Annotated in this window: 51 protein-coding genes and 1 other RNA gene (2 of these 52 running past the window's edge); 21 read left to right on the top strand and 31 right to left on the bottom strand. The window is 52.7% G+C overall.

The features are described 5' to 3' along the window. The 4 genes from FN808_RS06005 to FN808_RS05985 all read right to left on the bottom strand — a co-directional run. A protein-coding gene (locus FN808_RS06005) for a phospho-sugar mutase (RefSeq protein WP_142713652.1) crosses the window boundary here: on the bottom strand, nt 1-292 show its 5' end (the start). The gene continues 1,445 nt to the left of window position 1, outside the view; the window shows 292 of its 1,737 coding nt (coding positions 1-292); its start codon is at nt 290-292; its stop codon lies beyond the left edge, outside the window. 90 nt (nt 293-382) lie between these two features. Then, nucleotides 383-1,414 carry a prolipoprotein diacylglyceryl transferase gene (gene lgt / locus FN808_RS06000; RefSeq protein WP_142713651.1) on the bottom strand — a complete coding sequence of 344 codons (1,032 nt, stop codon included), beginning with the start codon at nt 1,412-1,414 and terminating at the stop codon, nt 383-385. A 125-nt stretch (nt 1,415-1,539) separates the two neighbouring features. Next, entirely contained in the window at nt 1,540-2,994 is a 1,455-nt protein-coding gene (cysS, locus tag FN808_RS05995) for a cysteine--tRNA ligase (RefSeq protein WP_142713650.1), read from the bottom strand. Between the two features lie 369 nt (nt 2,995-3,363). After that, complete coding sequence (locus FN808_RS05985) at nt 3,364-6,489, bottom strand: AsmA family protein (protein WP_142713649.1); 3,126 nt, start codon at nt 6,487-6,489, stop codon at nt 3,364-3,366. A gap of 127 nt (nt 6,490-6,616) precedes the next feature. Here FN808_RS05985 and FN808_RS05980 point away from each other — a divergent pair, with 127 nt between their 5' ends. From FN808_RS05980 to FN808_RS05960, 5 genes are all read left to right on the top strand, one after another. Beyond that, nucleotides 6,617-7,285 (top strand): protein-L-isoaspartate(D-aspartate) O-methyltransferase, encoded by a 669-nt coding sequence (locus FN808_RS05980; RefSeq protein WP_142713648.1) that lies wholly within the window; start codon nt 6,617-6,619, stop codon nt 7,283-7,285. Between the two features lie 93 nt (nt 7,286-7,378). Further along, nucleotides 7,379-8,515 (top strand): DUF368 domain-containing protein, encoded by a 1,137-nt coding sequence (locus FN808_RS05975; protein WP_246068286.1) that lies wholly within the window; start codon nt 7,379-7,381, stop codon nt 8,513-8,515. 51 nt (nt 8,516-8,566) lie between these two features. Then, the gene (locus tag FN808_RS05970) at nt 8,567-9,562 is read left to right on the top strand and encodes a universal stress protein (RefSeq protein WP_142713647.1); all 996 of its coding nucleotides are present in this window, start codon (nt 8,567-8,569) and stop codon (nt 9,560-9,562) included. Nucleotides 9,563-9,694: 132 nt separating this feature from the next. After that, nucleotides 9,695-10,609 (top strand): sterol desaturase family protein, encoded by a 915-nt coding sequence (locus FN808_RS05965; protein WP_142713646.1) that lies wholly within the window; start codon nt 9,695-9,697, stop codon nt 10,607-10,609. A 265-nt stretch (nt 10,610-10,874) separates the two neighbouring features. Next, nucleotides 10,875-12,440 (top strand): DEAD/DEAH box helicase, encoded by a 1,566-nt coding sequence (locus FN808_RS05960; RefSeq protein ID WP_142713645.1) that lies wholly within the window; start codon nt 10,875-10,877, stop codon nt 12,438-12,440. A 554-nt stretch (nt 12,441-12,994) separates the two neighbouring features. Here FN808_RS05960 and FN808_RS05955 read toward each other — a convergent pair. Then, nucleotides 12,995-14,197, bottom strand: coding sequence for a CynX/NimT family MFS transporter (locus tag FN808_RS05955; RefSeq protein WP_142713644.1), 1,203 nt, complete (start codon nt 14,195-14,197; stop codon nt 12,995-12,997). A 181-nt stretch (nt 14,198-14,378) separates the two neighbouring features. Between FN808_RS05955 and FN808_RS05950 the strand changes: the two genes are divergently transcribed. Next, nucleotides 14,379-15,407, top strand: coding sequence for a synaptic vesicle VAT-1 family membrane protein (locus FN808_RS05950; RefSeq protein ID WP_142713643.1), 1,029 nt, complete (start codon nt 14,379-14,381; stop codon nt 15,405-15,407). A gap of 25 nt (nt 15,408-15,432) precedes the next feature. Beyond that, nucleotides 15,433-15,870, top strand: coding sequence for a 5' nucleotidase, NT5C type (locus FN808_RS05945; protein WP_142713642.1), 438 nt, complete (start codon nt 15,433-15,435; stop codon nt 15,868-15,870). 52 nt (nt 15,871-15,922) lie between these two features. On the opposite strand, the gene FN808_RS05940 is transcribed toward FN808_RS05945, so the two are convergent. The 3 genes from FN808_RS05940 to FN808_RS05930 all read right to left on the bottom strand — a co-directional run bounded on the left by FN808_RS05940 (nt 15,923) and on the right by FN808_RS05930 (nt 18,889). Beyond that, nucleotides 15,923-16,942 carry a Kelch repeat-containing protein gene (locus FN808_RS05940; RefSeq protein WP_142713641.1) on the bottom strand — a complete coding sequence of 340 codons (1,020 nt, stop codon included), beginning with the start codon at nt 16,940-16,942 and terminating at the stop codon, nt 15,923-15,925. Nucleotides 16,943-16,961: 19 nt separating this feature from the next. Beyond that, the gene (locus FN808_RS05935) at nt 16,962-18,206 is read right to left on the bottom strand and encodes a Gfo/Idh/MocA family protein (RefSeq protein ID WP_142713640.1); all 1,245 of its coding nucleotides are present in this window, start codon (nt 18,204-18,206) and stop codon (nt 16,962-16,964) included. 110 nt (nt 18,207-18,316) lie between these two features. Next, the gene (locus FN808_RS05930; RefSeq protein ID WP_142713639.1) at nt 18,317-18,889 is read right to left on the bottom strand and encodes a hypothetical protein; all 573 of its coding nucleotides are present in this window, start codon (nt 18,887-18,889) and stop codon (nt 18,317-18,319) included. A 112-nt stretch (nt 18,890-19,001) separates the two neighbouring features. On the opposite strand from FN808_RS05930, the gene FN808_RS05925 reads away from it, so the two are divergent. The 4 genes from FN808_RS05925 to FN808_RS05910 all read left to right on the top strand — a co-directional run bounded on the left by FN808_RS05925 (nt 19,002) and on the right by FN808_RS05910 (nt 22,645). Beyond that, the gene (locus FN808_RS05925; protein ID WP_142713638.1) at nt 19,002-20,300 is read left to right on the top strand and encodes an MFS transporter; all 1,299 of its coding nucleotides are present in this window, start codon (nt 19,002-19,004) and stop codon (nt 20,298-20,300) included. 106 nt (nt 20,301-20,406) lie between these two features. After that, the gene (locus FN808_RS05920) at nt 20,407-20,583 is read left to right on the top strand and encodes a histone H1 (RefSeq protein WP_142713637.1); all 177 of its coding nucleotides are present in this window, start codon (nt 20,407-20,409) and stop codon (nt 20,581-20,583) included. A gap of 90 nt (nt 20,584-20,673) precedes the next feature. Further along, a complete protein-coding gene (locus tag FN808_RS05915) occupies nt 20,674-21,159 on the top strand; it encodes a PH domain-containing protein (protein WP_142713636.1) in 486 nt (161 codons plus the stop codon). Continuing rightward, complete coding sequence (locus FN808_RS05910) at nt 21,152-22,645, top strand: PH domain-containing protein (protein WP_142713635.1); 1,494 nt, start codon at nt 21,152-21,154, stop codon at nt 22,643-22,645. Before FN808_RS05915 ends, FN808_RS05910 begins: the two co-directional genes overlap by 8 nt. Nucleotides 22,646-22,651: 6 nt before the next feature. On the opposite strand, the gene FN808_RS05905 is transcribed toward FN808_RS05910, so the two are convergent. The 6 genes from FN808_RS05905 to FN808_RS05880 form a co-directional block, all read right to left on the bottom strand. After that, the gene (locus tag FN808_RS05905; protein ID WP_142713634.1) at nt 22,652-22,852 is read right to left on the bottom strand and encodes a hypothetical protein; all 201 of its coding nucleotides are present in this window, start codon (nt 22,850-22,852) and stop codon (nt 22,652-22,654) included. Nucleotides 22,853-22,908: 56 nt separating this feature from the next. Then, nucleotides 22,909-23,385: a hypothetical protein gene (locus FN808_RS05900; RefSeq protein ID WP_142713633.1), complete on the bottom strand. Its 477-nt coding sequence runs from the start codon at nt 23,383-23,385 to the stop codon at nt 22,909-22,911. Nucleotides 23,386-23,522: 137 nt separating this feature from the next. Then, the gene (locus FN808_RS05895) at nt 23,523-24,611 is read right to left on the bottom strand and encodes a fatty acid desaturase family protein (protein WP_142713632.1); all 1,089 of its coding nucleotides are present in this window, start codon (nt 24,609-24,611) and stop codon (nt 23,523-23,525) included. A 99-nt stretch (nt 24,612-24,710) separates the two neighbouring features. Further along, nucleotides 24,711-25,550, bottom strand: coding sequence for a ZIP family metal transporter (locus FN808_RS05890; RefSeq protein ID WP_142713631.1), 840 nt, complete (start codon nt 25,548-25,550; stop codon nt 24,711-24,713). A 174-nt stretch (nt 25,551-25,724) separates the two neighbouring features. Continuing rightward, nucleotides 25,725-26,825, bottom strand: coding sequence for a YncE family protein (locus FN808_RS05885; RefSeq protein ID WP_142713630.1), 1,101 nt, complete (start codon nt 26,823-26,825; stop codon nt 25,725-25,727). A gap of 31 nt (nt 26,826-26,856) precedes the next feature. Next, nucleotides 26,857-28,863 (bottom strand): Ig-like domain-containing protein, encoded by a 2,007-nt coding sequence (locus tag FN808_RS05880; protein WP_142713629.1) that lies wholly within the window; start codon nt 28,861-28,863, stop codon nt 26,857-26,859. Nucleotides 28,864-29,110: 247 nt separating this feature from the next. On the opposite strand from FN808_RS05880, the gene gcvP reads away from it, so the two are divergent. Beyond that, entirely contained in the window at nt 29,111-32,032 is a 2,922-nt protein-coding gene (gene gcvP / locus FN808_RS05875) for an aminomethyl-transferring glycine dehydrogenase (RefSeq protein WP_142713628.1), read from the top strand. 72 nt (nt 32,033-32,104) lie between these two features. Further along, a complete protein-coding gene (locus FN808_RS05870; RefSeq protein WP_142713627.1) occupies nt 32,105-33,064 on the top strand; it encodes an ion channel in 960 nt (319 codons plus the stop codon). Nucleotides 33,065-33,070: 6 nt separating this feature from the next. Here FN808_RS05870 and FN808_RS05865 read toward each other — a convergent pair whose 3' ends face one another. The 13 genes from FN808_RS05865 to FN808_RS05810 form a co-directional block, all read right to left on the bottom strand. After that, nucleotides 33,071-33,526 carry an OsmC family protein gene (locus tag FN808_RS05865; RefSeq protein ID WP_142713626.1) on the bottom strand — a complete coding sequence of 152 codons (456 nt, stop codon included), beginning with the start codon at nt 33,524-33,526 and terminating at the stop codon, nt 33,071-33,073. A 130-nt stretch (nt 33,527-33,656) separates the two neighbouring features. After that, nucleotides 33,657-34,205, bottom strand: a complete 549-nt coding sequence (locus FN808_RS05860; RefSeq protein WP_142713625.1) for a DinB family protein — start codon at nt 34,203-34,205, stop codon at nt 33,657-33,659. A gap of 147 nt (nt 34,206-34,352) precedes the next feature. Next, nucleotides 34,353-36,416 (bottom strand): M16 family metallopeptidase, encoded by a 2,064-nt coding sequence (locus tag FN808_RS05855; protein ID WP_185958274.1) that lies wholly within the window; start codon nt 36,414-36,416, stop codon nt 34,353-34,355. 49 nt (nt 36,417-36,465) lie between these two features. After that, nucleotides 36,466-37,992: a M16 family metallopeptidase gene (locus FN808_RS05850; RefSeq protein WP_142713623.1), complete on the bottom strand. Its 1,527-nt coding sequence runs from the start codon at nt 37,990-37,992 to the stop codon at nt 36,466-36,468. Between the two features lie 168 nt (nt 37,993-38,160). Next, nucleotides 38,161-38,385, bottom strand: coding sequence for a hypothetical protein (locus FN808_RS05845; protein ID WP_142713622.1), 225 nt, complete (start codon nt 38,383-38,385; stop codon nt 38,161-38,163). A gap of 706 nt (nt 38,386-39,091) precedes the next feature. Further along, complete coding sequence (locus FN808_RS05840; protein WP_142713621.1) at nt 39,092-39,277, bottom strand: hypothetical protein; 186 nt, start codon at nt 39,275-39,277, stop codon at nt 39,092-39,094. Nucleotides 39,278-39,331: 54 nt separating this feature from the next. Then, the gene (locus FN808_RS05835; protein ID WP_142713620.1) at nt 39,332-40,207 is read right to left on the bottom strand and encodes a CPBP family intramembrane glutamic endopeptidase; all 876 of its coding nucleotides are present in this window, start codon (nt 40,205-40,207) and stop codon (nt 39,332-39,334) included. Nucleotides 40,208-40,327: 120 nt separating this feature from the next. Beyond that, nucleotides 40,328-40,516 carry a hypothetical protein gene (locus FN808_RS05830; RefSeq protein ID WP_142713619.1) on the bottom strand — a complete coding sequence of 63 codons (189 nt, stop codon included), beginning with the start codon at nt 40,514-40,516 and terminating at the stop codon, nt 40,328-40,330. A gap of 41 nt (nt 40,517-40,557) precedes the next feature. Further along, nucleotides 40,558-40,728 (bottom strand): hypothetical protein, encoded by a 171-nt coding sequence (locus FN808_RS18865; RefSeq protein WP_185958273.1) that lies wholly within the window; start codon nt 40,726-40,728, stop codon nt 40,558-40,560. A gap of 85 nt (nt 40,729-40,813) precedes the next feature. After that, nucleotides 40,814-41,122 (bottom strand): hypothetical protein, encoded by a 309-nt coding sequence (locus tag FN808_RS05825; RefSeq protein WP_142713618.1) that lies wholly within the window; start codon nt 41,120-41,122, stop codon nt 40,814-40,816. Nucleotides 41,123-41,138: 16 nt separating this feature from the next. Then, complete coding sequence (locus tag FN808_RS05820; protein ID WP_142713761.1) at nt 41,139-43,340, bottom strand: peptidase domain-containing ABC transporter; 2,202 nt, start codon at nt 43,338-43,340, stop codon at nt 41,139-41,141. 72 nt (nt 43,341-43,412) lie between these two features. Further along, on the bottom strand, nt 43,413-44,603 hold the full coding sequence (locus tag FN808_RS05815) for an HlyD family secretion protein (RefSeq protein WP_142713617.1): 1,191 nt from the start codon (nt 44,601-44,603) through the stop codon (nt 43,413-43,415). Nucleotides 44,604-44,968: 365 nt separating this feature from the next. Further along, nucleotides 44,969-45,658 (bottom strand): helix-turn-helix transcriptional regulator, encoded by a 690-nt coding sequence (locus FN808_RS05810; protein ID WP_142713616.1) that lies wholly within the window; start codon nt 45,656-45,658, stop codon nt 44,969-44,971. A 205-nt stretch (nt 45,659-45,863) separates the two neighbouring features. Here FN808_RS05810 and FN808_RS05805 point away from each other — a divergent pair, with 205 nt between their 5' ends. The 8 genes from FN808_RS05805 (at nt 45,864) to FN808_RS05775 (ending at nt 54,613) form a co-directional block, all read left to right on the top strand. Continuing rightward, nucleotides 45,864-48,449 (top strand): bifunctional aspartate kinase/diaminopimelate decarboxylase, encoded by a 2,586-nt coding sequence (locus FN808_RS05805; RefSeq protein WP_142713615.1) that lies wholly within the window; start codon nt 45,864-45,866, stop codon nt 48,447-48,449. Between the two features lie 192 nt (nt 48,450-48,641). Beyond that, nucleotides 48,642-49,010: a transfer-messenger RNA gene (ssrA, locus tag FN808_RS05800) on the top strand. A 583-nt stretch (nt 49,011-49,593) separates the two neighbouring features. Continuing rightward, nucleotides 49,594-50,205 (top strand): vWA domain-containing protein, encoded by a 612-nt coding sequence (locus tag FN808_RS05795; protein ID WP_142713614.1) that lies wholly within the window; start codon nt 49,594-49,596, stop codon nt 50,203-50,205. 81 nt (nt 50,206-50,286) lie between these two features. After that, nucleotides 50,287-50,850: a hypothetical protein gene (locus FN808_RS05790; protein WP_142713613.1), complete on the top strand. Its 564-nt coding sequence runs from the start codon at nt 50,287-50,289 to the stop codon at nt 50,848-50,850. Nucleotides 50,851-51,075: 225 nt separating this feature from the next. Next, on the top strand, nt 51,076-52,248 hold the full coding sequence (locus tag FN808_RS05785; RefSeq protein ID WP_185958272.1) for a PD40 domain-containing protein: 1,173 nt from the start codon (nt 51,076-51,078) through the stop codon (nt 52,246-52,248). A gap of 148 nt (nt 52,249-52,396) precedes the next feature. Next, the gene (locus FN808_RS18860; RefSeq protein ID WP_185958271.1) at nt 52,397-52,633 is read left to right on the top strand and encodes a hypothetical protein; all 237 of its coding nucleotides are present in this window, start codon (nt 52,397-52,399) and stop codon (nt 52,631-52,633) included. A gap of 42 nt (nt 52,634-52,675) precedes the next feature. Next, nucleotides 52,676-53,497, top strand: a complete 822-nt coding sequence (locus tag FN808_RS05780; protein WP_142713611.1) for an ion transporter — start codon at nt 52,676-52,678, stop codon at nt 53,495-53,497. A 72-nt stretch (nt 53,498-53,569) separates the two neighbouring features. After that, a complete protein-coding gene (locus tag FN808_RS05775) occupies nt 53,570-54,613 on the top strand; it encodes a TIGR00341 family protein (protein WP_142713610.1) in 1,044 nt (347 codons plus the stop codon). A 50-nt stretch (nt 54,614-54,663) separates the two neighbouring features. Here the strand turns inward: FN808_RS05775 and FN808_RS05770 are convergent, their stop codons facing one another. From FN808_RS05770 to FN808_RS05755, 4 genes are all read right to left on the bottom strand, one after another. Beyond that, entirely contained in the window at nt 54,664-55,308 is a 645-nt protein-coding gene (locus FN808_RS05770) for a 2OG-Fe(II) oxygenase (protein ID WP_142713609.1), read from the bottom strand. Between the two features lie 139 nt (nt 55,309-55,447). After that, nucleotides 55,448-56,389, bottom strand: a complete 942-nt coding sequence (locus tag FN808_RS05765) for an SPFH domain-containing protein (protein WP_142713608.1) — start codon at nt 56,387-56,389, stop codon at nt 55,448-55,450. A gap of 2 nt (nt 56,390-56,391) precedes the next feature. Further along, a complete protein-coding gene (locus FN808_RS05760) occupies nt 56,392-57,333 on the bottom strand; it encodes an SPFH domain-containing protein (protein ID WP_142713607.1) in 942 nt (313 codons plus the stop codon). A gap of 113 nt (nt 57,334-57,446) precedes the next feature. Then, nucleotides 57,447-57,671, bottom strand: partial view of an NfeD family protein gene (locus FN808_RS05755; RefSeq protein ID WP_142713606.1) — the final stretch only. 240 nt of this gene lie beyond the right edge of the window; only the last 225 of its 465 coding nucleotides appear in the window; its start codon lies beyond the right edge, outside the window; it ends in the stop codon at nt 57,447-57,449.

Genomic DNA, 57,671 nt, shown 5'->3' with positions numbered 1-57,671 from the left:
CGTGGGCGATAACGACTTTTATATCTTCATCAGGATGATTTTTCAGCAGAAAATTACTGAACCCCTGCGTAGCCATGCCGAAGGTGTACTTGTTAACCCGATTCGGGCCAACCCCCATGATGCCCCGGATGCCGCCGGTGCCAAATTCCATCTCTTTGTAGAAAGCATCCGTCAGCTCCTCATAATTCTCCTGGTCCAGTTTTTCCCTGATGATCGCCTTGGTCTCCTCATCATAGTTACCATTCAGCCACTCTTGAATCTTCTCTCGTATCGCCGGGTCTAATGTTTGCATAATATTAAGTCTAAGATGAATTGAATGTTCTTTTTAAAGAAAGTACTGTTTCCCTTCAATTTTGTCTACTCCCTTTTGCTCCAGTGACTGTTATGTATCGGACCAATCCACTTTTTTTGCCAGCAGCCATGCCCCGATAATGATCAGGGGCAGGCTCAACCACTGTCCCATGTTGATTGCCCACTCATTAGCGAAGGCGGCCTGGTTGATTTTAGTGAACTCGAGCAGGAAGCGTCCGCTGAATAGCAGGACCAGGAAAAGCCCGAAGATGGCACCTTCCGGCGGCTGCTGGCGGTACTTCTTGTACAGGGCCCAGAGAACCGCGAAGATGACCACACAAAGCAGGGCCTCGTAGAGCATGGTGGGGTGCCGCGGAAGCATCTGTTCGGCGGCGCTGAGGCCGTGGGCGTTTTCAAAAATAACCCCCCAGGGCAGATCGGTGGGTTTTCCAATGATTTCCGAGTTAACAAAGTTACCCGTTCGGATAAAAGCACCCCCGATGGCAACCACGATAACGACCCGGTCGGCAATCCAGAGAAAGTTCATTCCGCGCACCTTCTGGATATATAGGTACATCGCCAGCAGAATGCCGATGGCCGCCCCGTGGCTGGCCAGCCCACCGTTCCAGATGGCCAGAATCTGGCCCGGGTAACGGAAATAAAAGGCCGGATCATAAAAAAGGACGTGGCCAAGGCGTGCCCCTATGATGGTTCCGATCATGACGTAGGTAAGCAGCTTGTCCAGTTCTTCCTGGGTACGGCCGGCGGCCTCGTACATCCTTCGCATTAACAGGTAGCCGACAATAAAGGCCGATGCAAAGAGCAGCCCGTACCATCGGGGACGGATAGGACCAATTTCAGAGATCGACGGCGATGGAAGCAACAGGAATAAGAGCTGTCCCAGTATAAAAGACCCGATAACCAGCCCCCAGAATTTCCATAACGGGATTTCCGGTTCTTCGTTGCGCGGCAGGTTTTCAGGAACCAGCCTTTGATAACCCAGGTAGATAAACACAAAGGCGGCGACAAGGCCCCATATGGCAACCGGGAAGGGCAAATGAAGAGTGCCAAGATCAAAAGCTACCGGGTCAGCACTCCAGACAAGATGATCAGATTGTTGCATAGGAATTTGTTATGAGTAATAGTTGTAACGTTTCGGCTATCGGGGCAGCCATTGACAGCTGTGGGAAATGCCCAACAGGTATGTGCCCGTGATGGCGTTCTGACACTATGGCCGCCCGGATTTGTTCAGCTTATTTTAAAATCAGTACCTTCAGGATTATCCATCAGCTCAATGCCCATAGCATTCAGTCGGTCGCGGATGGCATCGGCAAGGTCGAAGTTCTTGTTGCTGCGGGCTTCGTTCCGGAATTCTATCAACAGCTCTACCAGCTGCCCGGTCTTGTCCTTTTTATTTTCGGTGGCTGCTTCGATCCGGGGCCATAATCCCAGTACGCCATCCGCAAATGCGCGAAGAAGCTCCTGCATATCTGCTATGTTTTCCGGGGTACTGCCGCTGTTGATCTGTTTCCTGATTTTTTTGAGCTCTTCAAAGAGTACAGCAATAGACTGGGCTGTGTTGAAATCATCATTCAGCTTTTCCTCCAGGCTGTTCTTCAGTTGATCAACCGGGTAGGGGGCGCCGCTGCCGTTTTCGGCGTTGTCGATGAGTTGCAGTATCTCCTGGAGGTTGTTCAGGCCGCTTTCGGCCCCGGCCAGCGCTTCTTCAGAAAAGTCTGTAGTACTTCGGTAATGGCTTTGCAACAGGAAAAAGCGTATAACCTGCGGGTCCCAGGCGCGGCTGAGCAAGTCATGTTCACCAGAAAAAAACTGGTCAAGAGAGATCGCATTGCCCAGCGATTTGCCCATCTTCTGTCCCTCCAGGGTCACCATGTTGTTGTGCATCCAGTAGCTGGCAAAAGGCTGGTCAAAGGCGCATTCGCTCTGGGCTATCTCGCATTCATGATGAGGAAACTGATTGTCCATGCCGCCGCCGTGGATATCAAAATGGGGGCCGAGATACTTGGTTGCCATGGCCGAGCACTCCACGTGCCACCCGGGATAGCCCATTCCCCAGGGGGATGGCCATTTCATCAGATGACCGTCATCGGCTTTTTTCCAGAGTGCAAAATCTTCGGGCGACCGCTTGTCGCCGGCCGTTTCAATGCGGGTACCGCTTTCCTGGTCTTCCACCGAACGGCCGCTGAGTTTGCCGTATTCCTTGTCCGAAGAGACATCAAAATAGACATTGCCGTTGGTCTCATAGGCATGCCCTTTTTCGATGAGCTTCTTGACCATCTCAATCTGCTCAATGATATGGCCGGTGGCCCGGGGTGAGATATCCGGCCGCTTTACGCCCAGCTTGTCCATGTCGCGGAAGTAATTATAAGTGTACTTCTCCGCAATTTCCATCGGCTCCAGCTTCTCAATAGCAGCCTGCTTTTCCAGTTTGTCTTCTCCCTGGTCGGCATCATCGGTCAGATGACCGACGTCGGTGATATTCTGAATGTACCGCACTTTGTAGCCGAGATAGCGCAGGTAGCGGACTACGACATCGAAGGAGACATAGCTTTTGGCATGCCCGAGGTGCGGGTCGCCATAGACGGTGGGACCGCAGACGTAGATGCCGACAAAATTATCGTTGATGGGTTTAAACTGTTCTTTACGGCGGCTAAGGGTGTTATAAATATGTAGATGGTCCATCTAAAGGTTGCTTAATACTCGGTTGCAAATTTTTCAGAATATCAATGCATGCTAAGATAATATTTACCGTGGAGAGTTGATAGTGTGGTCTGTCGGCCGGCCAATTGCCCACAGCACCACCGGAGCGAGGGGGAAGTGAAATATTGTGAACCTCTGGAGTTGCTTGCAAAAGAAGGGGACTTGTCATGAGCAAGCATGTCCCGTTTTACAGAGAATACCGTTGTCAAAAAAAAGGAAGAGGCGCGTTGTCGATGAAGAAGCGTTTTTTCGTGGAAAAGTCCCTGATTCCCGGCAAGGGGTGCCGGCTGTTAAGCAACACTCAGCATTTTTTTGATAGTGAGTTTTAACGGGGCGATCGGCCAGCCTGTACTAATTGCCAGAGGAAGTATCCGCGGCCGCTGTATCGGCCGGGCTATCCTTTTGACCGCGGCCAAAAAGGTCCCGAATAGTATTTCCGGCTTTGTTTTTAAGGTATTCCCGCACAATGGGTTTGATCACACTTTGGTCAGGGCGAACGGAGGGATTTTCATAGGTGCCGGTAATCTGCAGGGGCACCATGATGGTCCCGTTCTTGCGGGTCAGTGCATTGGCCGCCTGGCTGGTGATCACCGGAGCGATATTTTCTTTATAGCGACCCGGCAGGATCAGGGAGACATGGAAGTTAATCTTGTCGGTTTGCAGGTGCTGAGTACCGTTGAGCTCCATGCCGAGATCACTGCTGGTGAGGGTAAGATCAGAAATCGTAAGAACATTGTTCTTGACTGATATAGCGCTTTTCCACTGGTCAAGCGCGATGTCGCGCAGGGCGTTGATCTTGACGAAGTCGGCCATGCTCTGCTGGAGGGGATGATTGTGGATCCGGGCCTTGCTCATGCCCATGGTGCCGTCCAGCAGTGTCGTGGGAAGGAGGGGATTCAACTCGCTGTCAATTTCAGTAGTATATTCCACATCGGAGCTGAAGGTGCCGGTGATGAATTTATAGAACTGGCTGTCGCGTCCGAGAATGGGATATTCCTCAAAGAAAGACTCAAGACGGAGACTGTCGAGAGATCCCTTGAAATTAAAAGTGGAAGGGCGGTCGTCCGGGATTTCCCAGACCATCGTGCCTTCCGCTTCGCCCTCAAAAAGGGTTACCGACGCCTGGGTCAGGTTGATTTGCGAGGGGGTGGATGTGGCCCTGGCCTGCAGGCTCTGCATGGTGACCCCCGTAATTTTCATGCGGTCGATCTGGGCACTGAAATCGCCGTTGAGGTCGGGGAGTTCGAGATTGAAGGTGGAGGTGGTATCGCTCCAGTCGATCAGCTCGTCCAGGTCCAGGTAGTTGCCCCGGTATTGTCCGGTAAGACGGGGAGTGGTTGTCCGGTCCTCCTCGTCCTTGAGGTATTCCATATAACTGCTGAGCGAGCCGCTCAGATTGATATCGGAGGAGCCCATATTGAAGGTCAGCTTGTTGAGTGTTGCTTTCTGAGGGGTCAGCGAGAAGGTCCCGTTGAGCTCCGACACCGGCTCGCGCAGCGATTCGCCGTCCATGCTGGCATCAGCTACCGTGAGCTTGCCGGAAAAAGCCATGGCAGCTGGGTTGTTGGCCGGCCCCTCCACGTTCAGGTTAAAGTCGGCATTCCCGGTGAGTTCCCTGACATCCGGGGCGAGGTCATAGTAATTGCTGATCTCCCGGAGGCGGGCGTTCCCCCGGGTTTTCAGGTTCAGCGTGCGATCTTCGCTCAGGTAGTTATTGATAACCCCGGTTGCCTGAACGCTGTTATCCCCGCTCTGCATGCTTCCTTCCACGATGGTCATGCGCGGGCCTTCCAAGACCGACTCAAAGGTGATGCTGCGAAAGGGCTTGTCAAATTTTTGATAGTCCACATAGCCGTTCTTGAGGTTTATGCTTCCGCTTTGAACGGCCTGCTCAATCTGGTCGGCCCGGCCGTCAAGGGTTGCCTGGGCGGTGAGCATGCCCTCCATCTGCAGAGTGTCCTCGTCGATGGGATAAAAATCCTTGATCGTTGCCAGGTCAAACCGCAGATTGGTGTCCATGGCAATATAACGGTTGCTTTCGTCGAGCAGGTTTTGAATTTGTCCGTCGGCGGACAGTGAGTTTTCAGCCGCCTGCAGGCTCAGGCTGCGGATAGTGAACAGTTCCTGGGTTCCCGCTGCATCAATATTGATGTTCTGGATGGCTTTGGGGACCTCTTGGTACTTTAACATGCCGTCGGCCAGTACGGCTTTGCCGTCGAAGGCCACGTCTTCCGGCTCTTCGAGGGGGCCTTCAGCCCTGGCATCCAGGTTAAGCTGGCCGTCCAGCCGTTCAATATTCAGTTCAGTGATATCATAAAACTGATGTACTGTGGCGAGGTCCAGGTCGGCTACAAAATCCATAGCGAAGGTACCGCTGTCCTCAAGCGGTTCGTTAACCGTGCCCGATCCGTGCAGCGTATTGGCGCCGGCTATGGCATTAAAGGTCTTAATGGTGATCAGTTCGTTGGTGGCATTGGCGGCAATCTGGATATCCTCGACGGGCTGGGGAAGGTCGGGATCTTTCAGGTAGCCGTCCTGTACGTTAATACGAACGTCAAACCGGGGAATGCTGTCGTTTGTCACGGGTCCCCGGATGATGCCGCCGAGGTCGAGGGAGCCGCGGCTTTCGAAGTTTTCAATGGATTCGGAATACGATTCAGGCACCAGGCGCAGGAGATCACCGAAATTGTCGGAGGAAGAGCTGAAGGTAAGGTCGACAGTCAAGGTCTGGCTCCAGCTGCTGAGTGAACCGTTCAGGTCCATGGCCAGGCCCCGTATGGCAAAGGTGCCTTCCTGAATACTAAGCCGTTCGCTCTCACTGTGCAGCGTCGATTTCTGGGTGAGGTGCACGGGGAGGCCATTTAGATAGTTGACGCTGTCGACCGTGGCATGGAGGCCGCCGATGTTCACGTCGATGGTGCTTTGAATGGAGTCGGCATAGGTTAGAGAGAGGTCGCCACTGGTACTCTCAAACCTGACGGTGGTGTTGGTGGTAAAGTCCCGGTAGCCCAGGTCGCCGCTGCTAACCCTGAAGTATGGAATGTCGATGTTGTAGCTGTCAGATGAGGGGGGCTCCGTATCCCCATCTGTTGCCATAAAATCGAGATTGGTGGAGCTGTCGGCATAAATGGTGTAGGTAAAGCGGGGGGCATCGAGCTGGAGTTCCGTGATATTGATCTCATCGCGGAAAAGAGGAAAGAGGGCGACGCCTGCGACCAGCCGGTCCATGGTCAGCAGGGTGTCTTGTTCGGTGTTACCGGGAATATAGATCTTGTTGACTTCCACACCCGGGTGGGGGAAGGTACTGAAGAAAGTAGCTGACATGTTTTCTACTTCCACCGGGCGTCCCACCGACGCTTCAATATAGGGCACAAGCAGGTTCTGCAGTCGCTCATTGGTAAAATAAAGATTCAGCCCTACGACAAGGACCAGCAGCAGCGCAGCGATTGCAGCCATAATCTTGAGAAAAGTCTTCATGGAAGCTGTCCCGTTCCTTAAATTAAATTATTGGCAATAAGGTATATAAAAACCCAATTTATTGTTTCAAGTTCCTTATGTTATAAATAACTGCAACTGATCGTATAACAGCAATTTTTATTACACCATGATAAACTGGGGATCGGGACTTAACAACCCTAAATTCAAGCAGCGCCGGAAGGCCCTTGTCGAGAAGCTTCGCAAGAAAGGCATTAAGGATCAGCGTGTACTGGAAGCCATCCAGATGGTGGCCCGGCACGTGTTTGTGGATACGGCGCTGCAGGATCGGGCTTACCAGGATTCGGCCCTCCCCATTGGTAAGAAACAAACCATCTCCCAGCCCTATACGGTGGCTCGTCAAACTGAATTGCTGGAGGTTAAGCCGGGAGAAAAAGTGCTGGAGATTGGTACCGGATCCGGCTACCAGGCCGCCGTTCTCTGTGAGCTGGGAGCACAGGTGTATACCGTCGAGCGGCACAAAAAGCTTTATGAGAAAGCACGGGAAACCTTGCACGAGCTGGGGTATTCCATACATGCCAAACTGGGCGACGGAACGCGCGGGTGGTCGGCCTATGCCCCCTATGATGCGATTGTTGTTACCGCCGGGGCTCCGGTGGTGCCTGATGATCTGGTGGCCCAGCTCAATGTGAATGGGCGGCTGGTGGTTCCGGTGGGCGATGAGAACCGGCAGGAGATGGTTCGGATCATCAAAATCCGGGAGGGGGAGTTTGAGGAAGAACATTACAGCGACTTCAAATTTGTGCCTCTTATCGGAGAACAAGGATGGAAAGAGTGATTATGAATTATGACTTGTGAACTTTAACTTCCCGATTCGATACTGTTGTTCAGTACGGGTCTTTCATTTTAATTCATAACGCTGTTTCTGCCTTTGCCTGACGCCGATCACTCTCGCTACGATTTCAAGAAAAAGACTTCCTGGAGAGAAGCTCCCTTTCTTCTGATCAAGGGGTTCCTGATGGGTTCCGCCGATATCGTGCCCGGTGTCAGCGGCGGCACGATGGCGCTGATTGTGGGTATCTATACCCGGTTGATCAATGCGATCCGCAGTTTTGATCTCGGTTTTGTAAAAAGCCTGTTTACCTTTCGCTTCAGGGAGGCCCTGGAGGAAGTGGACTGGAAGTTTATGCTACTGCTGCTTTCCGGCATGGCCTGTGCGGTGTTATTCTTTACCAAGGTGGTGCCCCTGCAGGTCTTCATGTTTACCGATCCGGAACTGATCTACGGGCTGTTTTTCGGGCTCATCGTAGGATCCATTGTGGTACTGGCACGAGCTATTGATGGCTTTGACTGGACCCATGGACTGTCGCTGATTGCCGGGGCCCTGGTTGGTTTCTGGGTCGTCAACCTGGTGCCCACAGCTACCCCGGAATCACCGATTTTTGTGCTTCTAACGGGCTCTATTGCTATTTGTGCGATGATTTTGCCGGGCATTTCGGGTTCCTACATCCTGCTCATCATGCGCAAGTACGACTTTGTCCTTTCGCAGATCGGGAAGCTGGGCACCGCTGAAACCGCGAGCGGTTTGATTACGCTTATCCCCTTTGGCATCGGGGCTGTCTTTGGACTGGCCCTTTTTTCACGCATCCTGTCGTGGCTGCTGGACCGCTACGAAGCCAGGACTCTTGCCCTGCTCATCGGCTTCCTGATCGGCTCTCTCTATGTTATATGGCCGTACCAGGATCGCACCTATGCAGAAATCATCACAAAAGAGGAGGTCATTGCCTACGACAGTGCCGAGGCGCGAGAGCTTCGCGCTGCTCCTCCGAATAAACAACAGCCCAAATTCCAGCGTCTGGGCAAGGTCGTAAATCCTGATGCTGAATTGGTTCAACGGAAGAAAGTGGAGCTTCAGACGGTCAAGCAGAAGCTGATCAAAAGTGATCCCTATGTGCCCTATCTGACGGTGGAGGGGCCCCGGACCAACCATTTTATGGATGGGATCTGGGGTGTACTCGTGGGCCTGGTGATGGTTGTGGGGCTTGATTATTTGCGAGCGAAAGAGTAATGTTTTGGGGGAAGGGCTAACGCTATTTCATCATCTTTAAATACCTGCTATATGGAGACCATTAAAAAAATACTGGTACCTACCGATTTCTCGGAAAACGCATCCCTGGCTTACCCGCACAGCCAGGAAATTGCACACCGGTTTGGGGCGAAGATCGATTTTATACACATCATTCCCACGCTGAGATACTTTAATGAGAGTGTTTCCCGGCTCGGCGTGCCGCTCGACATGGAAGAAGATCTGTATCCAAAGGCGCAAGAGGAGGCTATTCAAAAGATGAAGGAACTGATGGCGTCTCATATTTCGGAGGAGCACCGGGGAAAGGCTATCTGCCGCATTGCCCGCAAGCCCTGGTCAATGATGGCCGAACTGGCTGAAAAAAAACTGTATGATCTGGTTGTGATGGCTTCCAAAGGACGCCATGAGTCGCACCTGCTGCGGGGGTCCACAACGGAGAAAATGATACGTCATTCGACTACGCCGGTCTTTACTGTGGATGCTACATTATCTTCCGAGGGACTGGAACGAATTTTAGTGCCGACCGACGGTTCCAGGCTTTCACTATCCGCCCTGCCGATGGCTCTCTCCCTGGCCGATATCTACCATGCAGAAATTATATTTTATCATGCCGTGGAGCTCTACGGGAGTCCGATGGATGAAGGGTGGGAAGGAGATCCCGATAAGACGGAGGAAGCGAACATCTACGAGGCATTCCTGGATCATCTCGAGGAGTACCTGCAAAGCGACCAAAAAAATACGGTTCATATTGCAAGAGGGGAGTCGGACTTCCATGATGAATTCCTGGTTACGGATGAAGGCTCCAGGCATGGTATTCCCTTTCAAACCGTCATTGAGAAAAGCGTGACAGCCCACGTCGGCATCGAAAACTATGCGGCTGATTATGCTGATCTTGTCGTTATGGCCACCCACGGGCACAGCGGGTGGGCCCACCTCTTCCTGGGCTCTACCACAGAGAAAGTGGCCCAGTACCTTGATATCCCGGTGGTAACCATCAAGCCCGACCCTTCTGCGCTTAAGGAGCGGTAGCCGCCGGATGCTCGGGAACCTTGTACAATCACGACCGCTTTTCATATCCGGTATGTCGGGACTTTATTTTTAATTGAGAGTAATATCTGATATGTTGGTTGCTTCAATTAGAAAATCAGACCATAATTGTTTATGCCCGAACTTATCACCATTGAAGAGCTCATGGCGATGGGGCTCCCACCAATCATCATCTATGCTGCTCCTGTCATGTTTGCTCTTGTTTTTCTGGAATGGGGGATAAGTGCCTGGCGGAAATGGGATCTGTATGACAGCAAGGACTTCTGGGCTTCTACAGCTATCGGGGTAGGCAACATTATTGTGAGCTCCCTTACCAAGGTAAGCATTTTTGCGCTCGTCCTTTTTTTCTACAACATGGTGCCCTGGCGGGTTCCTCATACCTGGTGGTCGTATGTATTATGCTTTTTTGTCCTTGACTTCTGCCGGTATTGGGCTCACCGCATTGCCCACGAGCAGCGTATCTGGTGGGCTACGCATGTGCCGCACCATTCCTCAGAGCAGTATAATTTTTCGGTTTCCTTTCGTCTTTCATGGGTGCAGGGGTTCAAAGTGATCTTTTTTCTGCCGGTGGCGCTGGCAGGGTTTCACCCGGTTGTGTTCTTTATCTGTCACCAGATTGCCGTATTGTACCAATTTTGGATTCATACCGAGCTTATTGACAAGCTCCCACGGCCCATAGAATTCTTTTTCACCACGCCTTCCCACCATCGGGTGCATCACGCAAAGGATGATCACTACCTGGATAAAAACTACGGTTCCACGTTCATCATCTGGGACCGCATGTTCGGCACCTTTCAGCCCGAACTCAACACGCCGAACTATGGGATCACCAAACCCCCTGAGTCATACAATCCCATCTATCTTGTATTTCATGAATTTATCGCCATATGGAAAGACTTGCAGGAGGCTGAGGGATGGCGGGAGTGGCTGTTTATCCTGTTTGCAAGTCCCGCCGAACAGGCCCGCGTGGAAAAAGAGCAGCAGGGAGAAGCGGAGAACCCCGCAACAGTTCCTGTGGGCGAGAAGTAGAGACGCCTGAAGGAAGCTCCAGCCGCCGGGGAGCGACGGTCACAAATTAGAAATATGGATTACCCATAATTATCCGTATCTTGCCGCTCTGGTGTTACGTGAATCCCACCTATTCGTTTAAACAGGTTCTTACATCCCTCTCTCAGGTCTGTCGGCGCCTCTCGTTTTATGTACGTTGTAGGATGGCAGCATATCGTGCTGGTACGATACGTATATTTTGTGTGCGTCAGGTTTATAATAATTCTCATTTACTTTTATTTACTATATGACAGATTCAACTTTCGCTGAGCTTAATCTCAGTCAACCAATTCTTCAGGGACTCACGGATATGGGCTTTGAAGAGCCAACGCCTGTTCAGGAACAATGCATCCCCCCGCTGTTGACACAACAGGACGTAGTGGGACAAGCCCAGACCGGGACGGGCAAAACCGCTGCCTTCGGTATTCCCGTTGTCCAGCAGACTGATATCAGTATCCAGCAGGTACAGACTATTATTATGTGTCCCACCCGTGAACTGGCCATCCAGGTGACGGGTGAACTTATTAAAATCGGGAAACACCTGAATGGATTGCACGTGGTGCCCGTTTATGGAGGGCAATCCATCTCAAGGCAGATTAAAGCACTCAAGCGGGGGGCACATATTGTTGTGGGTACGCCCGGGCGCACCATCGATCACCTTCGCCGGGGTACGATGAAACTGGACAGCCTGCAGCGCGTTGTCTTCGACGAAGCAGACGAAATGCTTAATATGGGCTTCCGGAATGATATGGAACAAATCCTGTCGTACGCTGATGGACCGGTACAGACCATCATGTTTTCAGCAACCATGTCAAAAGGCATTCGCAAGATTATGAAGCGCTACATGAATGATCCCCAGACCATTGCCATCGAGCGTAAAAAGATGACGGCGCCCAATATTGAACAGTATGTGGTTGAAGTTCGCGATTCTGTTCGTACGGAAGCAATTTGCCGGTACATGGATATTAATGATTTCAAGCTGGCCCTGGTATTTTGCAACACCAAGCGCAAAACGGAAGAAGTAAGCCGGGAGCTTCGATCCCGGGGTTATGGTTCTGATTTTATCAACGGCGACCTGAGCCAGAACCAGCGCGACCGGGTGATGGCAAAATTCCGCAGCGGTACTATTGACGTGCTCGTTGGAACAGACGTTGCCGCCCGGGGGCTCGATATTGACGATATTGACGCCGTATTCAACTACGATATCCCGCAGGACCCCGAGTATTACGTGCACCGCATCGGGCGAACGGGCAGGGCCGGACGCTCCGGCATGGCGTTTACATTTGCGACCAAACGTAAAAAGAAACAGCTTCGCACTATTGAACGACAGATAAAAAGGAGTCTGAATCCACTGGAACTGCCTTCGGCAGCGGATGTTCAGAAATCACGTTCCGCAGACACACTCGAAGGGATGACAGAAGTCCTGGAAAAGGGAGATCTGCGTCCCTTCATTGAACAGATTGAATCGTTCCAGGATGATCGTTTCACGACAATCGAGATTGCTGCGGCTCTTTTGAAGAACGCCACCGAGGGTTCGGTGGTAGAAGGTGACTCCCCGGAAAAGCAGCAGTATGAGGATTCCTCAATGATCAAAATGCATTTTAATGTGGGCAAAAAGAATAACGTATACCCGGGCGATCTGGTAGGAGCCATTGCCGGTGAATCCAACATTCCGGGCAATGTGATCGGGAATATAGACATCTTCCCGCATCATTCCTTCGTGGATATCCCGGGCAAGCATGTGAACCAGCTGCTGCAGGTTATGAACCGAAATCGCGTGAAAGGTAAGAAAATTCGTGTAAAAGTGGCCTAAGCACGGGTTCTGTTGTTTACATTTCACAGCTCATTAAAAAAGCGGATGCTTGTTATCAAAGGCATCCGCTTTTTATGTTAAAGGAAGGCAGGGATGTTTAATTCTTTGTCAGCTCTATGTTCATGATCAGCGTTATTTGGTTCACCCGCTGCGTCTGTGCTACTGTGAACTACGTCAGACTCCATCTTGCCGGTGGTATCTGTTCGTGCAGGAAGAGGTCACCGGTGACTCCGTACCGGAAATTGCCTGTTTCCAAGGACCATGGAATCAAACGCCAGTATGGTTTCAGAGTAAACTTTTCCCGCTCTCAAATCCGCTTCCTTCAGCTTCCGCAAACCGTTAAAGTATTGAAAAATCCGATCCCCGCTGGGATGACAAGGTATTTCTCCTGGAATCGGTTCTCGGAATGGTGGGGAGCAATTTTTTACAGGATCGCTGTTGCATCAGACATAAGACAAGTTTTAGCTGATGCGGATTAAAAAAACGAGGCCCCGGGCATCTGCCATTGATGTAACGCACCAGGTAGATTGATTGATGGAGATGGGATCGGGCACTCAGCTAATTTTCTGGGGGCGTGCGGCTCCCAGGCCCATAAAAAGTTTAGCAATGGTAACCAGAAACAGGAACAGGATGGGAATAAACCAGGCACCGCTTAAATCATGAAGGGCTCCAAAAAAAGTGGGGCCGACGGCCGCCAGCAGGTAGCCGATCGATTGCGCCATGCCAGAGAGCTCGGTGGCCGTCTGGGTATCGGATGTACGCAGTACTATGAAAAGAAGAGCCAGCCCGAAGCTGCCCCCCAGTGAGAAGCCAATGAGAGAGACCCACAACCCTACCCAGTACATATCGGGTTCGGGAAACAGAAGGCCTGCCAGGCTTATGATTTCCAGGATGAGCAGCAGCCATACCAGACTCCGCTGGTCTTTTTTCTTCTCCGCCCAGAAGGGGAGGGCAATGGATCCCAGCACGCCCATGCCCTGGGAGAGGGAGAGCATCCAGCCTGCGGTGTTGGCCGTGAGTCCGCGGTCCTGCAAAATCTCGGGCAGCCAGGCCAGGATCACATAGAAGGCCAGCGACTGAAGGCCCATGAACAGGGCTACCTTCCATGCCTTCCCGGAACGGCCGAGGTCCTGCAGTGCTTTCCGAAAGCTCTTGTCGTTTTTCGGTAGCGTCAGATCTTTTAGCTGGGGAAGCCATACAAAAAAAGCAATGGCTGATACGATGCCCCATGCTCCCAGCGCCCAGTGCCAGCCCCAGTTGAAATCGAATGCCAGGGGGACACTGACACCGGCTGCAATAGTGGCACCGAGTCCCAGCACACTGGAATACACGCTGGTCATGATTCCGGTATGATTTGGGAAATCACGCTTGACAATGCTGGGCAGCAGTACATTGCCAAAGGCAATAGCGATACCTGCCAGCAGGGTGCCTCCGAAAAGGGCTGCGTTGGTTGGAATAACCCGCAGGAAAAGTCCACCGGTTAGGAGAGCCAGGGCTGCTGCCAGGGTCCCCTCGATGCCAAGGCGACGGGTAAAAAGAGGGGTGAGGGTTGAAAGCACGCCAAAGGCGAGCAGGGGCAGGGTGGTAAGAAGCCCCAGCATGGTGTTGGAAAGTCCCGTTGTGTCACGAATGGCACCTATCAGGGGCCCAACGCCTGCAAGAGCGGGTCTCATGTTAATGGCAATGAGAATGATACCACTGATGAGCAATACATTCTGAGCTGTTGTGTTTTGCTGGTAGGGAGAAGAAGCCGCCATTGAAAATTTAATGATCGTCCATATTATGGGTCTGCAGGGCCGGACAAAGATACAAAACTGAATGGTCGATTCCTGATGGCATTATTTATTTATATTCTATGGGTTTCATAAAGATTATAAATGTGAATGTTTTTCTTCGGTTCACGGTTTTATTAGGCAAAATGTGAATGAATGGTTGAATATGAGACAGGTTGTTACCACAAAAAGCGGCGGCTACGAAGTGCTTAGCGTGCAGGAAGCAGCGGATCCGGCGGCGGGACCTGGTGAGCTGGTTATTGATGTAAAAGCTGCAGGATTGAATTTCGCCGATATCCTTGCCCGCAAGGGACAATACCCCGACGGCCCTTCAAAACCCTGTGTGATGGGGTATGAAGTCGCTGGCACGGTTAGTGCGCTGGGGGATGCGGTGAAGGACCGGAGCCTGCTGGGCCGTGACGTGATTGCAATGACAAGGTTCGGGGGACAAGCAGAGCAGGTTGTGGTCACGCCCTCACAGCTTTTCGCTAAACCTGCCCGGCTTTCATTTGAAGAGGCGGCGGCGCTCCCGGTCAATTACCTGACGGCTTATGTTTTGCTGGCTGTGATGGGGTCGCTGCAAGCCAACGAATCAGTATTAATTCACAATGTGGGGGGCGGCGTTGGTTTGGCCGCCCTGGACATAGCCCGGCATATAGGGGCCACGACGTTTGGGACTGCGAGCCGGCGAAAACATGCTTTCCTGGAAGACCGGGGCCTGGATCATGTGATTGATTACCGCAACAACGACTGGTACGAGGAAGTGATGCATTTGACAGAGGGCCGGGGGGTAGAGCTCATTACGGATCCCCTCGGCGGCAGGGAATGGAAACGCAGCTACCAGGCCCTGCGGTCGACCGGCAGGCTCGGGATGTTTGGCATATCAACGGCCAGCAACGGGAGCGGCCTCTTCAAAGGAGCATGGAATATGCTCAAGACGGTGCTTCAGATGCCGTTTTATCATCCGCTTCCGTTGCTTAATAAAAATAAAGGGGTGTTCGGGGTGAATATCGGACACCTGTGGGATGAGAAGGAAAAAGGCCGATTGTGGATGAAGAACATACTGGAAGGCGTGGATGAAGGGTGGATAACCCCTCATGTAGATGCTGTTTTTACATTTGAGGAAGCAGCCGAAGCCCATCGTTATATTGAAGAAAGGAAAAACATAGGAAAGGTAATTTTGGTACCGTCATAGTACGGGACCCTCAAGGAGCAGGAATATGGATATTATTTATGTAGATATGGATAATGTACTGGTGGATTTCCCCTGGGGTATCGACCAGCTTTCGGACGACACCAGGCGCGAATACCAGGGGAAGTTTGACGAGATCCCGAATTTTTTCAGAGATCTGCCGCCCGTTGACGGGGCTATCGACGGTTTTCATAGGCTGAGCGGCCGGTACGATACCTATATCCTGTCCACCAGTCCCTGGAATAATCCATCGGCATGGACCGACAAGCTTTTGTGGGTCAAGGATCATCTTCCCGAAGTCGGCCACAAGCGGCTGATCCTGAGTCATCACAAGAATCTAAACCAGGGGGACTATCTTATTGATGACCGGAAGGCCAACGGGGCCGGGCAGTTTCCCGGGAAACACCTTCAGTTCGGATCAGCCGAATTCCCGGACTGGGAGGCCATACTGCGCTACCTGCTGTAACCCTGAGAGGGCTCTGTCCCGTATTAGCGGTTCAGGCTGCCCGTTGCTGGTCCTAGTTGCTCTGCAGCGAGTCTGGAATGGTCCATCTTTCCTGCGACTGTATCTCTTCGGCTCCCCGCACCCTGGATCCGGCGGCAACATGTATCTCGTTATCCAGTATGACTGCCTGCGTGCCATGCCGCCCCTGATTCAGGGGAGGCAGCGTGTGCCACTGGCCGGTCTGGGTGTTGAGGGCCTCTACTTCGGCGTGAGCATCTGTCTGGGCGGCACTTTCTCCCCCCAGCACAAGCACATAATTGCCCACCGGGATTGAAGAACTCCCGGCGCGTTCGGTGGGCAGGTCGCCGGAGGGTGGAAGCGGTTGCCACCGATTCGTTGAGAAATCATAGACATCAACCTCAGGGATGGTAAGTTCAAAGTTCTGATTCGTTGCCTGTGAACTTCTTCGTCCGCCTGCAGCATACAGCTTCCCGTCCACAATTGCTGCCTGGAAGTGATCTCGGTTACGGGGTGCATCAGCCAGCTGCGACCATTCGCCGGTGCGGGGATCAAAGGCATCCATCCAGCGCACATGCCCGGTGGCGTGCCCGTTTTGGATGCCGCCTACGACATAGATCTTTCCTTTGTAAGCTACTGCTCCTGCCGCCCCCCGCCGCCGGTCTTCTGGGATTTCGGGTCCCCGGGTCCATTGGTCCTTTTGGGTATCATAAATCCATACGTGATTGATGGGATCTTCATAAGGGTAGTTGCCATTGAAGGCACCGATGACATAAATTTTCCCGTCGTAGCTTACAGCCTGGAAATGGTGCATCGACAGGGGAGGGGTGGCCTTTTCCGACCACTGGCGGGTGTCGGGGTCATAGACCTCCACCGGTCGTTCACCGCGACCACCCAGCAGGTAGAGTTTCCCGTCTACGATCGCAGCTGCATTCTCATGCCGCTCGGAGGGAGGGACCTCCAGATCGATCATCTGCCAGCCGGGGCCTGCTTGTTGTGCGACCAGGCTGCGGGCCGACAGACACAGAAGGAGAGCCGTTGCAAAAAATATTATTTGTCGGGTATGCCGTTTCATAAAATCGGGTTATTTATGGTTAATGGTAAAGTACCTGAGCCCCTTCGCCCTGCGAAATCAAGGACTGGTAGCGGTCAAGTTCCTCATTTGTTTCGGGATCGGTGAGGTCGAGGGTCTGCTGTTTTTCGGCCGACATATAAGCCGCCTGGCAGAGGCGCGTGATTTCCAGCCCGTACCGCCAGTTCAGTTTGGCGTCATGTCCGTCCAGGAAGGCATCGGTCATATCCCTGAGTTCACCCACATAGCCATACAGGTCCGCCTCATTGGGCTGAACGGGAAGCAGTCCGCGCGAGGAGGTTGATTTCTCAAGGGCGGTTTCTGCATCCGCCACCGAGGCGGCTGCTTCGTCACTGATAAAAATTTCCAGCGGTGAAATAAGCGTATTCACTTCCATGGCATAGCCGGGACCGAGTGCATCCATGGACAAGCGCAGCCCCTGCTTGTCGTACATCCAGGAGTCCGTGAATTGTGCTTTTACCATCTGTCCTGATTCCGGGTTCTGGAAGGTTATCATTCCTGTACAAAAATCTTCAGCGGGTGTTTCTCCATAGTCTACTCCGAAGCGTTCCTTTAGCTGATCACGATACTTCGGCTGGCCCCACTTGAGCAAGCTGGTGTCAGCCTGTACAGCGACGGGCTGCAGGAAATCAGGAGCTTTTCCCCCGGGCGTCAGGATATGACGTGAGGCTGCAATGCTGTGACATCCCATATCGGAGAGTACACCGCCGCCCTGTTTTCGGGGATCCCAAAACCAGCTGTTGTGTGGGCCGGCATGTTCTTCGGTGCTTCGGGCGAGCGTAAAATTGCCCATTTCCCGCTGCTGGGGACGCAGCTGATCCAGGGCGTTGTTAATAGCATTCATGTGAAGCTGATTTTCAAAATAGGCCGTCGGCAGTTCAACCGAGTCTGCCAGCTTGACCAAACGCCGTGCTTCCGCAATCGTTCGTCCCAGCGGTTTTTCGCAGATGATGCCTTTCAGTTCAACGCCCTTTTGTACGGCATCCACAATTTCCTCCACCAGTTTTACCCGTACATGGTTTGGGGCCAGTACCGCAACGGCATCACAATGCTGGCATACCTCTTCTATGGTATCGTAGATATTGCATTCACCGAGCTTGTTGTCATGGGCAAATGCGGCCAGCTCTTCAGATCCGCCCCGCCGGAAGACCGCCGTGAGTTCAAGATGACGAACCTGTTTCATTGCCGTTGCCATAAATTGAGCAATAAAGCCTGATCCAATAAATCCTAAGCGAAGTGATTCCATATAATCCTTTTTTAAGTTTGTAATGTTAGCAGCAATTCCTGTAAAGAAGTAAGATGAAACAAAGATAAAATCTAAAAGGGAAAAAAGAAGGTCGGTACACAAGAAAGCGGCTATTCATTCATCAGGTCCAGCAGCTGATCCGTTTGACGTTCGGTCCCCTCCCGAAGTGCGTCTTTGTTCGAAGATGCTTTAATTTCTTTCAGAGCCTTGTCGGACCATCCTTCCTCTTGTTCCTGCATTTCATTCCAGAGCCGGTGAAAGCGAGCTGTTTGGATGGCCCCTTCCAGGGCATCGGGGTTGATGCATTCTCGTGCTGCCAGGTAAGCGGGCGCGCTTTTTGCCCCCCGGCGCAGGCCCACCGTGTCTGCGGCAACAGCCGTACCTTCTGTTTCGTGGTAGAGTTCTGCAAGCTCCTCCGTACGTACATCGGTATATATGGCTTTCTCAGCCAGGTCGAGAATCTTTTTCTGGATGGGTTTCAGATCGGTATTGATCTGACGTGCACACCATACCGCAAATTTTCGGAGCAGCCGTGTTTTGCCCTGTTTATGCAGATACTTCAGCAATGCTGTGACCTTGTCATCCTCTTCGTGCACTCGCTCCCCGGTTTCCCCGTCAATCATGATGATTTTTCGGCGATCGGCATCGTATACGTAAATGAGATTCCGGTGCCCTTTCTTCATAATACAGCTGATTCTTTCTCGGTTTGCACTTTCGTTAGTTTATAACAACATATTGCTTTTCCCAAGTATTCCATTCATAATGGGTGATGTTATATGTAATTGATTGATCTCAATGAATAATAAAGAAAAGACGTCGGCAGCGGCCCTCGTTTCCTGGGCGCTTTACGACTGGGCCAACAGTGCATTTTTTGCCGTTATCCAGACATTTGTTTTTGCTACTTATTTCATGCAGTCCGTTGCGGAGAATGATACCCTGGGGAGTACACAGTGGGGCAATACCATCGGGGCTGCCGGCCTGGTGGTAGCCGTCTGTGCCCCGTTTGTTGGTGCCGTGGCTGATCAGATGGGGCGTCGGAAGCCCTGGATCGGATGGTTTACCTTGCTGTCGGTGACGGCGACGGCCGGATTGTGGTTCATCGAGCCCTCACAGCAGTTTGTACTGATGGCACTGATGCTGGTTTTCCTGGGGACCATAGGATCGGAATTTGCAATTATTTTCTATAATGCGATGCTGCCCGATCTTGCCTCCGATGAGCGCATGGGGCGATGGTCAGGGTGGTCGTGGGGACTGGGCTATGCCGGGGGGCTGGCGTGCCTGGTGATCGCCCTGCTTGTTTTTGTGGATGTGGAAACCCCGCCTTTCGGGCTTGATAAAGAAGCGGCGGAGCATATCCGCGCAACTTTTGTGCTCGTTGCTGCCTGGTATACGCTCTTTTCAGTTCCGCTTTTCGGGGTTACCCCGGATCGTCCACAGACCGGCACCGGCCTGGGAGAGGCCGTAAAATCGGGGTGGAAACAGTTAAAGACGTCGGTGCAGGAGGTACGGAAATACCGCTTTATTGTACGATTTCTCGTCGCCCGCATGATTTTCATTGATGCCCTGGCTACGGTTTTTGCCTTTGGAGGTATTTATGCCGCCGGTGCTTTTGATTTTGGGGAGCGCGATGTATTGCTATTCGGCATCGGCCTTAACCTGACCGCGGGCCTGGGAGCGGCAGCCTTTGCCTGGCTGGATGATAAGCTGGGGAGCCGCCTGACGATGCTGGTGTCGCTGGTCGGACTTGTGATATGTACATCCGCGGTTCTGCTTGTGTACATGGAATTGCTTTTCTGGCTCTTTGGACTGCTCCTGGGTATTTTTGTAGGGCCGGTGCAGGCAGCCAGCCGAACCTACATGGCACATGTGGCTCCCCCTGATTTGCAAAACCAGATGTTCGGGCTCATGGCTCTTTCCGGAAAAGTGACTGCCTTCATGGGGCCGCTGCTGGTCGGATGGCTGACCTTTTATACCGACAGTCAGCGAATAGGGATGAGCGTCATCGTTGTCCTGTTTGTCCTGGGGTTTATCCTCTTGTACCAGCTGCCGGATGCCAAAGAAGTACGAGAACAGTCTTTTTCGGCCGATTCATAAAAAAGTCTCCCTTTTAACAGATAAAGTGGTACCTTTGAGGGTTTTAACCGGATGAAATCATCCAGGAGAAATGATTCTCACTTAATATTAACTCAACACAAATATCATGAGTCGATTTGACGAACTAAAGAGCATTGTAAACGGAGTAGAAGAAGATATGACGAAATTTTACGAAAAAGGGAATAAAGCCGCCGGTACCCGTGCTCGTAAAGGATTGCAGCAGCTTCGAAAACTGTCGCAGGAAGTACGCCTTGAAATCCAGGACATTAAGAATAACGGTTAATCGCCTGTTGATTTCTTTTAAAAGCCACTGCAAAGTGGCTTTTTTTATTTATAGGTTTAGTGCGATAACGATTACTCTAATATATTCTTCATGCGCACATCTCCGAAGAACAAGCTTTCAGCATCAGCGGTAAAGGCGTGGCGTATTTCAACGCTGCTTTTCATGCTTTTTCTACTGTCAATCCCCCTTTTTCTGTGGATGTACCACTATTTTGGGGCCGGCACCTTGTCGGTCTGGGTGATTCTGGCACTCACCATCTCGCTGGTTATCATATCCGGATTGGTTGTGCTTTTTGTACCTGAGATTCGCTGGCGGCGCTGGTCGTATCAGATTGACGAGCACGAAATTGATTTGCAAAGCGGGATCCTGATCGTTACGCGAACCCTGGTCCCGGTCAAACGCGTGCAGCACGTAGATACAAGGCAGGGGCCTATTCTGCGCTCATACGGACTGGCGGATGTTACGATCTCAACAGCAGCCACCACCCATCGCATACCGGCTCTTGAAGAAGAAACAGCCGATGCCGTCCGTGATAGAATCTCTAAATTTGCCCGGTTAGCTAAAGAAGATGTCTGAACCGCAACGTCAACACCCGGTGGCGGCCATCACAAAGGCGCTGGATGTCATACGGGGCAACTTGATCACCATCCTGATTCTCCTCTTCCTCGGGGGTGGAGATGAAGATGTCTTTTTGTTGTACTGGATTGTAGGATTAATTGTATTCCTCTTTATATGGGGGGGCATCTCCTGGTACCGGTTTACGTACCAGGTATCCGAGGGAGAGCTGCGAATAGAACAGGGGGTGCTGATTCGGAAAAAACTGTATCTGACCTCCGATCGTATCCAGGTCATTGATATCAGTGCGGGAGTTGTGCAGCGATTGTTCGGGCTGGTAGCCGTCGAAATAAAAACGGCGGGAAGTTCCTCAAAAGCGGCCAAGATAAGTGCACTGACCCGCGAAGAGGCCGATCGGCTGAAGGATATGCTGCGTCGGGCGGGGGATGAATCGCGGGAGGCGGGAGCGGATGAGCATGCGGATCAACCCCGTGAAATCTATTCGCTCGGCCAGCGGGAACTGTTGATTGCCGCAACGACATCGGGACGCATGGGGGTGGCACTGTCGGTGGTCGGGGCGGCGTTTTCCCAGATCGACCAGCTGGTATCGGATGAGCAGTTATACCGGTTTATTGAAAACAACATCCCGCGGTCTACCTCGGCAACCCTTGTCGTATTGTCCATTATCACGATACTGGCCGTTTCATGGGGACTGTCTTTTTTGTCCACCCTTATTGCCTATTACGATTTTGAAGTGGAGATCCGGGAAAAGGAACTGCTTATCTCCCGGGGATTGCTGGAGCGCACCCAGCTTACCATTCCTTTCAACCGGATACAGGCGGTACAGGTAAAAGAGGAACTGATGCGACAGCCCTTCGGCTATGCCTCGCTGGTGATAGAAAGTGCCGGCTACGGCGAGGACAAGGGAAATTCGACAACCCTGTTTCCCCTGATAAAGCGAAACGCCCTGTATACCTTTTTGAAGGATGTGCTGCCCGAATATAACGTGGCGATAGAAGGGGAAAACAGACAACCGCCGTCCCGTGCCCTGCGTCGCTATTTGCTGCGGATGACCTGGTGGACGCTGCCGGTCATCTTGATTCTGTGGTCCATACTGCCCTACGGGATCTATGCATGGGGGCTGTTGATTCCGGCTTTACTGCTGGGCTACCAGCAGTACCGGGATGCAGGTATCCGCAGCGAGGATCATACGGTGATACTGAGTGCACGGCTCCTGAGCAAAACGACAGCCATTATCAAGAAATACCGCACGCAGGCCGCCGAGTTAAAAGAAAACCCTTTTCAGTCGCGACTGGAGCTGAAGGATTTTACTGTGTATGTAGCCAGCGGCAACCAGGGACGTTCCTTCGCGGTACGGGATCTGGACCGTGCGGATGCCGCAATCTACTGGGAGTGGATGAGGCAGGAGCCGTCGGGTCCTTCATCCGACGAAGAGTTGGAAAACGGCAAAGACGGTGCAGCTGCGATGCCTGTGCCGGAGGATTAATCCCCCTCAGCTATCTTCGTAGGAAAGTTCAATTTCAAAATGCAGCGTGCGTTTATCTTCAATGGCGATATCCGCTTCTGAATCGATGTTGGGGGTATCAAGGTTGCTGATTTGGCAGCTGCAGTCTTCCCCGATATAGTCACTCACGGCATCAGAAATTAGTGTTTCCAGCTGAAGAGAAGATAGCGTTTTTAACTTGTTGCTCATCGTGCGATTGGTTTGAATTTGGCGGTTGTTTGTCAGGGTGCTTCTGGTGAAGGATCTCACCCGAAAACGAGATAGTGATAAATTGCGAGTGTGCCGGCCCCGTAAATGATATGAAATCCCAGTACATAATAGGGCACCAGGGGCCCCCATGACTGACCCATGATACCGGGATCGGGAATGGCTTTGCCCTTTCCGATGGCCGGGTGAGTGTCAGCCAGAATGCCCATCATGGAACCGATAAAAATACCGTGTGCGAACCCCCAGAGTATGCCGGCCGGCCAGTTGGGCGTCACGGCCATCGCTGTGAGCAGGATGACGTAGAGAATGCCCCAGCCGGCCCCGATAAGAAGGTGCAGGGTTACGCCCACCGTATACACTTTCCTGCGGTTGTCAATATCCACAAACCGGGAGCCGATGAGATAGGGGATATCCAGATTCTGCCCGGCCAGCTTGACGACATAGATCAGAAGGGTTAGAATGACAGCGCCTATGAAACCTGAGAGTGCTGCTATGAGAAGATTTGCTTCCATCATATGCTCCCCTGTTGTTATGAACTTATTCTGGTTGTTCAACCTGAATCCTTATAACCAAGGTAATAGAAGAATTACTTTTTTGCTACCCGATCTTGTTACTACTGTTTGAAAACCGACCAGTGCACAGGTAATATGCGTCAGTCAGCCGCCGGCCTGCCGAATTGTTGAAGCGTATGGTAGTGGGATGCAATGGCGGCACCCAGGGTGGGATGATAATTGTAGGGAATGTCATACTTCTCTGCCATGGATCGCACGATGGAGCTTATGGCCGGGTAGTGGATGCTGCATACTTTGGGAAAAAGATGATGTTCAATCTGGTAGTTAAGTCCGCCGATGTACCAGCAGAGCAATTTGTTCTCGTGAGCGAAATCGGAGGTGGTTTCCAGCTGGTGAATCATCCACGTATTTTCAATATTACCCTCTTCGTTTTCCGTAGGGTGTTCGGTTCCCTCCACAACATGTGCCAGCTGAAAGACGACTCCCAGAATAATACCGGCCGTGAAATGGAGAATGAAGAATCCAATAGCGATCTGCCACCAGGTTACAGGAAGCAGCATATAGGGGAGCACGAGTATATAGCCATAATAGATCAGCTTCGTCAGAATAAGCGTGACCCACTCTGAGAGCGGATGTGATTTGTCTTCATAAGGACCCAGGCTGGACTGGAAAAAATATTTGTAGTCCTTGATAAAAACCCAGAATAGGGTGGCAAAACCGTAGGCTATGAAGGCCAGGATATGCTGAATTCTGTGAATGGGCTTGTGTTCTGCATTGGGCGAGAGCCGGATAAATTCAGCTACTTCCAGATCCTCATCATGCTCATAGATATTGGTATAGGTATGATGGATAATATTATGGGTGATTTTCCATATGTATCCGTTGGCTCCCAGCAGATCAAAGGTATAGCCCAGGAATTGATTGATGTACTTGTTGGAAGAATAGGCTCCGTGCAGGGCATCATGAGAGACAGAAAAGCCGATTCCGGCCATCCCGATTCCCATAACAAAGCAGAGAAAAGCCATCCCCCACAGCCCAAAACTATTGCTGATAATGAGTCCATAGGATCCAAAGTAAAGCGTGAGCAGGACTACGGTCTTCAGGACCATTCGATGGTCTGCATGCTTCGATATGTTGTTTTCCCTGAAGTAGCTGTTTACTTCATGTTTTAACTCCCGGGCGAAACCTTTTCTTTCCTTGCTTTTAAACGAGATCCTGGTTGGAGACATAATAGAAAATGAAGCTACGATTCGTCTTAAAATTGCAAGAAACCAAAATACTGAACCGAAAGAAAATAAATTCTCACAAAGAGCGGCGGTTTTTTATAATCACCCCAGCGCCACATCCAGGATCATCATGATGCTGAATCCCAGCATGGTACCCAGGGTAGCAATATCGGTATTTCCCCGAAGCTGCGACTCGGGGATGAGTTCCTCCACCACCACATAGATCATAGCTCCGGCTGCAAAGGCCAGGGCATAGGGCAGCAGCGGCTGTACCATCAAGACGGCCGCGGCCCCGATGACAGCGGAGATCGGTTCGACGATGCCCGACAGCTGCCCGTACCAGAAGCTCTTGCCGACGGAGAGCCCCTCCCGGCGAAGAGGCATGGAAACAGCCGTGCCCTCCGGAAAATTCTGAATGCCGATCCCGATGGCCAGCGTGATGGCGCCCATCACGGTGGCCCCGCCCGCTGCCTCAATGCCTGAGGCTGCGGCCCCGAAGAGGACTCCTATGGCAAGGCCTTCGGGGATGTTGTGCAGGGTGATGGCTAATACAAGGAGCGTGGCGCGTCGCCAGCTGGTTGGCATACCCTCGGCCTCCTCAACCGGCAGGCCAATGTGAAGGTGGGGGAGATAGGCATCGCAGATACGAAGGAAAATACCCCCGCACAGAAAGCCGACAACCGCCGGCAGCCATTCCACCACCCCCTGCGCGGCGGCCATGTCTATGGAGGGGACCAGCAGCGACCAGAAACTGGCGGCAATCATTACGCCGGCCGCAAAGCCCATCATGGCATCCAGCAGCTTGTAATTGATTGCCCGGGTGAAGAAAACAAGGGCCGCCCCAAGGGCGGTAAGCGTGTAGGTGAACAGCCCCCCGAACAGGCTTTGGGTTATCGGTCCCAATCCAAAAAAGAAATCCTTGAGCTCAGCTAATGGCATCATGTATAAAAAACTTGTTTGCATGTGGTTGCGTCACACATAGAATAAGAAATCTTGATCTAAATCAAAATATAAAATTAGTCAAGACTAAAAATAGAATATTGAATACATCGGGGAGCTGCCTGGCGCTTACAGGTACACGGTCCGGTCGCCTGTTCGTCTATACTCTGCTTTTGGTCAATCGGTTGTCTTCCAGTAGATAATACCGCCGGCCTGTTTGCCGACTTCAAGCACGGCCACGCGCTCCATCTGTTCCAGATCGATGACATCCACCGATCCTGCTTCGCCGCCGATCCCTTCAACAGAGACAAACGCATATCGGCTGTCAGGTGATATAGTCACCCCGTGCGGAATGGAGCGGCTGTTAGCAATTTTTGCGGCTTCCCTGCCGGTTTGCAGGTTCCACACGCCCGTGCTACCCTCTCCTTTATAGCTGACAACCATCCATTTTCCATTGGGGCTCACCTCCAGGTTATACGGACCCGAGCCGGTCTTGAAACGGCGGCGTACTGACCAGCTGTCCGTGTCAACCTCCACAACTTCGTTCGATTTGTTGTTGGCAACATAGACCAGCTTCGCGGCGGGGTGGGGGTCGGCCCAGGTAGGCTTGGCGGCCGGGGACTTCACCGGTGTTTCACTGGGGCCGGAGGGGGCGGTTCGGGATCGCGGCGGCGTCACAGAAAGACGGCGGCTGATTTTCATGGCTGCTGTATTTACTTCGATGAGCTCGTCTGTCATCATCGATACATGGTACTGGTGCCTGCCGTCACAGCTGATGCGTGAGCCGTGGGGCATGATGCCGGTCGTTATCTCCGCGACCACGGTCATGGCCCCGGGATCCACAACGGAAACCATGCTGGGTTCCATGTCGCCGTGGAGGTTAAAATTCACCACGTACAGCAGCCCGGTGGCAGCAGAGGCCTCCAGGCTGGCCGGGAACATTCCCAGTTCCGTGCGGGCGATGAACTCGTTGGTGCCGGTCCTAAACTTATACAGCCAGCCATAGGGGTTGCCATGGGCAATGGACAGGTACCAGTATTTCCCGTTGAGGCCTATGTTGATGCCGTGCGGCCCTTCATTCTCCGTGGGATACTGGCCCACGGTTATGACGTCGCGGACGGCCGTTTCGCGGGTCTGGGCATCGAAGGAAATCTGGTATACCTTGTCTTCCGATTCTGCGGCCACATACAGGTGATGGGTCTGCGCGGCGGCATGCTGGACGGCTGCAGCAATCCATAGGGAGGCAAACAGCAAAAAGTGTTTTATGCGGGGTATCATTGGAGAATCAACGGTTGGATTATGCTGACAATTAATCTTGAATTTCGAGGGCCCAGATCCCCGAATTCCAGTCGGAAACAAAAATATGCTCTTTATGCGGCTGTGGACCCCAGCTCATAGGGGCGTTGGGGATGCGGCCGTTGTGGTGGGTCGGCAGGAACCGGGCAATCTCTCGCCCCTGCTCGTAGAGGTTGCCCATCAGCTCACCGGAAATGTCGACAACGCGAAGTCCCGCATTGTAATAGGCGACATAAAGTTTATCGCCCTTGACCCAGAAATTATGCGTCCCTGCCTCCGGCACCTGGTAGCGTGCCACTTCCCGCGGGTTGTCCCATCCGCCTTCAAATTTTATAAAGTGAATCCACCCGGCGGGAACCGTCGGCTTGTCTTTGACGTAAAGTCCGTTGGGGAAGGCCTCATCACCGGCAACGACATAAAAATCTCCGGTGGATCGGCTCTTGAACGGAAAGGCGGCGTGATTCCATCCATTGGGGTAGGCGTAACTGCCCAGCTTGACCGGGTTGCTGAACGATCCGGCCCCGATATCATGGTGTTCCGGGGAATCGGCTGCCGGAGTGCTGCCCACATCAACTGCAACGACCCCGTCATCCCAGTTGGAGGAATAAGCAATACCGTTTTCAACCCATACATCATGAATGGCATGGCCCGGCGTATCGAGTTCAAAACGGCCCACTGTTTCGGGCTGCCGGGGGTTGCTGATATCGATAATATCGTACCGGCGACCGTTATTGACCGCAAAAACATGGTCTTCATAGATGAAGGCGTTGTGCACGCCGCCGGTGAGTCCGTCGGTGTACTCGGTGATGACTTCAACATTGTGGGGATCACGCACATCCAGGATAACAATACCGTTTTTACGGTCCGAGGCCCCCTCGCGCGTAATAACGCCGATACGTCCGTCGTCAGAAATTTTAACATCATTGACGGTGCGGGCATCAACGGTAACCGTATCGATGATCGTCATGCGGGAGGGGTTCGTGACGTCCCAGAAATAGGCTTCCCCATTGCCGCCCCAGGTGCCGGTTACGGCATAGTCCCTTCCGTCGATTCCCTCCCACACCCAGAGGTCGGAAGTATGCACCTCGTTCACCAGCCCGTGCCCGGCAATCCTGAGGTCTTTTTGAATGTTGCGGGCGTCAACACGGATGGTCTGCTCAGCCGCGACGTTCCCGGCCCGTGCCACGACGGTGTAAAGTCCGGCTTTGTTGGCCACAAAACGGCCGTCTTCTGCAATCTGCGCCCGGGCCCCTTCGGCCGGTTCGTTGCCCGGATGGGCCGTGAAGGAGAAGTCAATCGGTATGTCCTGGACAATATCCCCGGACGCCTTGCGCGGGCGGGCGATGAACCGGATGACATCCCCGGTGCGGGCATCGTTTGCATGGTGGGTCAGTTCGAGCATTGCGGTGGGATTGGGCCGAACCTCGACCTCCCAGCTGGCTGCCGCTTCTCCGGCCCGGGCAGTCAGGCGAACAGTGCCGGCTTTCAGGGCATACAACCGGCCCCAGTCATCCATGGATGCAATGGAGGAATCTGAGCTGACAAAAGTGACTTCCGAGGGATCCCGCCTGAAGCCTTTGGCATCCGTCACGACGAGGTCAATCGCATTCCTGGTGCCTTCATAGAGATGGCCGGGCGTGTCGGTGAAGGTAATATCGGTGATGGGGGGGCGCGTTACCTCAACCGGAATGGTAACGCTTAGCCGCTCCTCATTGGGAGCCGCTGCAACCGCGCGGAGCTGAAAGGTGCCCGGCTTAAGGGCCTTCACCAGGCCGTTGCTGCTGACGCTGACGCTCTCGCGGTTGTAGGAATAAAAGAGGACCGAATCACGGACCACGGCACCATCCCGGTCTTCGATATGGCCCGAAAGCTGCACCCTGTCGTCAATTTCGAGTGTTAGGGCTTCGGGCGTAACGACCAGTCTATAATCATCGGTTGCCTGGGCATGGGCCGCAGCAGCAGTTATCGTCAGCAGAGCCCCAAAGAGGCACAGGAAAAGAAGACGTTGAATGATATTCATGGGATATCCGGTTGTTTAAGAGTGAACGAAAGCAAGTAAGTAATATATGAGCAGGAAAAAGCGGCTGTCGCGATCTTTTACATAGTTCTGAATCGCTTTTTGTGGCAGGTAATGACTGTTAATTTAAACATCGAATGCTTACCTTCCTGCATTCTAAAACATGCACCCCGGAAGGGACATTCAATATACATTTTATACGCCTCACGCCGGTTGTTGACATAATATTCTGTAATCAAACTCAGCATACATGAGCATTAATTTTAATAAAGAGCGCTTTCTGCATCGCCACATTGGAACCAACCCTGATCAGATCAGGGAGATGCTTTCGGCCATAGGAGCCTCTTCACTGGATGAGTTAATGGACGAAACGGTTCCCGCCAATATTCGATTAACCAGGGAAGTGAAGCTTGAGGAGCCGATGAGTGAATACCGGTTCCTGGAAGAATTTCGTGAACTGGCGTCCCAAAACCAAGTTTTTGACTCCTATATCGGCATGGGGTACCACGAAACCCTGACGCCGAACGTCATTCTGCGCAACGTGCTGGAAAACCCCGGCTGGTATACCGCTTATACGCCCTACCAGGCGGAGATTGCACAGGGACGCCTCGAGGCGCTGATCAATTTCCAGACGATGGTTTCCGATCTGACCGGGCGGGAGCTGGCCAATGCCTCCCTGCTGGATGAGGGAACAGCGGCAGCAGAGGCGATGTCGATGTTTTATGCCATGCGCCGCGGTGGCAAAAGGAAAAAGGCTCATACCTTTTTTGTTTCGGACCTCTGCCATCCCCAGACGATCGAGGTGGTCAGGGGACGTGCCGAGCCGCTGGATATCGACGTTGTAGTGGGCGATCACCGCGAACTGGATCTCGCCGCGGACGACCTTTATGGCATCCTGCTGCAGTACCCGGGCACGGACGGATCGGTGGCGGATTACAGCAACTTCATCGAAGCGGCGCGGGAAGAGGGAAACCAGGTGGTTGTGGCCGCCGACCTGCTCAGCCTTACCGTATTGACCCCGCCCGGCGAAATGGGGGCTGATGCCGTGGTGGGTTCCGCCCAGCGATTTGGGGTGCCCATGGGATACGGCGGGCCTCATGCCGGCTATTTTGCAACGCGCGAGAAGTACAAGCGTAAAATTCCGGGACGAATTATTGGCGTGACCAAAGACAAGGAGGGCAACCCGGTGTACCGGATGGCGCTCCAGACGCGCGAACAGCATATCCGCCGGGAGAAAGCAACCTCCAATATATGCACCGCACAGGTCCTGCTGGCTGTCATTGCCGGTTTTTACGGGGTCTACCACGGTCCCGCAGGACTTCGCCGCATCGGGGAGCGCGTGCACGGCCTGGCCAAGGTCATGCATGCCGGGTTGAATAAACTGGATTTTACCGTTGAGAATGAGTTCTATTTTGACACGCTGAAGGTTTCCCTGGAAGGAGAGGAGCAGCAGGGGCAACTGAGGCAGGCCGCCCTGGATGCCGGCGTGAACCTGCGATATTTCGATGACGCCTCGGTGGGTATCGCCTTTGACGAAGCGAAGGATCTTGACCATGTGGATCAGTTGCTTTCACTGTTTGCCTCGATTACAGGTGACGCCGACAAGGGAGCGGTGGATGTGGATGCGCTGGCCGGGGAGGCGGTTATGGACTTTCCCGAAGCACTGCAGCGCACCTCAGACTACCTGGAACACCCGGTCTTCAACCTGTATCATACCGAGCACGAGATGCTTCGCTATATGAAGGAGCTTGAAAACAAGGACCTTTCGCTGGTGCACTCGATGATCTCCCTCGGTTCGTGCACGATGAAGCTGAACGCCACCTCGGAAATGATACCCCTGACCTGGCCCGAGTTTGGCAAAATTCATCCCTTCGTACCGGAAGAACAGGCGCAGGGCTATCATAGGCTGTTTAAAAAGCTCGAGGACCAGCTCAAGGCGATCACCGGTTTTGAGGCCGTCTCGCTGCAGCCCAACTCCGGGGCCCAGGGAGAGTTTGCCGGGCTGATGACCATCCGCGCCTATCACCGGCACAGGGGAGAACATCATCGCAACGTGACTATTGTACCGGATTCAGCCCACGGCACGAATCCCGCCAGTGCCGTTATGGCCGGGATGGAGGTGGTCGTTACAAAATGTGACGAGCATGGAAATATCGACCTCGAGGATCTCCGTGAGAAGACCGAAGAGCACAAGGACGACCTTGCCGCCCTGATGGTAACCTATCCCTCCACCCACGGCGTTTTCGAAGAAGACATCAAGGAGATCTGCCAGATCATTCATAATCACGGCGGGCTGGTCTACATGGACGGGGCCAATATGAACGCCCAGGTGGGCCTTACGAGCCCGGCCGAGATCGGGGCTGATGTCTGTCACCTGAACCTGCACAAAACCTTTTGTATCCCTCATGGCGGGGGCGGCCCCGGCATGGGTCCTATCGCTTCCACCAGGGAACTGGCGCCCTTTTTGCCGGGCAATCCCGTCGTCACGACCGGCGGCGACCATGCCATCAAGGCCATCTCCGCGGCGCCCTGGGGAAGTGCAAGCATCCTCAGCATCTCCTATGCCTATATCAAGATGATGGGGAATGAAGGACTCACCCGGGCTACGGAAATAGCCATTTTAAATGCCAATTATCTCAAGGATCGCCTCCAGGATCATTATCCCATCCTGTATACCGGGGCGAATGGCCGGGCCGCCCATGAGTTTATCGTAGACCTGCGGCCGTTCAAGCAATCGGCCAGCGTCGAGTCGGTGGATGTGGCGAAGCGACTGATGGACTACGGCTTTCATGCTCCGACGATGTCGTTCCCCGTTCCGGGCACGCTGATGATTGAACCCACGGAAAGTGAGTCGAAGCAGGAACTGGACCGTTTTTGTGAGGCCATGATTGCTATCCGCGAGGAGATACGCTCCATCGAGGAAGGGCAGGCCGACCCCGAAGATAACCCGCTAAAGAATGCTCCCCACACCATGCGTACGGTTATGGCAGAGCACTGGGAGCATCCCTACAGCCGTGAAGAGGCGGTATTTCCCCTTGATTATCTCCGGTTTGACAAGTTCTGGCCGGCCGTCAGCCGCGTTGATGATGCCTATGGTGACCGCAACCTGATGTGCAGCTGCGTGCCCGTGGACGCCTACAGCGAAGGGCAGGAGCCGGCTGCGGTCGAGTAGCGGCCGGATGGCAGGAACAGGATTCGGTGGTGCCCCGATAGTACAAGCGATCGTAATTTCAGTTACAGCTATATGTTGAATTGGAAAAAATACCAACAGAATATTAGCCGGGAGTTCCGGGACCTGGGCTTCGGCTCCCGGGTGGGAAGGGAAAGCAGGTATCGCCTGCTGAACAGGGACGGGAGTTTTAACGTCAGGAGGGAAGGACTTTCGTTCTGGGAGTCGATGACGCTGTACCAGGTCATGCTGCGTATTTCCTGGCCCAAATTTTTCCTTGTCACCCTGGGATCGTACCTGCTGGTGAACGGCCTTTTCGCCGCCGGTTACCTGCTCTTCGGACCCGATGCTATCGCGGGCACGCAGGTCACAGGCGTGGAGTCGCCTTTTCTCAATGCCTTCTTTTTCAGCGTGCAGGCCTTCACAACGGTGGGATTTGGTCAGCTTACGCCCATCGGGCTGGGCGCTAATATCCTGTTTACGATTGAGTCTTTTGTCGGCTTGCTGGGGTTTGCCCTGGTCACGGGCTTTATGTTTGCCCGGTTTTCCCGGCCGCACGCCAAGATAGCCTTCAGTGAAAAGGCGGTTGTGGCCCCCTACCAGGAGGGCAGGGCGCTGATGTTCCGGATAGCCAACAAGCGGCGGGGCCAGCTGATGGAATTGTCAGCCAAGGTCATCTTCTCGTTTATGGAAGACGGGCGCCGCGTGTACGAAGAGCTGCCCCTGGAACGAGACAGCGTCACCTTTTTTCCCCTGAACTGGACCATTGTTCATCCCATCACCGAGGGCAGTCCGCTGCGGGACAAAAAGCCCGGGACGCTGCGCAAGAAAGATGCTGAAATACTGATCCTGCTTACCGGCTATGCGGAGACCTTCTCACAGACGGTTCACACGCGCTCGTCGTACAAATATTCCGAAATAGCATGGGGCGCCCGCTTCTCGAATATTTTCAATGTGCGTGATGACGGCCGATTGAGCATCAATATGGAGCAGATCAGTGATTTTGAAGAGGTTGACCTGGATGGCGCCGGCTGAAAAGAGCTATTTATGCGTTATTGAACTCTCAATCTTAATGTCACTCAGCAGAGTGCGGTGAACCGGGCATTTCTGGGAAATATCCAGGATTCGATCCATCTGTTCTTCCGACAGCTCGCCTTCCACGATTACCTCTTTTTCGATAATATCAATTTTACTTTTCGGGTCTTCGCACTTCTCACAATCCTCGGCGTGCCGTTTGTTATGGCGCAGCTCCATGTATACGTCATCGACCGGCCATCCCTTGTGCTGAATATACATCCGGATGGTCATAACCGTGCACGAGCCCAGTGCCATCAGCAGGTAATCGTAGGGATCGGGTCCCTGGTCCCTGCCGCCCTCCACCTCGGTGGGTTCGTCGGCCATCAGTTCGTGGGGCCCGGCTGTCAGCGTGGTACTGTAGGTTTCTTCTTTGGGCAGGTGGACGTGTACAATCTTTTGCTTGTCTGAATCTTTAGCCATAACTGGATGTGATATGATTTTTATTGGTTACAGGGACCGGTAAAGCACTGCGCCGCATATATAGGTACCAAAAAAAACGTACCTGGTACCTCGCGGCTGTGAGTGGCACAGATGGGTGCCGGCCGGCGTCTTAGTCGGCAAAAATTTCAAGTCGGTATTTTTCTTCCAGTACTGACAGGTGGTGCTGTTCATGCCCCGCAATGATATGGACCAGGGCCCGAACGGAAACCTGTTTTCCGTCGGCGGTACCCATACCCCTGGTCTGCTCTTCGGTAAAGCTGTTGAACAGGCTGACGTTGGCATTGCGCTGGGCATCATATTCGGCCGACAGGCTCTGGAGGTTCCGCTGGTCAAAGCGGGCTTTTTCCACGTAGGCATCCTGGTCATAGCCCGGCAGCGACTGCTGCTCGCCGCGTGCAATCCTGAGCGCCCGGGCTGCCATGACGCGTTCGTTGTCAATGAGATGGCCAATCACCTCTTTTACACTCCATTTTCCTTCCGCATAGCGATACCCGGACTGCTCATAGTCCAGCTGCTGAATGAGGGTGAACACCTCCTGGCCCTGCTGGATAAGCATCTGAATTACATTTGGGGCCGTTACGAGACTGATGTACCGGTCGTAGAACTCATGGTATTCCGAAGGGGCGGGATGATTGTCCTCCCAGGTTAAAAATGACATGGGCTGTATCTAAGGTTTGGGTTCAGGGGTTGACAAAATGAGCATGATACAAATTTTAATGGTGAGTATCTTCACCAAATAACGAGCCGGGGACGGTCTTGCCCCGGCTTGCCCGCACGGGCCTGGAGCAGGAGGAGGCACGCTACTCTACTCGTTAACGGCGTGACTTTCGTAGGATGCCTCTGCCGATTGGGTGCCGTTCATGAAGGTGACCTGGTGATAGGGATAACGGACGCCATCGACGGTCTGCCAGTCGGAGTAATGATTTTCAATGGTCACCTGCTGGCCCTGCTGCGGGTTGAACTGCTGGTACCGCTGAATCCGGGGCAGCTTCGTCTCAGGGTCCAGCAGCAGCGTAACGGGGGTGCCGTCGACCTGCACGCTCACCTTCCGGTACGATTGGCCGTCGACCTCTTCGGTGCCCAGGAATTGCGGATTCAGTTCCTCATGGCTCATGGCAATAGCCATGAAACTCCGATTCAGCGTACTTTTGAGGCCATTGGCCATCTGCGGAGGCAGCGGCCGCTGCTGCCCGCCCATGGTCATCGTCCCGCTTCCCCCTTTATAGGAGAGCTGAACCTGCCCCATCGGAGCCTCGATCGTCTGCTCAATGGCGTCCGGGTAGTGAATGGTCATGGAGGTACCGATGGTCTGTCCGCCCTGAACCACCTCGCCCGTCACGGAGAGGCTGTTAAGCCCCGTACCGGGATGGATTACGGCCTCGGCCATCTCATTGAGCAGTTCGGCTCCTTTCTGCGGGTCGCCCTGTACCGTTTCGGTACTTTCGGTGCCGGGCCGGGGAATGCGGATATCGATTTCATTGACTGTGCCGTATTTCTGCAGCTGGTCCCCGATCTCCTCCCTGTTGCCGACCACCAGGATCTGAAGGTCATCCGGGTGCAGGTATTCCCGGGCCATCTGCTGCACATCTTTCACGGTTGTTGCGCGGACGCCCGCAATAAACTCATCAAAGGCGTCCTCGGCAAGGCCGCGGTACTCGTTGCTCATCCGGCGGTTCAGGATCTGCTCAAAGCTGGCATTGCGAAATACCAGGGAGTTCAGGAACTGGTCCTTGGTATTCTGCAGTTCCTGCTCCGTGATAGGTTCGTCCTGCAGGCGCCTGATTTCCCGGATGATGGCATCAATGGTTTCTGCCGTGGAGGCACTCTTGGTCTGTACCTGCACGTAAAACTGCCCCGGGTAGAAGGTGTTGCTCATGCCGTACTGTCCGCCGACCGAATAGGCCAGGCCCATATCCGTGCGGACCTTCTGGAAGAGCCGGCCGGAGAAGCCCCCGCTGAGCACGTTGTTCATCACCTGCACCTTCGGGTAGTCGGGGTTGTCGCGCATGCCCCCGATATGGCCCAGCAGCACGGTACTCTGGTTGACATCCGCCTTGTTGATGAAGTTGACGGAGCTGGTGTAGTCGTAGTCGACCTCGGGGAAGGGGAGGGTATTGGGCGTTCCCTCCGGTATCCGGCCGAAGGCCTGCACGAGCTTTTCTCTCATTGTACCGGCGTCAAAATCGCCCACCACGCCCACCAGCATATTCCGGCCGGTGAAGTTCTGCTTGTGGAAGCTGACCATATCGTCGCGGCTGACGCTATTGACCGTTTCATACTCCACCAGGCGGCCGTACTTGCTGTCGTCGCCGTAGATCAGCTTGTCGAACTCCCGGGCGGCGATGGGCCCGGCATTGTCGTTCCGGCGCGATATGCTGCTTTTCTGCTGGGTCTTGGCCAGCTCGATCTTGTCTTCCGGGAAAGCCGGGTTCATCAGCAGGTCGACCAGCACCGGCAGCAGCTCGTCGAAATCCTCTTTCAGTACGTTCATGCCGGCCGAGCCCGAGCTGAAGCCGATGCCCGTCTCTATGCGGGCCGCCCTGTTTTCAAGCAGTGCGTTGAGCGAGTCCGCCGGATGAGAGGGGGTGCCCCCGGAGCGTATCACCTGCCCCGTCATGGCGGCCAGCCCGGCTTTCTCGTTGGGCACCTGCACGCCGCCGGTCCGGATGGTCACGGAAAGGTCGATGAGGGGCAGTTCGTCGTCTTCCAGCAGGAAGAATGTGACGCCGTTGTCGGCGGTGAACGTTTGGATTTCCGGTTTCTGAAAGTCGTTGAGTTCGGGGTATTCGAGCTGGTCGTATCGTTTTTGCGCCTGCAGGGCCGAAGTAAGCAGCAGGATCAGCAGGCAGCACAGGCTGAGTTGCTTCATAAGTATCGTAGGCTTGAGGGTTGAAAGATGATGAAACCGGGGGTTGCTATTACTCATCGGCGTCCCCCGGCTCTCCCGTCTGCGTGACGATGGTACCCACCGTGCGGTTCTCCTTTGTCAGGTACTTCCGGGCCACCCGCTGGAGGTCGGCGAGGGTGACCTCCCGGAGCTCCTCGAGGTCCGTAAACACCTTGCGCCAGTCGCCCTGCTGCGACTCGGCGGAGGCCAGGGCCTGCGCCAGGCCCGAATTGGAATCCAGGCTGCGGATGAGCCCGGCCCGTGCATTGGTGCGGACGCGGTCGAGCTCTTCCTGGGTCAGCGCTCCTTCCTTCACCTTCTCAATCTCCTCCAGGATGGTGGCCTCCAGGGTGTCGACGCCCACGCCCTGGTTGGGCACCGCAAAGGTCAGGAACATGCTTTCGTACTTCTCGCCCGGGTAGCCGTTGAGCGCCTGTACGGCCAGGGCCTGTTTCTCCTCGTCCACCATCCGCTTGTAGAGCCGCGAGGTACGTCCCCCCGAGAGCACCGAGCCCAGCAGCTGCAGGGCTTTGGCGTCGGGATGGTCCTGCGCCACGGTGTGATAGCCCATCAGCAGGAAGGGCTGGGACTGCCCCTGTATGGTGAAGCGGCGCTCGCCCCGCTGTTCGGGCTCGCGGGTGTAGACCGGGGGCGGCTCCTCGGCCGCCGGGAGGTCTCCGAAATAGGTCTCGGCCAGGGTGCGGGCCTGGCCGGGGTCCACATCCCCGGCGATGGCAATGGTGATGTTGTTCGGCACATAGTAGGTGTTGTAGAAGCGGCGGGCGTCTTCCATGGTGGTGGCCGTGATATCGGAGTGCCAGCCGACCACCGGGCGCCCGTAGGGGTGGGCCGTGTAGGCCACCGCCAGGAACTCCTCGAGCAGGCGGCCGAAGGGCTGCGACTCGGTGCGCATTCTCCGCTCCTCGCGCACCACCTCTTTTTCCTTGTAGAACTCGCGGAAGACGGGGTTTTTGAAACGGTCCGACTCGAGGCTGAACCACAGCTCAATGCGGTTTTCCGGCAGGCTGTAGAAGTAGTTGGTCCGGTCGGCGCTGGTGGAGGCGTTCATCCCCGTGCCGCCGTTGCGGTCGATGATCTGCGAAAACTCGTTGTTGACCACATACTGCCCCGCCTGCTCCTGGAGCGCCTCGAAGTGCGACCAGAGCGTATCCATGCGGGCCGAGTCGGGGACCGGCTGGTAGCTCTCCTGCAGCCACTTTTGGTAGGTGGCGTCCAGTTCGGCGAGCACCTGCTGTTCCTTTTTCCAGTTGGTGGTGCCGATGTCGCGGGTGCCCTTGAACGCCATGTGTTCAAAGATATGGGCCATGCCGGTGTGGCCCACCGGCTCGTTGGCCCCGCCCACGTTCACGTAGGTGGCAAAACTGACGACCGGGGCCACCGGGCGTTCGATGATGATGAAGGTCAGACCGTTGTCGAGGGTGAATTCCGTTACGTTTTTCTCAAACTCTTCCAGCGACTGGGCCTGTGCGGGCTGCGCCGGGCTGGCGAGGGCCAGGCTCCACAGGACCGCGGCCGCTAACAAATGTTTCAGCTTCATAGTATTCCTGGTGATTGGGTTGCTGTTCTTGCTTACCCCAAACGTCATGGGATGTCTTTTTATGATGATATAACTTCCCCCAAAAATGTTTGATAACCAAACGGGGAATCCCCGGCTGCCGGGCTCCACGGGGGGCGCTTCGGGCTGCCCCGCCGGAGGGGTGCCTTTTCAGCCTTCCGCCGTCGACGGCCCGTCCCTGCGAAACAGGAGGTTCCAGAGGGTGAGGATCGCGGTACAGGCGCCGGCCACGATCCAGGGGTCGGGGGCAAGCAGCAGCCCGGGGATATCGAGGGCGCCGGTGTCCCAGAGCTGCAGGCCGCCCCAGTAGAGCAGGGTGCCGCCGAGGGCGCCCAGGAAGGTGACGACGATGCGCTTGACTGGTTGTTTCTTCATGATGGCGGTGGTTTGTTGGGATTGGCATGAGAGGATACGGCCATGTTGAAGGCTTAGATACCGATACATCTACGGTAGAAGAGCGGTGGAAGCTGCTACCCGGAAAGACCGGTTCTGTTGTTTATGGAGCGTTTTAAATATAATCGCTTAGGAGATGCTCTTGTACGGCATAATTAGGACTCTGAGATTCGTATTATGTCTATAATTAAGTTAACAGGTTATTTAATATAATTATATGCTGGTATTGCTAATAGATATAAAACTTCAAAAATTATTATAAAAGTTAATAACCAGTAAGATATCTCATATACTTTTTTATATAGGTTATTTTTTCGTTTGTACTTAACACCATAGAAAAGGCCTACTGTGATGATGAGTATGATTAGATATAAGTTGAAATGTTGAAGACTTGGGTTTAGTAAAATATCCATATCATCTAACATTTTTTAATTAGGTGAGCAAGCCAACCTTAAGTACTCACTTGCTCACCTAAGAACCGATTGTCATTTACATGGAGGTGGTGGGCAATTTAGTGAACATTGTTAATAATGCTTTGTAGCTAAATCTTAGAAAATTTTATGATGCCCTTTACTTCGGATTTTTGTGGTATGTTGAGACAATCTACATAAGTTGCCTTCTTTTCTGGGCTAGACAAATTAATGGTTAACTATTATCAGTAAACAAATAAATAGAGCAGAAATAGCTTTTAGCTTTCCATGATCGACTGATCGTTATTAGGAAACAGGATGTTCCAGAAGGAGAGGCCAATAGAACATACGCTGGCCACGATCCAGGGGGCAGGGGTAAAGAGCAGTTCCGGGATGTTGATAGTGCCGGTATCCCAGAACTGTATACTGCCCCAGTATAGCAGGGTGCCGCCAAGGGCGCCCATGAAGGTTAGGGCGATTTTTTAAAAGATGGAGCATCCATAAAGTTTTGATTAAGATTAAAGTTTAGTTTTTTGGAATCCCTGAACTTTTAGTACTGATATGGCGATAATTGCCATTATGATAGCTCCTATTTTAACAAGGTCGAAATAAGTCCCCCATCCAGGAATAACTGGTATCTCAAGGTTAAGGTAATTTACTTGGTAGTCTTTATGACCAGGCGTGAAAACGTGCATAAAGAGGTTAAAAGTCCAATGAATGCTGATCGAATAAAGTAGGGTACCCGACAGAAAATAGATAAGAGCAAAAAGGTACCCTCCTAAAAAAGCAAGTACAAACGACAGTGGTTCGGTATAATGAAAATGGAATAATGAAAAAATGAGAGAGGAAATTACTATTGCTACTTGAGTATTTTCGGCTTTTTGTAAGAGATACCTAAATATCAATCCACGATAGACCATTTCCTCTCCGATTGCAACAAAAAAATGACCGATAATCCCCAAGAAAAAGAAAGAATATAGACTGGATGAAAAATCACTTATGAATAGATGGTCACTGTAAAAATCTATTTTCACTAATCCACTTAAAATGGCAACTAGGTAAGTGACAGTCAGGCATAGAAAGGTTATAAGTGCAGTTTTAGAGAATATATAGATTCTTTCGCGCCAGTAAAGATCAGCTGAAGGCAAATAACCATTAAAATTATGGTAGATTTCTTTTATGGTTAGTAGAGTCGTAAGAAAGATGATTAAAAAACCAGTACGTTCAATGACTCTTCCAATAATAGTGATGGCGCTGAAGTTGTTAAAGTGTTGGGGAAGAAGAAAATTGAAGGGGAACAGCCAAATTCCCCCTATTATATAAATAAATAATAGCGCTAAAAATAATGAGGATAAAGTTGATTTTAATATTATGAATATGTTTGAATTATTCATGGAGGATAATATTAAATAAGGGATCAATTATAGATATTAGCGATTAAAAAATGATGACGACAAGAAACCTTGTCGTCATCAAAAAATTAAAATGGAATAGCTAATTAACCATCAATCAAATTAATGAGCTAGTAGCTGGCCACGAGCTCTTGCTCGATGTGAAGTTACGATAGATCCCCATATACTACCGAGGAAGTATCCTATTTCATCAGCAAGCGTTCCATCTTTCTTTCCTCCATTAATTTTTCTGATTTCAGTTTCAGTTAAGTTCTCTATATTGCATGTTTTCATAAGGTTTTTATAGCCCATAACAAAAACGTGTTTAGAATTATTGATAAAGTATTATTCTTTCAACTATGATCTTTATAGCCTTCCTTAAAGCTTTTGGTGAAAGTTTCGTGGTTGGCAATACAATCATAAATAGCTGCTCCAAGAAGCCCCCAGAATATTCTTCCACCATAAGTTTTTATTTGAGTTTCTGATTTAATCTCGATTAACCCCATTCTATCTAAATTATCCATATCAAATAGCCTTATATATTTAGTTATCATAATTTTTATGATGAAACCATTTCAATAATGATTTCTACTTCTAAATAAGGACCTGCTACTGAACAAATAAATACGGTCGTTCAGATTTTCTTAAAGTTCCACCACTAATTTCTTTTTGTTGTCTGTTGGAAATACTTTCAAAGCCTACGATAAACTTCCCCCTTTCTTCATAGACGTAGCTTTTTCGGTAGTGATCATATGTGATGGGACAGTCAAACTCTTCCTTTAGTTCACGTAAAAATTTATATAACCATCGCTCTGATATTCCCAGTTTCCGGGCCAGCTGTTCTGGTGGGCCTGTACTTTTTCTTTGTATCATTGCATCCAGTCGTCGTATCCGGTTTAAATAGGTATGTAAAGCCATAGCGTTCTCTTTTTAATTATTGGGATGATTTGAGTTCGGCTAAGGATGTTCCGTTGAGAATGGGGAACTGTTTTTGCCATAGTTGGTAGTACTCTTCTTCATTAGCCATCAATTCCTGATGAGTGCCTTCTTCTGCAATTTGGCCTTCACTCAATACGCATATTTTATCGGCATGAAAGACAGTACTCAGGCGATGTGCTATAAGTATGATTGTTTTATCTTTTTTCTTAAGCACTTGCAGGGCACGTTGCACGTGCTGTTCGGATGAGGAATCGAGTGAAGAAGTGGCTTCATCCAGTATGAGGATTTCAGGATCGGTATAGAGCGCACGGGCAATGGCTATTCGTTGTTTTTGTCCGCCTGACAGCGTAGCTCCGTTTTCTCCCAAGTAGGTCTCAAAGCCGTGAGGTAAATCTTCTATGAAGTCCAGAATGCCAAGGTCTTGACATATATTAATGATGTGCTGCATATCTGGTTCAAAGACACCCACAGCAATATTTTCAATCACATTTCCAGCAAAGAGATCAACTGTCTGGGGCACAACCGAGATTTGTTTGCGAAGACTGGCATTGGTCATGTAGTCCAGGTTCATATTGCCAATCAGTACCTTGCCGTCATCCAGTGGGTAGAGTTTTTGCAGAATATTAATGATGGTAGTTTTGCCGGAACCGCTTTCTCCTACAAAAGCTGTGACCCTGCCTTTGGGGATGGTGATGCTTAGATTATCAAAAACGGTTACCCTTGAACCATAACGAAATTTGACATTCTTAAAGACAATATCGCCAATCATGTGGTCTTGCAGTTCCACCTGTTTCCCTTCTTGTTCTTTTTCCAGGTCCATAATTTCGAAAAGTCGGTCACCGGCAATAATGGCATCCTGGATGGTCTTATTCATACCTATAAGCTTTTCTGCTGGTCCAGTAAAGTAACCTATTACCGAATAGAAAGACATCAGCTCTCCGGTAGTTATTACATTTACCATCACATAATAAGCACCCAGCCAGAGCAGAATAATGGTGAAAACCTTTGATATAAAGGCTGAGGCGTTGCTGGCAAATACGGAATTCAGCCCTGATCGGTAGATGGATTTGAGGAGCCGGACAAAACGGTTTTCTGTTTTGAGGTTAGCGAATTCTTCAAGTCCAAACTGCTTAATCGTTGATACGGAATTAAGGGATTCCACCAATTGTGATTCCAGATCCGCTGCATCTTCCATCACGTTGCGTTGCGTCTTTCTGTTGATTGTGTTGGTGATGGCATAGACGATCATGTACATGGGGATAATAGCCAGCATAACCAAACCCAATTTCCAGAAATAGGTGAACATCAGACCAAATGAAAAAAGAACGACAAATAGATTAACAGCCAGATTGATTGAAACATCATTGATGAACGTTCGGATTTTTACGGCGTCGTTGATCCGTGATATAATTTCTCCCACACGCATGGTATCAAAAAATTGCTGGGGTAATTTCAACAGATGCTTGTAGTATCCCAGGATGAGCCGGGCATCGATAAGCTGACCTGTTTTGAGGGTAAATATGGTTTTGGTAGTGCCTATGAAAATTTGCAGTACCAGCAGAATACACATCCCGATACCAAGCAGGTTTAACAAATTTTCATTTTGCTCTGGTAGTACATGGTCAACGATGAGCTGGACAAATATAGCTGTGGAAAGGCCAATAATTGTGAATACGGCTGCCCCGAAAAGAGCTTGTAGTAGAACTTTTCTGTGAGGTTTCAAAAGATACCACAGGCGGCTGGTAATAGATATTTTCTCATTGCCTTTCTGGAAATTACCATCCGGCATGAGGAGTACCAGGACCCCTGTCCATTGTTTCTTAAACTCCTCGTGTGGAATATTATGGAGCTTCCCGTCGCGTGGATCCATGACCACAATATGTTGGTCATTGGCCTCATAAAGGACTACATAGTGATACAGAACCTCTTTCAGCAGAATATGAGCAACAGCAGGAGTTGGGATTTTGAACAGGCTCTCAAAGTCGCCCTTGACTCCTTTGGCTGTAAAGCCCAATTGTTCAGCAGCTTCTATCATCCCCAGAACATTCGTTCCTTTTTTATCGGTTGAGGCATATTGACGGATGCGTGCAATTGGCATCTTAAGTTCATAATAGGCGGCTACGGATGCGAGACAAGCTGCCCCGCAGTCTGTGATATCATGTTGTTTAATCCCTATCTTCTGTTCTTTGAACCACATCATTGAAGACTATTTTGATATTCACATTTTTTGTGTTCTCAATAAATACAGGATTCAACAATAGGGTCAGATTTATTTATTAAAAGACCTGTTGTCCTCCCGTTTCGGGCTGTCCCAGTTGGGATTCAGCCAGTCGTCAACGTTGTCATAGAGGAGTTGAAAAAGGCTTCGATGGGTAATGTAAAATCGTGCCTGTATGGTCATTCCCTTTCTGAGATTTCCCCGATGACCGTTTTTAAGTTCAAGATATGTCTGGTCTAATACACTGCGTACAATAAAAACAGGTTGGTTATTGATTATGCTGATATCGTTGGATATTTCTTCAACCTTGCCAGTAATGGTACCCCAATGGTTGTAATCAAAAGCTGAAATCTTGAAACGGGCTTTCATTCCTTCTTTGATTAATCCGATACTTTTTGGTGATACATAACACTCAGCAATAAGTCGGGTATCTGGTGAAATTTCAGCTAGTTTCTGGTTCTGTGATACGAAGCTCCCTTCATATAAACCCTTGATATTCTGAACTGTGCCGGTTACCGGGGCTCTTATGATATATTGTTGCTGTTCTTTTTTTAGTTGTTCATTTTTTGTCTGAAGCTGCTCCAGTTCATCCTGATACATAATTTCTTCAGACTGCCACTTGTTCAGCTGCTGTTTGAAATGGAGCTGGAGCTTATTATGGGATGCTTGAAGCTTAAATTTTGCTCTTTCATATTGGGCCGGACTGAGCATTTCAAGCTCATATAGTTTTTGTTCTCGCTGATAGCTTTGGCTCACCTTTTGAATTTTATGAGTGGTACTTTGGACCCGATGCTGAAACTGCAGTAGTGAGTGCTGGTATTTAGGTGTGGCCAAGGCAATTGATTGCAGGGTGGAGGAGGAATCAATATTTATTAGTATGGAGAGATCTTGAAGATAGCTCTTAACTTTTTCCCGACGGCTGATATTATACTTTAATTTTTCCTGAAGTATGGGAGACGCTATTTCTGCAACCTGTTCACCTCTTGCTACAGATTGATTTTCATGGATGTACAGATGCTTTACTTTGCCGGTAACAGGAGAAGTAAGTTGATTCCGCTCGGTGACAGAGGTAATGATGCCCCCGCTATGAACGCTTACTTCAACAAACAGAAATGGCAATGCGGCAATTGCAGCCAAAATCAACAGGATGGTTGTGGAGTATATGACTTCAGTTTCAACAGTGTGTTTGCGAAAATTTTCTTCTGCTGAATTATCAATAATTTCTGATGGAAATATTTCCATAGACGTACCCCCGAAAATATTAAGCGAAACAAAATTAAATTCACATAGATACTCCTGAGGCTTTTTTTTGGAGTAACGAAATTCATTTAAATGCTATGTGAATAGCAAGCAGATGTATGTGATCTGGACTTGCTTCTATGGCTGCATTTGAAGGATACTAGTTAGTGCCGTCCCAATCGTTTTTTTGATGTAGGATTTCCCTCAATCCCCCTGACTTGATGAATGTCATTTGAAAAGCTTTATGAAGCCAAATCTCAGTTCAAAGCATATTGACCTCCTGTTTCGTAAAGAGTTTTTCCCCCAGAAGCAGGTTTATAATGAACTGTCTTCAACCAATGATGAAATGAGATTAAAGTAAATAGCTATTACTGGTCATTTTTGGTGAGTTTATCAATAGTTTCCCTGTTTTTCTGAAGGGATACCAGGGTGTGAATGGCATTTTTCTGCTGATAACAGAACTGCGCAAGTCGAAGCTTCCCGTTGAGGCGTAGTTTTTCGATAATGTTCTTGCGGTGATTATTGATGGTATGATAGCTCCGATTTCGATCAACCGCAATCTGTTTTGTTATCTTTCCTACTGCCACCTCATGCATAATTTGAAGCTCCGTTTTGGTAAGGTACTGAGCGAGGGTTTGCCCGAATAATGACTGCTGCCTCATCAGCCTCTCTTTGTGCAGCAGATCCAGCGCCATTTGGCTGAGGAAAAGCGATTCATCACTCAGTTTTTTAATTCCTGAATAAAGGTGCCGGATTGGGTCGTTTTTACAGACATAGCCCCTTTTCGGGCCCTCGAATTTAAAAAACCAAAATAGCTGCGCTAAGTTTCCCAGCAGTACAATACAGCGGTTCGATTTGCATAGCCAATCTACCTGGGATTCCTGCAGCTGGGGTAATAATGAAGTATCGATGATAAATAAAGAATCTGCAGAAAGGGAATGGGAAAAGGGGAGGGGTCCCTGGTATGGGCTTAAACTGACGTGATATCCTCTGGTTTGTAGAACAACCGATAACGCCCTGCCTTCCAGCAGGCTGGTATGCAGCAGTATGATCTTCATGGGGCCGTTCCCTCCATCCCGTTGGTTCTGTATCCCCGTCCCTACCGGGGGCGGCGGGCCCTGCTGTTATGACGGGGTTTCCGCCGATCTCAATGCTACTTAAGAAAAGTTTTCTTTTTTTTCAAAAAAGGGTATCAGATGTATTATATTCTGCGCTAACCAAGGAACGGCCATCTAAAGCCAACAAACAGGATAAATTGTCAGGATGTCGAACGAAGAAGCACATTGGATTGTACTGAAATTCGGGGGGACCAGCGTGTCCAGCCTGGAGAACTGGAAAAATATTGTGTCGGTTATCAAACAGCGCCGCGCGGAGGGCTACCGGGTCTGCATGGTGCACTCGGCCCTGAGCGGCATCTCCGACAAGCTGGAGGAGCTCATTGAACGGGCGCCGGAGAACGAGACGGGCGAGCTGGTGCAGGAGGTCAAGAACCGCCATTACGAGCTGGGGGAGGCCCTGGAGGTGCCGGTGGATGAGCTGCTGGCGGATGATTTCAGCGAGCTCGAACATATGGTGAAGGGCATGGAGCTGATCGGGGAGGCGAGCTACCGGGTTCAGGCCCGGCTGCTGGCCATGGGCGAGCTGATGGCGACCAAACTGGGCGCCGCCTATGTGCGCCGCGAGCTGGGTACGGGCGCCTGGATCGACGCCCGCGACTGCATCCGCACGGAAACCCTGAAGGATGTGAGCGAACGGTCGCTGATCCTGGCCGCGGTCAGTGCCACCGACGAGGACGCCTCGGTGCGCGAGCGGCTTGACGCGGCGGGCGACCTGGTGGTCACCCAGGGCTTTATCGGCAGTGACGAGAACGGCAAGACCGTGGTGCTGGGACGCGGGGGATCGGATGTGTCCGCCGCCTACTTCGCGGCCAAGATCGGCGCGGATCGGCTGGAGATCTGGACCGACGTGCCGGGCCTCTTCTCGGCCAACCCGCAGACGGTGCCGTCGGCGCGCCTGCTCAACCACCTGAGCTACAAGGAAGCCCAGGAGATCGCCACCAACGGGGCGGAGGTCCTGCACCCGCGCAGCATCCTGCCGGCACGCAAGCACCATATTCCCATCCACGTGCGCTGTACCCAGCGCCCGGAGCTGTCGGGGACGGTCATCTCGGACGAGTCGTCCGACGATGCGGCCCTCGTCAAGACGATAGCGGTGCGCAAGGATGTGGTGCTGATCAGCATGGAGTCGCTGGGGATGTGGCAGCAGGTGGGTTTCCTGGCGGAGGTCTTCGAGGTGTTCCGGCAGTACGGGCTGTCTATCGACCTGATCTCGACCTCCGAGTCGAACGTGACGGTATCGCTGGACCCGGGACTGAATTCGCACTTCCATGACGTCCGCAAGCTCTTCGTGGAAGAGTTGTCCGGGCTCTGCAGGGTGAAGGTGATCGAGTCGGTTTCTGCGGTGAGCCTGCTGGGGCGGCGCATACGCACCATCCTGCACCAGCTGGGCGGGGCCTTCGAGGTCTTCGAGGAGCAGAAGGTGTACCTGGTCAACCAGGCCGCCAACGACCTCAACTTCACCTTCGTGGTGGAGAACGAGCAGGCCGAGCGGCTGGTCCGCCAGCTGCACGACCATATCATCACCCAGTCGGGCAACCAGCAGTCGTTCGGGCTGACCTGGCCCGAGCTGATGGGCGAGCAGGAGAAGGATGTCCGTGATCAGCAGCCCTGGTGGAAGGAAAAGCAGGAGCAGCTGCTCGACCTGGTGGAACGCTCGGGCACCAGCTATGTGTACGACACCGACACGCTGAAGAAGTATGCCGCGATGATCGAGAGCATCGACCCGGTGGATTACCGACTGTATGCCATGAAGGCCAATGCGAACCCGGAGGTGCTGCGCACCTTCCGCGAGCTGGGCTTCGGCTTTGAATGCGTTTCCATCGGCGAGGTGCGCCGGGTGCTGGAGCTGTTCCCCGACATCGACCGCGGGGAGATCCTCTTCACCCCGAATTTTGCCCCCCGCACCGAATACGGAGAGGCCCTTGAGCTGGGCGTCAATCTGACGCTGGATAATATCTACCCGCTGCGGGAGTGGCCGGCGCTTTTCGAGGACGAGGAGCTCTTCCTGCGCATCGACCCGGGCCACGGCCACGGCCACCACAAGCACGTCAAGACCGGGGGCATGCACTCCAAGTTTGGCATCCCCCGCTTTGAGATCGAAGAGGTGGCGGAGCGGGTCGAAGAGCTGAACATCACCGTCAGGGGGCTGCACGCCCACATCGGCAGCGGCATCAAGGATCCCTACTCCTGGAAACGAACGGCCATCATCCTGCACGAAGTGGCCGAGGAGCTGGGCGGGGTGGACATCCTGGACCTGGGCGGCGGCTTCGGCATCCGGGAGAACGAGACGGAGGCCCACCTGGATGTACAGGAGGTGGCGTCCTCGCTCGAGCAGTTCCGGGAGGCCCACCCCGGCTACGAGCTCTGGGTGGAGCCGGGCCGGTTCCTGGTGGCGGTGGCCGGCGTGCTGCTGACGCGCGTCACCCAGCTGAAAGGGAAGGGGCAGGTCAAGTACGTGGGCGTGGATACGGGCATGAACTCCTTTATCCGCCCGGCCCTCTACGGGGCGCGGCATACCATCGTCAACCTCTCGCGGCTGGATGAGCCCAACAGCCAGTCCGTGAATATCGTGGGGCCCATCTGCGAGTCGGGCGACAAGCTGGGCATCGACCGCCTGTTCCCGCATGCCGGGGAGGGGGATGTGGTCCTGGTGGCCAATACCGGGGCCTACGGGCAGGTGATGAGCTCGAACTACAACCTGCGTCCCCCGGCCGGCGAGATCGTGATATAGGCAGCCGCGGTGCTCCTCGCACAGTTTTGTGCAGGCAGCTATCGCCGTTGCCGCCATTCGGCTCCTGGGCCCTCGCAGCAGCGTTGGAGGGGCCCGGGGCCCGCAATAATCGGGAATGGTATCCCGTTAATCATTTGTTATATTACAACAGATTCAGGAAGGAGGCTTCCTGGACACGTTCTTTCACATTTTGGGGGTGTAGCGGATTCGACGGGATGAGTAGAATCGCAGGCTGCATGCCGAGTTTGAGCGATGACACTCGTAAAAAACATCATGCATTAAATGTAGTTGACAACAACTATTCTTATAGCTTGGCTGCGTAACGCAGCTTAGCCGTTCTCACGGTCACTTGCCTGTCAGGGCCGTTGGGAGCGTCGATTATGACAGGATAGCACGGCTTCTTGCCTTCCGTCAGGGGCCGTGTAAACTCTATACGGAATAGTCTGCAGTTGTGTGTTACTGAGCGTTGCTGCAGGCGAAACCTAATTCGGTAACTAAGCATGTAGATGCTTGAACGATATGCCATTTCGGACCGGGGTTCGATTCCCCGCACCTCCACAATTTTACAGAGCCCGGCTCCCGCAAGCCGGGCTTTTTTTATTGGGGGATTCCTTCCAGTCGCGACGGTGTAAGATTCCCCACTTTTCAGAACACACAAAAAGAAGGGAATTCGGCTGGTCCAGGCAGTGTGTCGATGATTGGCTGATTATTATTGGGACCGTACTTGTAGCCACAGGAAATACCAGCTCTTTTGCGGATGCATGTCCGCCCACACACGCTGCATTCATCCTGTTTCAGTTGTAGAAGCCGCCCGGTGATGCCATGATCGCGAAAGTTATCCCGGACCTTCAGTCCCTGCTCCTCCCGGTTGAGGATAGAGATGCGTTGGGATTCGCTATATCGTGACCTCTACATGATTAAACGCAGAGGATTTGATCCACCTTCAACAGTCAACGTTCAGGGATGTTTACAGAGGGCGAAGAATGTTATTATAGGATCCCGTCTATGGGATAGTACCTCGAAGTGGTAAAAAAAATAAAGCCCCCCTGTCAAGATCTGTCACCCTTGCCTGTATCTTTAATGCTGAGACGTTCAAATAGAATGGGTTCGCAATTAAATCTGATAAAAACATAACATATACATCATGAGAAAGGACGAAATCGTATTAGTAATAGATAAATCGGGGTCAATGGCAGCCATTAAAGATGATGCTATTGGAGGGTTCAATTCTTTTATAGCTGAACAAAGGAAGTATGACAGGGATGCCAGTGTAACCTTTGCATTATTTGACGACCGTTACCAGCTGGTTTGTAACGGCAGGGATATCAGGGGCATGGAGGCTCTTACGGAGGAGACCTACCGGCCTTCCGGAATGACGGCGCTCTTGGATGCGGTGGGCAGAACAATTGATCGAGTGGGAGACAGGCTGGATTCGCTGCCTGAATCAGATAAGCCTGAGAATGTCATTGTCTTTATCCTGACTGACGGACGGGAAAACGCAAGTTCAGACTATAGCCGGGACAAGGTCAGGGAGATGATTGAGCACCAGGAATCAAAATATGGGTGGGAGTTTATTTACGGTGGTGCAAACCAAGATGCATTTTCAGAAGCAGGGGGGCTGGGTATTAAAGCGAGGAATACATTTGAATTTGAGGCTTCTGGTCAGGGCACCCGCAGGGCATTTGATGAATCGTCTGAATTCGTTGCAAGGTATCGTAATGACCTTCCTGAAAATGAGCCGAAGAAAAGAAAATAGATGCTTGGATTCTATTAGGTTACTTCAAATTAAGAAATGATGACCTCCCCAGGGGTTATCTTACTATCCAAATATCACCTGATGACATACTTTGTTGCACCTTCAATACCATCGGATATAACCAAGCAGATTAGAGCCAATTATGAAGTTACGGGGAAACCGCTTCTGGACCCGTTTTACCCAGAGAAGGTCAATCTGGTTTTGGAAGCCATAGAATGCGGAGACATATTCATCCTTGAAACGGTAAACAAGGGGAGTCCGCCGAAAATGAGCTGGAGGGCATTCAACGAGAAGTACGTGGGAGAAGATCCAGAATTCTTTATGAAGGATATGGGGCTGTTGCTGGAAGAGCTGGACAGCCCCGCGGATCCTGATATCGTTTTCGACCATTGGCTGAACAACCCTTCACCCTCCGCAACGCCGAGTGGAAAGGTGTATCACCTGCTTGAAAACCTTGATCTGGGGCCCGCCTCCGTAGTCCTGGATGACCTGGAGCTGGATCATTTGCTGGGTCATATCATATTTGTTGATGGTGAGCATCCCGGAAGTAACTGGAGAGGCGTTAAGATATCGTCGGCCAATGCTGTTTCAGCACTCCAGTGGAAGCTCACTCAGCTGGGAAAACAAATTAAAATAAGACTTTAGGCTTTCCCATTATTTGGGCCCCGTTTGGGCACTGCCGGGAAGAAACTATAGTGCTGGTGTGATGCCTGTGTCCCTGGGCCGCCCCCGCAGGCAGGATGCTATTTGAATTTCCCGTTCCTACTATACATATTCTTCCCTGCAAATTTATAGTACGTTGGCATAATCATATAATGGACCGTTATCGGTTTAGGTCCATGGTAACCATAAAGGATGGACGGGAGATCTATGATATTCAGGCATACCACAGGCTTTTGGGCACTTTTCATTCCACTGGCATTCCTCATCAGCAGCTGCGGGGGCGACGACAACCCGTCCGGTTCCGGTGGTCCGGCGGAGAACAGGACCGCTACGCTGGAGCTGGCGATAGAGACGACTGGAAGCGATGTTGACGAGGACGGTTATACGGTGGTTCTAAATGGGGGCAAGACGTTGAAAGCGGATACTGTTGATACGATAAGCGTGGATGTTGAGCCGGGAAGTCACGAGGTGGAAATCAGGGGAGTAAGCAGCAACTGCAGCGTGAAGGGCGACAACCCCCGGCAGTATTCGCTGTCCGAGGGGGTGACAAGGGTGTCCCGGACCATCGCATGTGCTGCGGTGGCCGATGATGCGATCATCTATGAGCGCAACTATGAATTGTACAGCATGCATACCAATGGCTCGAATCCCCGGCAAATAACCTACTCTGCCGCCGCTAAAATAGATCCCGCCGTATCGCCTGACGGCATGAAGATCGCCTATACGCATGTAAACTCCTCCTCGGGAGAACGGCAGATCCATGTGATGAATGCGGATGGAAGCGGCGATGCAGCAGTGACGGATATCGTTAACCAGGGAAATTACGGCCCGGCCTGGTCTCCAGACGGCGAACGCATCGCTTTTTCGGGGCTGGGCTCAAACGGCACCGACATCTACCTGGCCGATAAGGACGGGGCCAACCTCAGGCGCATCGACATGCCCGGCAGCCAGGTTGTGTGCGGATGGCTGCCCGGCGGCGACCGGCTGCTGTTGATGGATTTCAGGGAAGATCCGGAAATCTATACCATGAATGTGGACGGGACGGGGCTCGTCAGGCTGACGGACAATACCTATGCCGATGACGATGCCGCTTTATCCCATGACGGCAAGAAGGTGGCCTTCGCCAGGGAAGTGCAAAACAACTGGGATATCTACACCATGAATATTGACGGGACGGGCCTGAAGAGAATAACGATGGATTCCGATTTCGATGTTAAACCTACCTGGTCGCCGGATGATGCAGAGATTGTTTTCGTCAGCGACAGAAACGGCAGCAATGATATCTTCAAGATTAATGCTGACGGATCGGGAAGCTTGATGAACCTCACCAACACCGCAGCGATCGATGAAGACGACCCCCACTGGAGTCCGGTGAAGTAGAGGGGGGAGGGGGACGGTGCATTCGGATAACCCTGATCCGCCGGGAAGATTTGGAGCAGCAATAGTTCGGTAACAGATGAAGCCCCAGAACGGTTATCTCGACATCATCCTGAAGGGGAAAGGATGGTTGTGAGGGATACAGAACCCAATGATTAACTCAGAATGGCAGCAGGGGCCGGGCAGGGAACGTGAGGCGATGGCAACGCTTTTCAAGGTCTATAAGAGGTTCGCGGCAGCTGCGGGGCACGGCTTTTTGTTCTCATCCTTCTCTGTGGTTCTCATATGCGGTCGGTCGTTTCAAGCGATCGTCTCAGCAAAACATCAGGCTTCCCCGGCAATCCTTCCCCATCCCGGGAAGGCGGGGGTTCAGCCTTTGCTATTTTAATGGTATATTGGGGCTTAATTCGTATTAACAGCACAGGTGGATATGGGGCGCGAGCAACCGGCGGGGCTGAGGCACCGGATACATGAAATCATCTTTGAGGCCGACACCAGGGCCGGCAAGACCTTTGACCTGGTGCTGCTGGTCAGTATTGTCGCCAGCGTCGTGGTGGTGATGCTCGACAGCATCGCCTCGTTCCGGTCGGCCTACGGCGACTGGTTTTACGGCATCGAGTGGTTCTTTACCATCCTCTTTACCATCGAGTACGCCATGCGCATCTATTCGGTGCAGAAGGCCAGCGGCTATATCTTCAGCTTTTTCGGCCTGGTGGACCTGCTGTCCATTGTCCCCACCTATATCAGCATCCTGCTGCCCGGCAGCCAGTACTTCCTGGTGATACGTGTGCTGCGGGTGCTGCGCGTGTTCCGGGTGCTCAAGTTTACCCAGTACCTGATCGAGGTCGACCAGCTGCGCAGGGCGCTGGCCGCGTCGCGTCGAAAAATCACGGTGTTTATCTTTACGGTGGTATCCATCACCGTCATTGTGGGCGCCCTCATGTATGTGATCGAGGGGGCCGAGAACGGCTTCACCAGTATCCCCACGGGCATGTACTGGGCCATTGTGACCCTGACGACGGTGGGGTACGGCGACATCTCGCCGCAGACCCACCTGGGACAGATGCTCTCGGCGGTCATCATGATCCTGGGCTACGGCATTATTGCGGTGCCCACGGGCATTGTGACGGCCGAATTGACCCGGACGAAACCGCACAAGCACACCACGGAGGTCTGTCCCTACTGCTCGCGGGAGGGGCACGACGCCGATGCGGAATACTGCAAGTACTGCGGGGGACCGCTGAATCCCTGACCGCCCGGCGGTTTCACATCAATCATTTTATTTGTACCCTGTGGCAGAACCCATAACAAGACCGGATTGGCGATGAATTTAAGAATGATAGAGATGGTGGTGCCCCGGGAGACGGCCCGGGAGGCGCACGAGCAGCTGGAGGATAAGAATACGGTGGGCACCTGGACCTATAACCTGGAGGACGGTTCGGCCCTGCTGCGGATCTTGCTGGACGCCAACCAGACGGAGGGCATCTCGGATATGCTGAGCGATAACTACGGCAGGGAGGAAGGGTTTCGCATCATACTGTTTGCGGTGGAGGCCACCCTGCCGCTGCCCGAGGCGGAAGAGGAGGAGAAGGAAGCGGAAACGGGCGAGCAGCCCCCCGAAGAGGAGGAGCCGCAGGGCCCGGCCCGGGTGAGCCGGGAGGAGCTGTACACCGATGTGACGGCGGGGTCGGAACTGACCCCGGTATATCTGGCCATGGTGGTGCTGTCGACCCTGGTGGCCGGGGTGGGGCTGATCCTCGACGATGTGGCTACCATCATAGGGGCCATGGTTATCGCCCCGCTGCTGGCCCCCAATGTATCCCTGTCGCTGGCGGCCACGCTGGGGGATGTGGAGCTGGGCTGGCGGTCGTTTAAGGCCAATGCCGCGGGCTTGTCCGTATCATTTGTTACCGCCTTTTTGATGGGACTGTTGTTTACGGTTGATCCCGGGTCGGAAGAGATGATCAGCCGGACCATGGTGAACCTCAAACACATTATTATTGCCCTGGCTGCGGGAAGTGCGGGTGTGCTGGCGTTCACGCGGGGGGTGCCTGCGGCTATCGTGGGCGTGATGGTGGCTGTGGCCCTGCTGCCTCCGCTGGTGGGGGTGGGCCTGCTGCTGGGCGCGGGCTATATGCAGCTGGCGGTGGGAGCGGCGATCCTTACGTTTACCAACCTGATCTGTATCAACCTGGCGGGGGTGCTCACCTTTCTCGCCCAGGGGGTGCGTCCCCGCAGCTGGTGGGAGGAGAAGAAAGCCAAAAAAGCGTCCCGTACCGCCCTGATCGTATGGCTGGTGCTGCTGGCTATTTTTACCGCCATCATCTGGTACTGGGGACAGTTTGATGTGGAGGCCATGATCCCGTAGCAAGAGGCCCATGCCGTGCTTGGCGATACGCGCAGGGCCCTGTCCCCCAGTTATATCAGCTGGTTCAGGGAGGTGGGGCGGCGGAGCAGCCAGCCGGTGAGGCTTTTGCGGTGCTTTTGGGTGCACAGGACCTCGTGCTCCACGGTATCACTTCGGAACAGGAGCAGCCGGTTGCCGAGGGGCGGGATGAGCGTTTCGGCCCCGTCCTTTTCATACATTTTGAGCTCTCCGCCGTCGCCCGGCTGCCAGTCGTCGTTGAGGTAGAGGAGCACGGAGAGCACCCGGTTGTCCTGTCCCTGGAATTGGTCCAGGTGCTTCTTGTAGAAGGTGTCGGGCGGGTAGAGGGCAAAATGAAACTCGTAGTCGGAGATGCTCAGGAACAGTTGCTGCCTGATGTGGCGCACCAGCTCATCGAGAAGATAAAAGAGCTCGGCCAGCTCACCGTCGGTATCCCGGTCGAGCCAGTAGATGAAATCCCCGCGGACGGATGTTTCGACCTGCCGCTGCCGGGCAGTGCCGATGGCTGCGCGGGAGAATTCATGGTCGGCCCGGAGCCGGTCAAAATAACGGTGGATCTGCCGGTAGAGGGGGGCGCTGGTGAAATGATCGATATATACAAAATCGTTGTCGGCAAGCTGGTTCAGCCAGCGGCCCCAGTCGCTCTCGGTATGGGAGGTAAACGCTGATGATGGCATCGCCCGGTCCTCAGGTTACAGGTTAAACAAAGGAAGATAGGGAGATCCGGCCAATAGTACACCATCAACGGCTAAAAAAGACCGCCCCCATGGCGGCCCGGGCCTCTTCGTTCCGGCTTCCCCCTGGTTGCCCGGATGCCTATTGGTTCCGTTCTTCGGGTACGATGGAGATTTTATCGAGGGAGAGCCCGCTCATGATGGCGTCGTAGTTGGTCACATCCTTGGGGATGATGACATCATTTTTATCGCTGGCCAGCTTCGACAGCTGCTGGATATACTGCTCGGCCAGGCGCATCTGCATGGCTTCCTTTCCCTTGTCGTGGGAGAGGGCCCCGGCGATCTCCTCGATGGAGGTGGCGGTGGCTTCGGCGATGGATTCAATCTCCTGGGCCACCCCCTCGGCTTCGTTAATCTGCCGCTGCATTTCCCCTTCCGATTTGTTGATGATCTCTTTCTTTTCGCCTTCGGCATCGTTGATGGTCGACTGCATGATCCCTTCCGAGCGGGCGATGGTGGCGCGGCGTTCCCGTTCGGCGGTCATCTGCCGTTCCATGGCATTCTGGATGGTCTTGGGGGTGTAGATGTTCTTGATTTCATAGCGCAGCACCCGGATACCCCAGGCCTGCTCCATCTCGCTGAGTACCTGCACCACTTCCTTGTTGATGATGGCCCGGTCTTCAAAGGTGTCGTCCAGATCCATCTTGCCGATGATGGACCGCGTGGTGGTCTGAGCCAGCTGCACGGCGGCAAAACGGTAGTTGGTGACCCCGTAGCTGGCGTTGACCGGGTCAATGACGGCCAGGTAGATAACCCCGTCCACTTCCACTTTCACGTTGTCCCGGGTAAAACATTCCTGGGGCTCCACCTCGATGGTCTCCTCCCGCAGGTCCTGCTTGTACTTGACCTTGTCGAAGAAGGGGACCAGGGCATGAAAGCCGGGCCCGAGGGTCTTGTGGTAGTTGCCCAGCCGCTCGACGACGTAGGCCCGCTGGGTCGGCACCAGCTGAATGGACTGGATGAATTTGAAAAGAATGTAGACGCTTAAAAGTCCTAATACGGCTTGACTGATCAGTTCAATCATGATTAACCTCTCTGGGATTTGGAAGTTGAAGACGTGGCCCGGCTGTGGTCGCTTACCTTGTCGACGCCTTCAAAGAACGTCTTCAGGTTGGCCGTTTCCACGGGCAGCACGGAGACGTTGGAGCGGTCGATGATGTGGCCCAGCTGCCCGATAAACTGTTCGATAAGCTGGGTCTTGACCGCCAGGTCGCCGCCCGGCTTGGCAATGGCCTCGGAAATTCGCTTGATGCCCTTGGAGGTGGCTTTGGCAATGAGCTCAATTTCCCTCGCTTTGCCCTTGGCTTCATTAATGCGCTTCTGGCGCCGGGCTTCGGAAATGAGGATGGCCTCCTGGCGCTCTCCCTGCGATTCGTTGATCTTGAAATCACGCGTCCCCGTGGAGGTGGTGATTTCCGCGCGTTTGTCGCGCTCGGCTTCCATCTGCTTCTCGAGGGTGTTGATGAGGTTATCCGATGGACGAATATTGCGGATTTCGTACCGCAGCACCTTGATGCCCCACGGGTCGGAGGCCTTGTCGATCTCGCGGACAATATTTTCGTTCATCTGCTCCCGCTCGGAGAAGGTGTCGTCGAGGGTGATCTTGCCTATTTCGCTCCGCATGGTGGTCTGTGCCAGGTTGATGGCCGCCAGCTTGTAGTTGTGAATGCCGTAGCTGGCCTTGTAGGAGTCCATCACTTTGACGTAGACCAGTCCGTCCACTTCGACCTCGATATTGTCTTTGGTGATGCAGGTCTGGCTGGGTACGTCGATGACCTGCTCGCGCATCTCCTGGCGGTAGGCGGCACGGTCAACGAAGGGAATCAGGAAATGGAGGCCGGGTTTCAGGGTCTCAGTATACTTGCCAAGACGTTCCTGGATAACCTCTTCCCGCATCTCCACGATGATGAAGACTTTGGTGAAAATAAAAACACCGATGGCTATAATAATTAGTAGGGTCGTCCACATGATGTTGGATGTTGGTTGAAATGAACATATGAATGTGTTGCAGTCATGGTATTGGGTGGTACGGGAGCGTCTGCAACCATGCAGCTGCCCGGGGATGGCTGCCCCCGGCTGCCTTATTCTTCAAGCTCGTCGACGGGCTCCACGATCCAGGTGACATTGTCGCGATAGCGGATTTTGGCTTTGGAGCCGGCAGGAATTTCCCCTTCCAGCGTTTTGGCCTGCCAGGAGATGCCCTGGAAGCGTATGCGCCCCGAGTGATCTTCGGCGTTTACCGGTTCAATAACGTCCACAACCTGGTCCATCGCCTCCACATCCTCGTTGGCCAGTTTATAGCTGCT

The organism is Fodinibius sediminis (genome assembly GCF_900182555.1).
Taxonomy (GTDB): domain Bacteria; phylum Bacteroidota; class Rhodothermia; order Balneolales; family Balneolaceae; genus Fodinibius; species Fodinibius sediminis.
This window is presented reverse-complemented; position numbering and strand designations above follow the sequence as displayed.

Bases quoted from the DNA above. Each gene is read 5' to 3' on its own strand.
- FN808_RS05830 (WP_142713619.1), bottom strand. From the start codon at position 40,516: ATGGGCTATAAAAACCTTATGAAAACATGCAATATAGAGAACTTAACT.
- FN808_RS05940 (WP_142713641.1), bottom strand. From the start codon at position 16,942: ATGAAACGGCATACCCGACAAATAATATTTTTTGCAACGGCTCTCCTT.
- FN808_RS05850 (WP_142713623.1), bottom strand. From the start codon at position 37,992: ATGAAGCTGAAACATTTGTTAGCGGCCGCGGTCCTGTGGAGCCTGGCC.
- FN808_RS05880 (WP_142713629.1), bottom strand. From the start codon at position 28,863: ATGAATATCATTCAACGTCTTCTTTTCCTGTGCCTCTTTGGGGCTCTG.
- FN808_RS05790 (WP_142713613.1), top strand. From the start codon at position 50,287: ATGACATACTTTGTTGCACCTTCAATACCATCGGATATAACCAAGCAG.
- FN808_RS05855 (WP_185958274.1), bottom strand. From the start codon at position 36,416: ATGAAGCAACTCAGCCTGTGCTGCCTGCTGATCCTGCTGCTTACTTCG.
- FN808_RS05820 (WP_142713761.1), bottom strand. From the start codon at position 43,340: ATGTGGTTCAAAGAACAGAAGATAGGGATTAAACAACATGATATCACA.
- FN808_RS05765 (WP_142713608.1), bottom strand. From the start codon at position 56,389: ATGATTGAACTGATCAGTCAAGCCGTATTAGGACTTTTAAGCGTCTAC.
- FN808_RS05925 (WP_142713638.1), top strand. From the start codon at position 19,002: ATGAATAATAAAGAAAAGACGTCGGCAGCGGCCCTCGTTTCCTGGGCG.
- FN808_RS05795 (WP_142713614.1), top strand. From the start codon at position 49,594: ATGAGAAAGGACGAAATCGTATTAGTAATAGATAAATCGGGGTCAATG.
- FN808_RS05910 (WP_142713635.1), top strand. From the start codon at position 21,152: ATGTCTGAACCGCAACGTCAACACCCGGTGGCGGCCATCACAAAGGCG.
- cysS (WP_142713650.1), bottom strand. From the start codon at position 2,994: ATGGACCATCTACATATTTATAACACCCTTAGCCGCCGTAAAGAACAG.
- FN808_RS05810 (WP_142713616.1), bottom strand. From the start codon at position 45,658: ATGAAGATCATACTGCTGCATACCAGCCTGCTGGAAGGCAGGGCGTTA.
- FN808_RS05895 (WP_142713632.1), bottom strand. From the start codon at position 24,611: ATGTCTCCAACCAGGATCTCGTTTAAAAGCAAGGAAAGAAAAGGTTTC.
- FN808_RS05935 (WP_142713640.1), bottom strand. From the start codon at position 18,206: ATGGAATCACTTCGCTTAGGATTTATTGGATCAGGCTTTATTGCTCAA.
- FN808_RS05920 (WP_142713637.1), top strand. From the start codon at position 20,407: ATGAGTCGATTTGACGAACTAAAGAGCATTGTAAACGGAGTAGAAGAA.
- FN808_RS05905 (WP_142713634.1), bottom strand. From the start codon at position 22,852: ATGAGCAACAAGTTAAAAACGCTATCTTCTCTTCAGCTGGAAACACTA.
- FN808_RS05945 (WP_142713642.1), top strand. From the start codon at position 15,433: ATGGATATTATTTATGTAGATATGGATAATGTACTGGTGGATTTCCCC.
- FN808_RS05985 (WP_142713649.1), bottom strand. From the start codon at position 6,489: ATGAAGACTTTTCTCAAGATTATGGCTGCAATCGCTGCGCTGCTGCTG.
- FN808_RS05840 (WP_142713621.1), bottom strand. From the start codon at position 39,277: ATGGGCGCCCTTGGCGGCACCCTGCTATACTGGGGCAGTATACAGTTC.
- FN808_RS05955 (WP_142713644.1), bottom strand. From the start codon at position 14,197: ATGGCGGCTTCTTCTCCCTACCAGCAAAACACAACAGCTCAGAATGTA.
- FN808_RS05760 (WP_142713607.1), bottom strand. From the start codon at position 57,333: ATGTGGACGACCCTACTAATTATTATAGCCATCGGTGTTTTTATTTTC.
- FN808_RS05780 (WP_142713611.1), top strand. From the start codon at position 52,676: ATGGGGCGCGAGCAACCGGCGGGGCTGAGGCACCGGATACATGAAATC.
- FN808_RS18865 (WP_185958273.1), bottom strand. From the start codon at position 40,728: ATGGATAATTTAGATAGAATGGGGTTAATCGAGATTAAATCAGAAACT.
- FN808_RS05960 (WP_142713645.1), top strand. From the start codon at position 10,875: ATGACAGATTCAACTTTCGCTGAGCTTAATCTCAGTCAACCAATTCTT.
- FN808_RS05865 (WP_142713626.1), bottom strand. From the start codon at position 33,526: ATGGCTAAAGATTCAGACAAGCAAAAGATTGTACACGTCCACCTGCCC.
- FN808_RS05930 (WP_142713639.1), bottom strand. From the start codon at position 18,889: ATGAAGAAAGGGCACCGGAATCTCATTTACGTATACGATGCCGATCGC.
- FN808_RS18860 (WP_185958271.1), top strand. From the start codon at position 52,397: ATGATTAACTCAGAATGGCAGCAGGGGCCGGGCAGGGAACGTGAGGCG.
- FN808_RS05870 (WP_142713627.1), top strand. From the start codon at position 32,105: ATGTTGAATTGGAAAAAATACCAACAGAATATTAGCCGGGAGTTCCGG.
- FN808_RS05980 (WP_142713648.1), top strand. From the start codon at position 6,617: ATGATAAACTGGGGATCGGGACTTAACAACCCTAAATTCAAGCAGCGC.
- FN808_RS05815 (WP_142713617.1), bottom strand. From the start codon at position 44,603: ATGGAAATATTTCCATCAGAAATTATTGATAATTCAGCAGAAGAAAAT.
- lgt (WP_142713651.1), bottom strand. From the start codon at position 1,414: ATGCAACAATCTGATCATCTTGTCTGGAGTGCTGACCCGGTAGCTTTT.
- FN808_RS05965 (WP_142713646.1), top strand. From the start codon at position 9,695: ATGCCCGAACTTATCACCATTGAAGAGCTCATGGCGATGGGGCTCCCA.
- gcvP (WP_142713628.1), top strand. From the start codon at position 29,111: ATGAGCATTAATTTTAATAAAGAGCGCTTTCTGCATCGCCACATTGGA.
- FN808_RS05890 (WP_142713631.1), bottom strand. From the start codon at position 25,550: ATGATGCCATTAGCTGAGCTCAAGGATTTCTTTTTTGGATTGGGACCG.
- FN808_RS05970 (WP_142713647.1), top strand. From the start codon at position 8,567: ATGGAGACCATTAAAAAAATACTGGTACCTACCGATTTCTCGGAAAAC.
- FN808_RS05775 (WP_142713610.1), top strand. From the start codon at position 53,570: ATGAATTTAAGAATGATAGAGATGGTGGTGCCCCGGGAGACGGCCCGG.
- FN808_RS05845 (WP_142713622.1), bottom strand. From the start codon at position 38,385: ATGAAGAAACAACCAGTCAAGCGCATCGTCGTCACCTTCCTGGGCGCC.
- FN808_RS05805 (WP_142713615.1), top strand. From the start codon at position 45,864: ATGTCGAACGAAGAAGCACATTGGATTGTACTGAAATTCGGGGGGACC.
- FN808_RS05860 (WP_142713625.1), bottom strand. From the start codon at position 34,205: ATGTCATTTTTAACCTGGGAGGACAATCATCCCGCCCCTTCGGAATAC.
- FN808_RS05825 (WP_142713618.1), bottom strand. From the start codon at position 41,122: ATGGCTTTACATACCTATTTAAACCGGATACGACGACTGGATGCAATG.
- FN808_RS05915 (WP_142713636.1), top strand. From the start codon at position 20,674: ATGCGCACATCTCCGAAGAACAAGCTTTCAGCATCAGCGGTAAAGGCG.
- FN808_RS05785 (WP_185958272.1), top strand. From the start codon at position 51,076: ATGATATTCAGGCATACCACAGGCTTTTGGGCACTTTTCATTCCACTG.
- FN808_RS05900 (WP_142713633.1), bottom strand. From the start codon at position 23,385: ATGATGGAAGCAAATCTTCTCATAGCAGCACTCTCAGGTTTCATAGGC.
- FN808_RS05770 (WP_142713609.1), bottom strand. From the start codon at position 55,308: ATGCCATCATCAGCGTTTACCTCCCATACCGAGAGCGACTGGGGCCGC.
- FN808_RS05835 (WP_142713620.1), bottom strand. From the start codon at position 40,207: ATGAATAATTCAAACATATTCATAATATTAAAATCAACTTTATCCTCA.
- FN808_RS05885 (WP_142713630.1), bottom strand. From the start codon at position 26,825: ATGATACCCCGCATAAAACACTTTTTGCTGTTTGCCTCCCTATGGATT.
- FN808_RS05950 (WP_142713643.1), top strand. From the start codon at position 14,379: ATGAGACAGGTTGTTACCACAAAAAGCGGCGGCTACGAAGTGCTTAGC.